Origin of the sequence: Kitasatospora sp. MBT66, from assembly GCF_000710405.2 — a bacterium.
Classification (GTDB): Bacteria; Actinomycetota; Actinomycetes; order Streptomycetales; family Streptomycetaceae; genus Kitasatospora; species Kitasatospora purpeofusca.
Map to the genome: position 1 here is coordinate 1 of NZ_JAIY01000021.1, position 55,804 is coordinate 55,804.

Below are 55,804 nucleotides of genomic sequence, written 5' to 3' on the forward strand. Positions count from 1 at the left end.
CCGCCGGTAAGCGCGTCGTCACTCACGCGACCGACGAGGCCCGCACCGAGGCCGCCCGCGCCGAGTGCTGCGCGTGCCCGCACGAGGCACCCGAAACCACCGTCACGTACGGGGGCGACGGCATGAAAACCAAGCGGTAGACCCGGGCCCCGGCTCGTCTTCGGACGGGTCGGGGCCATTTCCACGTTCCCGGGGGCGGGCGTGGTGGAATGGACGCCGGGCATCGTTGGTTGCACAACGGTCCCCGTCCGAGTCGAGAGGAACCCATGTCGCCGAAGAAGCCCGCCGCGCCCGCCTGGCAGGAGGTCCCCGGCGCGCAGGAGATCATGGACCGAGCGCTGCCGCTGCTGGGTGCTGCGCGAGCGCGGGAGTACGAGGCCCTTGCGGCCGTCGTGTTCGAGACCGCCCTGCTGTTCACCAACAGCGAGGGCCGTCCGGACCTCAGCCGCAGCAGTCACAACGCGAAGCGGTGGATGTCAGACCTTCTCGACGCCGGAGGATTCAAGCCCGTCCCCGGGGACTCCAAGGAGCGGCGGGAGAAGCTGGCAGCGGACCGACAGGCCGTCTTGCAGGGCGTCCGGACAGCTATGTCCAAGATCCGCGTCGACTACATCCGGAGCATGGACACCGACTCTGCTGAGCGGGACCACCGATTCCCAGGGCTGCCGGACTCCGACGCCATCTTCGCCTACTACAAGATCATTCCGAAGGCTCAGGGCGAGCTGCGGCTTGAGGACTACCACCGCCGCACGTCTCTCCAGCGGCTCGGCGCACTCCTGGCCGATGGCGAGCCGACCATCGCGCCGGCCGACGCTCCGGACGTGGTCCACGCGCTCCACCGGCTTGCCACCGCGCTGGCGCCCGCCCTGCTGGACGGCGCGGACACGAAGGAGAAGGTCCAGCTCCGCCGCGAGATCGGCGAGACCCGGGCCGCGCTGCTTGCGCTGGAGGAGTCCCTGAGCTGACCCGCTCCCCAGGCCCCGCCTTCCCCATCCCGGGGAGGGCGGGGCCTTTTCGCGTTCCGGGGCTGCCCGGTCCGGCTGTTAACCGGGGCGGCTCAACGGTGGCGAAGGAGGCTACGACATGGAGAACATCGCTCTGATCGGCCGGGCGCGGTCCGGCAAGGACACGGCGGCCGGCGTGCTGGCCGAGTACGGAGTGGCCCGGCTGGCGCTGGCCGACCCGCTGAAGGCCATGGCCTACGACATTGACCCGGTGATCGGCGTCGAGGTGCTGGGCGTCCACGCCTACAGCACGATCGGCCTGGCCGAAGCCGTGGACCGCTTCGGCTGGGAGCAGGTCAAGGACCGGTTCCCGCAGGCCCGCCGGTTCCTCCAGCGGCTGGGCACCGAAGGCGTCCGGCGACACGTCGCCCGGGACTTCTGGATCGCCCGGTGCATCAACACCGCCGCCACCTCGGAGGGGCCGGTGGTGGTCACCGACGTCAGGTTCGAGAACGAGGTGGAGCGGCTTCGTGCCGCCGGGTTCGAGGTGTGGTTCATCGACCGGGGAGCCCCGGACGGCGACCACCCGAGCGAACAGCTCGGCCCCGAGCACGCCGACCGAACCGTCCCCAACACCGGCACCCTGACCGCCTTCCACGCCCGAATCCGCGAAGCCCTGGAGGCCCGATGACCCTGCGCGACCGCTACGGCGCGATCGACCGCACCGCGACCGCGATCGAGAACATCGTCTTCGTCTACACGCCCGTGCCGGACCTGCTGAGCCCGTACGAGCGCGAGGCGGACGAGCAGGCCGCGAGCGCCCGCGTCGAGGCGGAGGTGCCCGGCTTCTCGGACACCCTGCCCTCGCTGACCACCGCGGCCTGACGACCCGCCACTTCCAGGCCCGTCCCGTCCGGGGCGGGCCTTTCCCATGCCCCGAAGCAGAGAAGAGAGCCCATGTCCGAAGGCGTCCGCACGATCCACCAGAAGGGTTCGCGCTACTACGTCCACCCGGAGACGGGCGACCTCGCCCCCTCGGTGACGTCGGTGTTGAACATGGAAGCGAAGCCCTTCCTCCAGAACTGGTCGGCCGGCATGGCGGCCGAGGCCGCAGTGACCGACCTGGAGGTGGTCCAGCGCATCGCCAGCAGGGACCGCCAGGCCGCCGTGGACTTCCTGAAGTTCGCCGCGAAGCGCTACACCAAGGTCCGCGCCGACGTCGGCAGCTTGGTCCACGACTTCTTCGAGCTGCGCCTGCGCGGTGAAGAGGTCCCGTACCCGCACCACGATGTCGAGCCGTACGTGCCGCACATCGAAGCCTGGCTGGACCGCTACCAGCCCGAGCTGCTGAACGCGGAAGACGTCGCCTGGTCGCGTCAGCACGAGTACGCGGGCAGCTTCGACTTCCTCGTCAAGATCAACGGGAAGGTGGTCCTGGGCGACCTGAAGACCAGCAAGAGCGTCTATCTGTCGGTGGCGACCCAGCTCGCGGCGTACGCCAACGCGGACGACCTGATCACGGTGGACCGCAAGATCGTGCCGTTCCCGAAGGTCGACGCCGGGGCGGTCCTGCACGTCACCCCGCAGCGGGCCGAGTTCCGGCCGGTGAAGATCGACCACGAGATCTTCGACCGGTTCCTGACCCTGCGCAAGCGCTTCACCGAAGACCGGGCCTCGGACGCCGGGATCATCGGCCGCGTCGCCTGGAAGAACGACGCCGGCCACCTGACCGGCACGGCCCGCCGCGCCTCCTGACCGGTGTTAACCACCCCGGCTCAACCCCCACGGGGCCGACCGACTGGCGGCCCCGCTCCCGAACGAACGGATCAACTTGAGCGACGCACTCGACAACATCTTCGCCTCCGACCCGGAGCTGGCCGAGCGCGCTGAGCGCGCTGAGGCCAACGCCCGGCCCGACGTGGCCGGCACCCTGCGCAACTACGAGCCCGACCCGAACGGCGGCTTCCCCCGGGCACTGCACAAGTGGCGCGTCACCAGCGCCCTTCCGGCGACCGCCGACGCGGTGGCCGAGCTGCTGGGCGGCACGCCTCACGAGCTGGACACCGAGGCGGAGGACGCCATCGCGGTGGACACCGACACCGACCGGGTGGAGGTCATCATCGATGGCCCCCAGGCGATCGAGTTCGACATGAAGCACTGGGTGAACGGCAAGCTCGCCCACCACTGCGACACCCGGACCTTCCTGTCGCCGCCGGAGGACGTGGGCGTGCCGTGCCGCTGCCCGCGCACGATCGCGGAGCTGAAGGCGCGGGCGAACGACGAGCGGGGCCCCAAGCCGGACATCCGCATCGCCTTCCACCTCGCCCACGACCCGGCCCTCGGTGTCTTCCGCTACAAGTCGAGCGGCTGGACGCTGATCAGCGAGCTGCCCGCGCTGAAGAACGCCCTCGCCAAGGTCGGCGGCCCCGCCCTGGTGAACCTGATCAACGAGCGCGTGAACTACACGAGCAAGGCCGGCCGAGAGGTCGACTACCAGAAGCTCACCGCCAAGGTGGTCAAGTCCTACGAGCAGGCCATCACCGACACCCCGGCTTCGGCCGTCGAGGAGGAGGAGCCGCCGTTCTAACCGGCGCTCCACCAACAGCACCACCAGCGGGACCGGTCCTTCGGGGCCGGTCCCGCTCCCGTTTCCCTGGAGAGAGAACCCGTGCACACCCCGACCACCGCCGAGCCCATCCCGGCCCGCCTCGTCAACGTCCTGCCCGCGACCGACCGCGCGCAGGAGATCATGCGCATGGCCTTCCGCGACGCGCCGCGTCCGGCGTCGGCCGGCACCCGCAACTCGCAGGCCAAGCTCACCGAGCGCAAGGTCTACGCGATCCGTCGCGCCGCCGACCTGGGCGCCAGCCTGTCCGCGCTCGCGGGCGCCTTCGACATCTCCGAGCGGGCGTGCCGCCACATCGCGCGGCGTACCTCCTGGGCACACCTGCCCGAGCGGGGCTGAACGGTGACCGACTACTCCACCCCGCTGTGGAAGGTCCCGCCCCAGGAGCGGCGGGCCTTCCTGCACGACCGTACGTGGGCGCTGGCCGCCGAAGGCGCCCATCCCCGGCGGCTGATGCGGGCGTCCGACGCCGCGCACACCACCGACTTCCGCGAGCCCCGGCCCCCGGAGGAGACGTGACGTACCGCATCGGTGCGGGCATCGCGCCTGCCCTGGGGGACCTTCGCGCCGCAGGCCCCGGGGACCTGGTCCTCTTCCTCCAAGACGCCCGCCAGAGAGGCGACTTCGCCCGGTACTGGGAGGCCGCGGCCGTTGCCGTCTTCCGGGGCGCGGCCCTGACGGTGGTGACCGCCTAGTGGCCAACCGCAACAAGGCGAAAGGCACCGGCTGGGAATCCGCGGTGGCCGACTACCTGAACGAACAGCTCGGCCAATACCGCGAGTTGTGGAAGGAGGGCGAGCGCGCCGTCCGATGGAAGGACCCCACCGACCGCGACAACGTCCGCCGCAACGTCCAGGAGGGCGTGGCGGACATCGGTGACCTGGGCGTGCGCCCGTTCGCGGGTGAGTGCAAGGCGGAGAAGTCGTACGACCTGGCCGCCTACGTCCGCCAGGCCGAGGCCGAGGCGACGAACGCGGGACAGCCCTTCGGGGTCGCCTACGTGAAGCGGCCCCGGGCGAAGACCGAGGACGGGTACGCCGTCACGTCCATCCGCACGCACGCCGCGATCGTCCGCGCTCTGCGGGAGGCCGGTTTCTAGAAGAAGAGAAGAGGTGAGGGCCGTGCGCATGTCGGCGATCCTGGACCGCCTGGAGGAGTGGCGGGACTACCAGCCCGGTGAATGGGTCGCCCGCTGCCCGGCCCACGACGACGGGAAGCCGTCGCTGTGGATCAACCTCAAGACGTCCGGCATGGTGGGCCTGGCCTGCCGCGCCGGATGCCGCTTCGAGGACATCGTCGCCGGAATGGACCTGACGCCCCGGCACCTGTTCAACGTGGACGCGGAGGGTCTGGTCGCAGTCGCCGAGGCCCGGCCGGAACCGGTCTCCCCGTTCCTGACGGCGTCGCTGCGGGTGTGGCTGGACAGCCTGCCGGCCGGTGCCGCCGACGCAGGTGACGCCGTGGCGTACACGCAGAAACGTTTCGGCTTGACCGCTGTCGAGCAGGACCGGCTGGGCCTGCGCTGGTGGCCCGGCCCGCAGCCCTGTCCCGAGTGGGTTCCGACCTCGTTCGTCCGGTATCCCCGCCTCGTCGTGCCGATGGCCGACTTCGTGGGAGTGGCCAGGGGCGCCCAGGGCCGGGACCTCTCGGGGCGTTGCCCCGGCCGGTGGATCTCGCTCGGCAACCCCGAGGGCTTCGAGTGGCAGAGGTTCGGGGTGTTCCCCGGGCCGGACCCGGGTGCGCCGTGGGTGGTGGCCGAGGGTCTGTCGGACCCGCTGGCGATCGTCGCCGACGGCTACAACGCGGTCGGTGTGCGCGGGGCCGCACTGCTCAACAACGACCCCGCGACGCTCGACGCCCTAGCCAGTGCCCTGGTCGGCCGCGATGTGCGGGTGTGCGGCGACAACGACCGCGCCGGGCGGGAGTTTACCCGGACCATCGTGGCCGCCCTCCACCAACGGGAGGTGCAAGCACGGCAGTTGACCCTTCCTGCCGGATTCAAGGACTACGCAGTATGGAGAGAGACCCGATGACGGCATACGCCATCGACAGCCTGACCACCCCCTACGAGCCGGACCGGCCGTCGCTGACGCTGCCCCCGGCCGAGGCGGTGGCCGCCTACCGGCAGGCGGCGTCCCGGTACGGGGCGAGCGACATCGTCAACGCTCACGCGCTGGTGCAGTTCATGAAGGGCGGCATCAAGTACGCCGACGGCGTGGGCTTCCACGTCTGGGCGGGGACGCACTGGGTGCGTAACGAGGTGCTGGTGCGCCAGGCCGCCCACGACCTCGGGGCGGCGATGGTGGAAACGCTGGCCCGCGAGAAGGAGATCATCCGCGCTGCCCTGGAACTCAAGCTCGCCGGGGAAGCCCTGGACGCCGAGTACGAGAAGCAGGTGGCCGCGCTGCCGCTGGCGAAGGCCGCGAAGGGCTTCACCATGGCCCGCAGGATTGACGACCTGATGCGCGAGCTGGCGTCCGTGCGCGGTGTGCACTGCGACGTGGACGACTTCGACAACCAGCCGCACCTGATCAGCTTCGCGGATTCGACCGTCGACCTTCGAACGGGAAGGCGGCAGCCGCACGACCCGGCCGACATGCTGACCAAGTCCCTGCCGTGGAACTACAACCGGCTGGCGAAGGCCAAGCGGTGGCGGGCCTTCCTCAAGGAGGTGTTCCCCGCCGAGCCGTCGATGGTCGACTACATGCGCCGCCTGTGCGGGTACGGCATCACCGGCTCGACGGCGGAGCAGGCGTTCGCCGTGTTGGTCGGGATCGGTGCCAACGGGAAGTCGGTGTTCCTGGACACCTTGTCGTATGTGTTCGACGCGCTCTCCGAGACCACTCGGTTCGAGACGTTCGAGGACCGGGGCAGCAGCATCCCCGCCGACCTGGCCGCGCTGCGCGGGGCCCGGATGGTGATGGCCAGCGAAGGCGAGGCCGGCAAGCCCATGTCGGAGTCGGTGCTGAAGCGCGCGACCGGCAGTGACCGGCTCACCGCTCGGTTCATGCGGGAGAACTTCTTCAGCTACCAGCCGACCTTCCTGCTGTGGTTGGCGTCCAACCACACCCCGGCCTTCCGCTCGCAGGACGCCGGGTTGTGGAGGCGCGTGAAGCTGATCAAGTTCGACCGCTTCTTCAAGCCGGAGGAGCGGGACCACTCGATCTTCGCCACCCTGCGCGAGGAGGCCGAAGGGATCGCCGCGTGGGCGGTCGCGGGGGCCGTCGAGTGGTACGCCGACGGCCTGAAGGAGCCCGACTGCATCAAGACCGCGACCAGCAACTTCAAGGAGAACTCGGACGCGCTGGCGGAGTTCCTGACGGACGTCCTGGTGAGGACCGACAGCGACAGGAGCTATGTCCCCTCGCAGGAGGCGTACACCGCGTACCGGGACTGGTGCGAGGCGCAGGGCGAGAAGGCGTGGACCCGTCGGGGCTTCGTCTCCGCGCTGGACGAGCGCGGCATCCGCCAGCACCGCATGACGAAGGGCCGCGTGCTGCTCGGCGTCCGGTTTGCCAACGAGGCGGTACCCGCCGGGCCGGGCGTCTTCGACACCACCAACGACTAGGAGAGGCGCACATGCGGGTACACCCGTACCGGCTGGCCGGAGAGCCAGTTGAGATCAAGGTCGCCGAACGACCGGACGACCTGCGGGAGTTCCGCGTCTGGTGGACCGCCCACGCGGCGGCCGGCACTCTGATCGGTTTCGACACCGAGACCACCGGCCTGGCGTGGACGGACCGAATACGGCTGGTGCAGTTCGCCGACACGCACACCGCGTACGTCATCCCCGTCGAACTCGGCGACCCGTTCCGCGCGGCGGCGATCGGGGCCCTGGCCACGCTGCCGAACCTGGTGGCGCATCACCTGGCGTTCGACGCGCTGAAGGTGGACAACGAGCTGGGCATCCCGCTCGAAGACCTCTACCCGCGCGCTCAGGACTCCCGGGTGGCCGCCCATCTCCTGGACAGCCGTCACGACTACGAGGGCGGGGTGGGCCTGTCCCTCAAGCCGTTGTCGGCCTGGTACGTGGACGCCAGTGCCCCGGACACGCAGGGCGATCTCACGCAGGTGTTCAACGGGCTGGGCTTCACCAAGGCGACCGGATGGGCGGGCATCAGCCTCTCGCATCCCGTCTACGAGCTTTACGCCGGTCTCGACGCCTTGCTCGTCGCCCGGCTGCTGCCCAAGCTGCTGGACCGCTACCGGGCCGAGGGGCTGCGCTCGGCGCTGCTGCCTTACGAACACCGGCTCGCCCTGGTGTGCGCGAAGCTCCAGCGGACCGGGATGCTGATCGACCCCGAGTACACCGAGGGCCTGATCGGGCGGCTCGGGCGGCAGAAGGAGAAGTTCGCCGCCGTGGCGGCGCGCTTCGGCGTCGACTCGGTCAACTCGCCCGACCAGGTGGCCGGCGCGTTGGCCGGGATGGGCGAGCGGCTGACGGAGAAGACGGACAGCGGCGCGCTGTCGGTCGCCAAGGAGGTGCTTCTGCCCTTGGCCGACCTGGACCAGGACTGGAAGCGCCTGGGGATGCGCGAGCCCAACGTTCTCGCGGACGCCGTCCTGCGGGCGAAGAGGGCCGGGAAGTGGTCGACCAGCTACGCCGAGGCGATGCTGAACAACCGCGACGAGCACGACCGCATCCACCCGAAGATCAACCCACTGGGCGCCCAGACCGGCCGTGCCTCGCACTCCGACCCCGCGATGGCACAGCTTCCCTCCCACGGGTGGGAGATCCGCCGCAGCGTGGTCGCCGAGCCGGGCAACGTCTACTTCTCGGTGGACCAACAAGCGGTCGAGCTTCGGGTGCTGGCCGCGCTGTCCCAGGAGTCGAGGATGATCCGGGCCATCGCCTCGGGCGCGGACCTGCACGGGTTCGCCGCCAAGATGATGTTCGGCGACGACTACACCAAGGCCCAGCGGACCCTGGCGAAGATCGCCGGACTGGGGACCGCCTACCAGGGCGGGGCCGCGACGCTGGCCAAGCAGACCGGTCAGGAGGTCGCGGTCATGCGGGACACCCTCCAGCGGTACGGCCGGGCGTTCCCCGGGATCAAGCGGTGGGCGCGGAAGATGCAACGGATCGCCCTGGCGGAGCGCTGCACCATGACCACGGTCACCGGCCGCAGGCTGCACCTTGACCGGGACAAGCTCTACAAGTCCGTCGCCTACGCCTGCCAGAGCACGGCGCGGGACACGATGGGCCAGGCGTTGATCAAGATGGACGACCAGGGTCTGACTCCTCACTTGACCATGTGGGTGCATGACGAGGTGGTGGGCACCGCTCCGAAGGCGGAGGCCGCGGACGTGGCCCGTGCGTGCGCCGAGGCCATGCGGATGGACCTGTTGGGTGTACCGCTGGATACGGACCCGGAGGTCTACGGGCCGAGCTGGGCGGACGGCTACAAGCTCCCCGAGGAGTGGGCCTATGCGGCGTGAGCCCGAGAGCCAGTACACCCAGTTCTGCGAGGTGTGCGACGACGAAAAGCCGTTGGTCCAGTTCGGCCGGCGCAAGCGCTCGCCGAACGGCCGGGCGAACGTCTGCCGGGCCTGTGTTCGTGCCGCGAACAACAAGGCCAACAAGGACCCGGCGATCATCCGCAAACGGCGCGACGCCCGGTTGCGCAGGCTCTACGGGATCACGCTCGGTGACTACGAGGCCATGGGCCGACGCCAGCGGTGGCGGTGCGCGATCTGTGGACGGAAGGCCGCTGTCGGCGACCGGCTGGTAGTCGACCACGACCATGACAAGCCGTTCGGACGGGCCGTCAGAAGACTGCTGTGCAGGGGAGAGAACAGCGCGCTCGGCCATTTTGGGGACTCCTCCGAACGGGTAGCCCAAGGCGCTGCATATCTACGTGAACACGGCAAGTGAGACAGAGGTCACATTACCTGCCCTTTGCACTCGATCATGCAGGCTGCGTCCGGAATTTTCAGGACAAAGGTCCCGATTCGCACATAAAGTTCGCGTTGCGGACAAATACTTCACGTGCTTAACCTCTGCTGGCACGCTGCATCCAGCGATGCGCAGGCTGTTACCAGGAGTGATGATGAAGCGGGGAGGATGGTCCCGTTCCGGCGGGGTCCGTCGGCACCTGCGCCGTATCGGCCGGGCCCGACGGGAGGTCGCGCGAACCATCACTCCTGGCACGGCCGTCGCCGTTCGCCGCGCCATGGGAGTCACCGACGGAAGCGGCCTGAACATCGCCGAACTCGCCCCCGAGGACATCGGACGCGATCACATCCGCCAGATGCTGAAGGCGTTAGCCGACCTTCACGCGAGCGAGGCCACCCGCCCCCCGTCCCGCCGCACGCGCGGCCTTCGAGCCCTGCTCGCGCGCCGGGCGCGCTGCATGGCCCTGTTCTCACGACGCCTCACCCTCTCGGATCGACCGGCAACTCGCCGAAGTGCTCCGGGAGCCACCGCGGCCTGACCTGACGTCAGGCCGCCGCCCGCCCCTGCCTTTCGGCTGACCCGAACCAGCAGGGGCTTCTTCATGCCCCGACGCGGCCCACGGCCCGCCGGGGCTTCTTTATGCCCTGACGCGGCCTGAGCGCCGGCCGGGGCTTCGCCATGCCCTTCTGCGGCCCGCCGCGCGGCGATGCCGCACGCCCATCTCTCTGTTCTGTACATGCCAAGGAACTATCATGCCTTCGTCCTGCATCACGCCCGCCCTGATCTCCCTCGCCCAGACCCCCAAGCCCCTCACCGCCCTGACTGGCGTGGGCAAGCTCGACCGGGGCCGGGTGGCGACTGAGGAGATCCTGACGGAGCTGGAGGGCATCGCCCGGTCCGTCTCCCGCAAGCGGGCCCAGCAGATGGAAGGCGACGGCCACCAGGCCGCCCAGGACATCGCCCAGGAGATGCGCCTCTCCTTCTGGCGGGCCATCCACACCTGGGACGTGAACGGTGAGAACACCGCGCAGTTCACGAGCTATGCCTTCCAGCGCGCGAAGCTGGACGGCCGCGCGGTCACCGCCCGCGAGAGCGCCCCGGGCGTGCCGCGCTCGGCCTCCGCCGCGTTCATGGGCGCCCTTTCGCGATCCGGGGGCGACTTCGCCGCCGCGAAGGCCGAGCTGGTCAACCACCCCGACCCCCAGGTCCGCTTCTCGCCCGAGCGCGCCGACGCCGTGAGCGCAGCGTTCGACCGCCCCGTCCCCCTGGCCGACGTCTCGGAAAGCTCGCTCGAAGCATCCTCCGCCCAGGACCCTGACCGGCTCGTGGAGTACACCCCTCTCGGCACCACCCCCCGCGCCCGCCGCGTGCACACCGAGGTCCGTCACGGCCGCGAAGAAGTCGCCTGGACTACCACGGCCGGCTGGTGCACCGACCTCCAGCCCTCCCTGCTGCACAACCCCATCGCCATCTCGCGGGACGCCGTGCGCTGCAAGGGCGTCAAGGTCACCGGAGCCAAGCGTGGCAAGCACGCCACCGGCGCGATCATCGACCACGCCGCCGAGAACGAGTCCAGCGCCCGCTTTGCCGCAGCCGCCGAGGTGAAGGCCGCGGAGCTGCTGGCCGCGATGTCTCCGACGGAGGCCGCCATCGCCCGCGCCGCGTTCGGCTTCGACGGCAACCCCCCGATGCTCACCGACGCCGGGAAGCTGGACGCCACCGCGATAGCCGAGGCCCTGGGCAAGACCCCCGGAACCGTCAAGGCCACCTGGTCGCGCGCCCTGAAGAAGCTGCGGGCCACCGCGTGAGCCGGGTTGTTAACCGCCCCGGCTCAAGCCTTCCGAACACCCACGGAAGGAACCCGCGATGAAGAGCCCGGTCGGAACCTACGAACTGCCCGACGGCGCGGTGCTGCGCGTCTTCGCCGACCACGGCGACAGCGACGGCTACGGCCTGGAGATCACCCACAACGGCGAGAGTGCCCGCTACGACGGCAGTCACACAGCCCGCGAGGTCCGCGCCTTCCTGGGCCTGTTCACCTGACCTGCGAGAGAGAGAACCCCATGATCGAGACCACCGAGCACAAGGCCCGCCTGAGCGTCCAGCTCGGCTCCGTCGTCGGCGTGCGCACCGAGCGGGTGCGCGGCGTCCTGGCCCTGTCGGTCGGCGAGGAGACCGGACGGCCGGCACGCCTGAATGCTGACCAGTGCCGGGAGCTGTCCGCCTACCTCGCCCGCCAGGCCAGCGTGCTGGAGCGGGAGGCCAAGGTCGAGCGCGTCTCGGCACCTGTCGCGGCGGCCGACGGGCTGTTCGACCGCCCCACGTCCCCCTCCCGGTTCGGGGTCTGGGAGAAGCGATGACCCGCACCGAGGCCCTGGCCCTCACCCAGCAGACCGTCACCCAGATGGCCACCAACCAGCGCGGCTACCAGGACCAGCCACTCGATGCCCGCGTCAGCGCCGTCCTGCGCATCGCCAACTACCTGACCCCGCTTACCGGAGAGAACACCGATGACGACCGCACCTGAGCAGCACACCGTCCACCTGGACGAGCAGCGGTTCCCCTGCAAGTACGACGGCCCGCGCGACTTCGCCCGCACCCACGTGGACGGCGAGGGCGACATCGGCCTTCTCGTGCACTGCGGCGAGACCGCCGCCTCCATCTACCTCGCTCCCGAGGTCGCCGACGCGCTGAGCAACACCCTCGCCCAGGCCGCCGCCCAGTCCCGCGCCACCGTCCAGGAGATCGAACGCGTCCGCCAGGAGGAGTCGGAGGCCGCCCGACGCCTCGGTGCGATGGAGGCCGCCCGCCAGGCAGAGGCAGCGCGCCAGGCCGGCCAGCCCTACCTGGTGGCCGGCGGCTCCACCTCGCCCGCCGCCCTGCCGCAGCCGGTCCTGGCCGACCAGCTCACCGCCCCGCAGCAGATCGTCACCGGATACCCTCCTGCCTCGCCCGCCCCGCAGCCGCCGACCTTCGCCGACGTGATGCTCCCGCAGCCCGGGACCGAAGAGCGCGAGCGCGCGTTCCTTCGCGCCTCCGAACTGCTCGGCCCGGACGCCGGGGTGGCCTCGCGGATCGCCATGGCGAACTACCTGCTGAAGGGTGCGACGTGAGCGTCCCCGTGGTCCATGCCGTGGTCCACCAAGCCGCCCGCGCCTACGAGGCCCGGACCCCGGCGGGCGGACGCGTCATCGTCATCGAGACCGAGCACCACTCGCCCGGTCAGATCACCCGATCGGTCGTCCCTCTTCCGGAGCACGTGGCGCTGGACCTGTCCAATGCCATCGAATCCCTCGGATGGTGACCCCTCCGGTGGTTTGATAGCACTATGCGCGAGCCCGAATGCTGGGTGATCGCCGAGGTGGTTCTCAGTGTGCTCCAAGCCGACCGGCGAAACGGCGAGTATCTGCTGACCCAGTACGTCAGCACCGCCGAAGCACGAGCCCTGCTGAACGCCCCGCGCGTCCCCGCCGAGGCAGTACCCCTCCTGGCCGACATCGGCCGCACCCGCAGGCTGGCCCTCGCCATCCTTCAAACCCTCGTGTCCTGACACACCAAGGCCCCCGGCCGGCACTGTTCGCACAGTGCTGACCGGGGGCCCATTTTGCGTTTCAGGACTCGCCCGCCCCGGGCGTCTCCTCCTGCTTCTTCTTCGGCGGTTTCCACCCGCGCGGCGTCTTCCACACGATGTGCAGCCGGTCCGCCTTCAGCCGCGCCCCCGAGTACGGGGCCTTCTTCAGGTACACCCGCTCGATCGCCAGCCGCAGCAGCTGACCCCGGTAGTGCGCGTCCCCGGACTCCCACAGCTTCAGGCAGCGCTCCGGGTCTCTCAGCACGGCAATGTCCGCCATCGGCTTGGCCACCGCTTCCCACTCCTCCCGCGCGCTCTCCACATCCTCCACCGCAGCGCGGCGAAGGTTGATGAACGTCTCCTCGCCGTCGCGGCCCATGTACGCGCCGCCCGCGTTGAGCCGGTCGAGCTTGGCGACGGCCTCCTCCGCCAGCTTGATCTGGCCCCGGGCCTCGCTCTCCTTCTGGCTCTCCTCCGGGTGCGCCAGCGCCACCCAGCCCTCCGCGACGGCAAGCATCACCGGGTCCAGCGGGCTGCTCGTGGTCACCTTCTTGTGCCACTCCTCGCCGAGGAGGCGTTCCACCGTGGTCCGCATCCCGCTTACCGGGTCGGGGCAGGTCTTCAAGCCGAGGTTGAGTGGGCCGCAGCGGAAGGAGTTGCCGTGGATCGTCGCGTTGTGGTGCTTCTTCGGGTCGCGGCCCCCGCCGTCGCACCACATCAGCCCCGACGCCGGTGAGCGCTCGACCGGCTTCTCCTGTTCCTCCACGGTCGGCAGGTTGGTGCGCCGGTCGATCTTGGCTGCGATCTTGCGGTGCTTGTCCCAGACTTCCTGCGGGATGGGCTCCACCCCCTTGGCGAACACCCGCACCGGCTTGCCCTTGGCATTCAGGTAGAGCTGGTGGTGCCCGTTGACGGTCACTACCTGCCACCCCAGGTACACCGGGTTCCGCAGGATCTTGCCCACCGTGTTCGACCGGAACGGACCGCCCCGAGTCGCCCGGAACCCGTCGGCGGTCAGCCCCAGCGCGATCTTCCGGTTCGACTTGCCTTCCGCGGCCTCCCGGTGGATGCGCTCGATCACCGGCCAGAACTTGCCGTGCTTAAGTTTGCGCTTCTTCGTGACCTTCAGCCCGTAGGGCGGCATCGTCAGCCACTTGCCCTCTTCGCGCTGCGTGGCCTTCGTGCCCCGGACCTTCTCCGACAGCACCCGGCTGTACTCGCGGGCGTCCTCCGCCTTGCCGACGATGCGCGAGCGGTCCTCGGGGATGTTGGTGTCCAGCCGGTCCAGGTCGAACACAAGCCTTCTGCCCGGGACGTCCAAGATCTTCAGCACATCGCCCGCACCCTGCCGGGAGTAGCGCGAGGAGTCGTACACCCACAGGCAGTCCGAGTCCCCTTCGAGCAGCGCGTGAACCGCCGAGTCGAACTCGGGACGCTTCACACCCTTCTTGTACGCGCTCAGGTTCTCGCGGTAGACACGGCGGATCTCGTAACCGTTGTCCTTGCCCCACGCCCGCCCCCGCGTCTCCTGCGCCTTCAGCGACAGGATGTCCCGGACAGCCGTACCCCTCACGACCTGCGACTTCCGCAGAAGCAGGTCGAGGTATCGCACCGGTCCGGCAGGCTTGCGCGCCATGGCTCCACTCTCCAGTCAGCGGCACGGGCCTGCATCCTGGAGGTGCAAGGTCGACCCGTCCTCCTGGATGGACGATGCCAACGAGTGCATCGCGCCCCGCATCGGCCTTCCCAGGCTCGCTGTGGTCAGCTGGCCTGAGCCGTCCGACAGCGACGAGCAGGACGAGCGGCACGGACTGCACTGGAAGACCCGTGCCCTTGTCGACTGGGCCGCGGGGCGCCCGTTCGCCTGGGTGGACGACGAGGTCACCGGCACCGATCGGGCCTGGGTCACCGCCCACCATCCGGGGCCCGCCCTGCTCCATCGCGTCGATCCCCGCATCGGCCTGACCGACGGTGACTACGCGGTCCTCGACTCCTGGCTCCGCCGGCAGATCCGCGTTCCGGACCGGTCACCGTGAAGCCCCGTTCGGACGAGGCGGCCGCAACGGATTCCGGCTGTGGTGCCGCCGCGGCCTACTCCAGCAGTTCGCCCATGTGGCAGTCGTCGGCGCGGATCGGCCAGAAGTGGTCCTCGGTCGCCCACGCCAGCGGATCGAGGGCGCGCAGGACGCCCTCGGTGATGTCGTCGAGGAACTCGCGGGGGCGGAAGACGGCCCATGGCGACGGATCCACCGGACGGCTCCAGCGGCGGCGCTCCGCACGCAGCCGCTCGTACGTCCACAGAACATGGAGCAGAGTGCCGAGATCGCGGTGGAGGTAGGGCGCGGGCCGGTCGTCGTCGAACTCGTCGGACAGTTCGATCCGCCCGGTGGCGCCGTCGAGTGCGACATCGAGGTCGTACATCCATCGGCCGAGCGCCACGTACTCGCCCTGGTGGCGGCGACCTTCCGACTCGCCGTCGTCGGCAGGTGCGAAGTCGTCGGAGTGACGCTCCGCCATGGTCACCAGCGGCCCGTCGGACGGTACCGCCAGGGCGCAGCGCCCGGAGACCGGCAGGCCGACGTCGGTGAGCAGGCGTCGTGTCGGGCCGTGCACGAGGCGGTCGGGAAGCTCGTCCGGCCGGAACCGCCGTACCGTGCCGTCGCCGGTCAGCTCGGCGAGATCCTCGACCAGGTCGGGACCGATCACGAACGACGTGTCGCCGGCCTTCCCCGGCTCGGCGCCCCACGCCAGCGCACGGACCAGCAGCGCGCTCTCCCAGTGCGCGGGCCGTCCACCGGTGCGCTCCCACAGCTCCGGGTCGGCCTCGCGCAGCTCCCGCAGACCGAGCCGCACGGCAGCGTCGACGGTCGCGGGCCCGTACGGTGCCCCGTCGTCGCCCTCGGCCCGCTCGTAGTCGCCCGCGGCGCACAGCGTGATGGACTCCACCACCATCATCAGCGCGATCAGGGCGCGCGGGCTGCTGGCCAGCAGGTCACGCCGGAGCAGCCCGTTCCCGTCGGGACACGCCAGGTACACCGCACCGCTCGCCCCGTCGAGCAGCACGACCACGTCCTCGCGCCCCGACGAGTACAGCGCCTCGCCCAGGACGAACAGCCCCTCGCCACCCTCGCAACCCTCGACGCCGAGGCCCGCGAACCGGTCCCCGACCGCCTCCGGGCGACCGTCCGACATGGTCCGCAGATCCAGATACGCGTAGCACCAGGACAGTTCGCCGCTCGCCAGCAGAGCCCGGCTCTCCCCGTCCGTCAGACCGGTCGGCCAGCGGCCGGCCTCCCCACTCTCGTCCAGTCCCACCGCTGCGCCCCTTGCCTGGCTGTACGTCCTCGGACGAGAGTAGCCCGGGCCACCGACGGAGGTGCTGGAGACGGTCAGCGGTACGGCGCGGGTCCCTCGGCGTGGCCCTCCGCACGGAGCTGTCCGGACCATGAGCGGTGGCGCAGCGCCGGCCGTTATCGGGGCGGTTCGAGGGCGCTGGTCAGTCGTCCGGCGGGCGAGGGGCCGGCTCGGCCCGGGTGAGCTCGGTCCATCGCCGCAGTTCCTGTGCGTGACTGCCCGTCGCCGTGGCGCGGGCGACGTCGGCCGTCTGCTCGGGCGTGGGTTCGCCGTCGCGGGCGAGCAGGGTCAGTGGCCAGGTCGGGGTGCGGGGCCGGTCGTGGTCGAAAGGGGACCAGGCCCAGGGGCCTTCGAACCGCCACGCCCGTCCCCGGCGATCGGCGACCTCGTCGCCCACGGCGAGGAACGCGTAGGGGCGCAGCAGCAGTTCGAGGCGGATCGGCTCACCGCCTGCAGGGTCGATGGCGAATTCCTGCTCCTCGGACTCGGACTCGGGTGTGTGGCTCTCCCCTTGCGGCAGGACCTCCAGGAGGGACGCGGGCCGGGGCAGCATGCCGGTGACCAGGGGCGGGTCGAAGTGGTGGGTCGCCACGACATGGACCACGGTCGGCGGGATCCCCACCAAGCAGGTGTCACCTGCCCGGAGCCTGTCGGCGGTCGGCTCGGTCCGGTAGTACAGACGCCGCGCCTCGCGGCTCCCGGGTGTCGGAATCGCGAAGTCGCCATTCCAGTCGATGCCCCCCGGCGCGGGGTCGGGCTCTGCCCATGGCCAGCGCACGGCGATGTGGAAGCGGGAGATCGCGGTGACAGGGACCCGGGTGAACGGGCACTCCAGCATCAGCACATCTCCGGTCCGGAACCGGAAGTCACCGTGGCGGCCCTGTCGGTCTGCGCCCGGCGCTTGTGCCTGCTTGTGCACTACGTCCCCCTTCCACGCCGGTGATCATGGCAGATCCGGGCGACCATTACCGGCTCGTGGTGAAGGTCGGGTCGACGCCGACCAGGTCGCGGCTGGCCGACCAGAGGCGTGCCGCGACGGTGATGTCGGTGAGGTGGTTCCAGAGCGGTTCGGTCGTGGGTGTGCCGCGCAGGCCGAACGCCCGGGGCCCCAGCATCTGGCCGCCGCGGACGCTCGGGTCGAGGACGGCCCGGACGGCGGGCCAGGCGCCGGCGTCCTTGCCCTGGACGACGAGGCCGAGCGGCAGGTGGCTCAGCCGCTCGCGGGTGGTGCGGACATGGATCGGTGGGCGCGAGGGGGTGAGGGAGTCGAGCGCGCCGCCCGGGTGGACGAGCACGCTGAGGGTTGTGCTGCCGGCGGCGCGCAGGCGGCGGTCGAGTTCGAGGGAGAAGAGCATCTGGGCCAGCTTGGAGCGGGAGTAGGCGCGCTTCGGTCGGTAGTCGTGCGTGCTCTGGAGGTCGTCGAGGTCCAGGCGTTCGGACTTGGCGGCGAAGCTGCCGGTGGTGACGATCCGGCTCCCCGGGGTCGCCAGGAGCAGGGGAGCCAGGTGGTGGGTCAGCGCGAAGTGCCCCAGGTGGTTGGTCGCGAACATCAGCTCGTGGCCGTCCGCGGTCTCGCGGCGCGGTGGACGGTCGAGCGCCACCCCGGCGTTGTGGACGACCGCGTCGAGGCGGTCCAGCCCGAGCGCGTCCACGGATGCCCGGAGCGAAGCGTGATCGGCCAGGTCCAGGGGCAGGTGCCGCACCTCGGCACCGGGGACGCGCGAGCCGATGGACGCGATCGCGGCTCCGGCCTTCGCCGGGTCGCGGCTGCCGAGCACGACCGTGGCCCCGGTCCCGGCGAGCTGCTCGGCGACGAAGTACCCGATGCCCGCGTTGCCGCCGGTGACGAGGAAGCACTTCCCCTCGGCGCGGGGCAGTCGATGGACGTCCCACGGCGGGGCCTGGGGTACGGCGGGCATGGCGGGCTCCCGGAGCTCGGAGTGGTCTGACGGGCGGGGCGGCATTCACGGCTGCTCACGCCCAGTCCCTACGGTCCCGGGGGCCACCCACATCCCACCGGCAGGTCGCTGTCCCCGCTGTCAGCCGACCGGCACCCGCGCCCTCGGCGTGGCGAACCGGCGCCGAGGGCCGCACGGCGGTGCAGTACGACCGCCCGAGGTGGTTTGCGGCGATGGATCGGGGTGAGAAGAGGGTGCGGTGGGCGAGAGCGAGGTCCGCGCGGCGAACATCCCCCCTTCGCCGTCCGGACCCGTCCACCATGTTCAGAGCCCGGTCAGCGTGACGGCCGCACACCGTCGGCCGGGTGGCCGACAGGAGAGCGCTGACCCGACCGGCCCCGCGGGCGCGGGCGGGACTGTGCGCACCACGGGCGTTCAGTCCCACGGAGTGGAAGCGCGTCGGTGGGTGCCCGGTTTGCGGCGGCGGATGAGGAAGGTGCCGACCACGACGGCGACGGTTCCTGTGGTGAAGGCGACGGCGACGCCTGCTCCGGTACCGGTGGTGGACAGCTCCGTCGTGGGGGGAGAAGCAGGTCGGTCGATGGCGAGGGCCGGCGTGGTCTGCGGTGCGGTCGCAGTCACAGGTGCGGCGGGGGCAGGGGGGACGGTGGTGATGGGGGTGAGCGCGGGTTCCGCCGACGTGGGGGGCGCGGCGGAGGTCGGTACCGGCGCGGGGGCCACGGACCGGGAAGCGGGAGGTGCGGAGGAGGTGGGGCTCGGGGTCGGGGTCGGCGCGGTTGTCACGGTCGGCCCGGCGGGAGGCGCAGGGGTGGTCGGGGGCACCGGCGGAGCCGCTCCCGGCGGGCCCGAGGTGATGGCGATGTCGTCGACGTACAGCACCACATCGGGCCCGCCGGTCGGGGGCGCCTTTTTCTTCTCCGGCCGCCAGGCCGGGCGGTAGATGCCGGTCCTGAGGTGCGGTGGCTCGCCGCGGTGGTAGTTGTTGTCGCCGCGGTGGGAGCCGACCTGGACGCCGTCCCGCGTCGCGGTGATCGAACCCGGCGTGGACGGGGTGGACCAGGTGATGTCGAAGGTCCAGCGGTTCCAGCGGCCGAACTGCGCCGCGCCGAGCTGGATGACGGTCTCGTACTCCTAGAAGGTGGCGAGGTCCTTGAGCCAGTGGACCTTGAGCCGCCCGTCGGCGCCGTGCACCGAGAGAGCCAGGACCGGCGTGACGCCTTCGTTGCCGGGCTGGGTACTGAACCACTGGGCGACGATGGTGTCGTCGTCGACCTGCTTCCAGTCCTTCGGGAGGTAGTTGGCGAAGGCGAAGCGGTGGCTCTCGGCGCTCAGGCCCTTGAGCGCGAGTTCGGCGCGGAACGAGGTCCCGTCGGCCGGCACGTTGAATCTCGCGGCGGTCCCGGTCCCGCCGGGCGGGAGCGGCATTCACGGCACCGAAGCCGTTGATGGCCCTGAACGGCCAGTCCTGGGCCGCGAGGGACTCGAAGTCGTACGACCTGGAGTCCCTCGCGGCAGCGGCGGGGGTGAAGGCCGCGCCGACTGTGAGCAGGGTGACCGAGACGGCACCGGCGGTCCGGCGGGCCGTGGCGGTGCCGGTTGTGGGTGCGGTCGGACGGGAGCGGAGCGGTGGCATGCGGTTCCTCGGGGACGGCCGGCCGTTCTGCGGCACCGGCTGGTCGGACGGTTCGTCGTGGGCGGTCCGCGCCGTGCAGCTCGGGTGTGGACCGCTTGCCCGGAAGGAGTGCCGAACCGGCCGCCCGGCCCGCGACGTTGCCCGACCGTGATCAGGTGCCGCGTGGACCCGTCAGCGGGCGGTGAGGACGCCCAGCAGCCTGGTCACCTCGGTGGCCACCGTGTCGCGTGCCGGACCGAGGTAGGTGCGCGGGTCGACGGTGTCGGGTGCCGCTCGCAGGCGGTCGGACACGGTGCGGGTGAAGAGCTTGTTGAGATGGGTGGAGATGTTGATCTTCGTCATGCCGGCGGCGACGGCCTTGGCGAGGTCTGCGTCGCCGACGCCCGAGGAACCGTGCAGGACGAGCGGCACGTCGAGGCCGGCGCGCAGCCGGGCTATCAGGTCGAGGTCCAGGGCGGCGTCACGGGTGAGCATCGCGTGGGAGCTCCCCACGGCGACGGCCAGGGCGTCGACGGCGGTGGCGGCGGTGAACGCGCGCGCTTCGTCGGGGTCGGTGCGGACGCCCGGGGCGTGGGCGCCGTCCTTGCCGCCGATCTCGCCGAGTTCGGCCTCGACCCAGACGCCGGCCCGGTGGCAGTGCTCGGCGATCTGCCGGGTGGCGGACACGTTGGCGTCGTAGTCGAGCCTGGACGCGTCGAACATGACCGAGGTGAAGCCCAGGTCGACGGCCTCGTGGACGAGTTCGGGGGACTCCGCGTGGTCGAGGTGGACGGCCACCGGCACCGAGGCCGCCCGGGCGAGCGCGAGCGAGGCGAGGGCGATCGGGGCGAGCGCACCGTGGTAGCGGACGGTGTTCTCGCTGATCTGGAGGACGACGGGCCGGTCGGCCCGTTCCGCGCCGGTCACGATGGCCTCGGCGTGCTCGATCTGCACGACGTTGAACGCCCCGACGCCGTGGGCGCCGGTGCGGGCGGGGCCGACGATGTCGCCGGTGGGTGTCAGAGGCATGAGGGTTCTCCACGAAGGCGCTGGTGGTGTGCGCGGTGCAGGGAGTCCGCGCGGGGAGGGCGTAAGGGAGGGCGTGGCGGAGCGGAAGGGACGGGTGGTCAGGCGGCGGCGGGGCCGAGGATCACCGAGCGGGTGAGGTTGCGGGGGCGGTCGGGGTCGTAGCCCCGGGCCTCGGCGAGGAGCACGGCCAGCCGCTGGACGAGGATCAGGTCGGCGAGCGGGTCGAGGGAGCCGGATCCGCCCCCCGAGGCCTGCCGGAAGAGTCCGCCGACCCGGGCGACGTCGTCGGCGAGGCCCTGCGGTGCGGGACCGAACAGCCAGGCGACCCGGCCGGGGCCGGTGATGCTGATCGGGCCGTGGCGGTACTCCATGGCGGGGTAGGCCTCGGTCCAGGCGCCCGCGGCCTCGCGCATCTTCAGGCCGGCTTCGAGGGCGAGGCCGTACGTCCATCCCGTGCCGAGGAAGGTGAACTGGTCGGCGCCGCTCAGCTCGGCAGCCAAGGGGGTGTCGAGGGCGAGTCGGGCGTCCTGGACGGCCTCGGCGACCGGGCGCACCCCGGCGGGCAGGGTGCCCTCGGCCTCCAGGTGTGCGCGCAGCAGGACGAGCGCGGTGGTGGCGAACCGGGTCTGGACGACCGATTCCTCGTCGGCGAAGTCGAGCACGACGGCGTGGTCGGCGGCCGTCATCACGGGGGTCGCCGGGTCGGCGGTGAGGGCGGTGGTCGGGACGCTCCCCTTGAGCTTCGCCAGCAGGTCGACGACCTCGGTGGTGGTGCCGGAGCGGGTGAGGGCCACGACGCGGTCGTAGGCGCGGCCGAGCGGGAACTCGGAGGCCGCGAAGGCGTCGGTCTCGCCGTGGCCGCCGCTCTCGCGCAGTTGCGCGTAGGCGTGGGCCATGAACCAGGAGGTGCCGCAGCCGACCACCGCGACCCGCTCACCGCGGCGCGGCAGCGCGTCGGTGTGCGAGCCGGCGGAGCGGGCCGCCTGCGACCAGGTCGCGGGCTGCGAGGCGATCTCGACGGAGGTGCGGGAGGTTTCGAAGGTGGTCACGCGGGTTCCTTGCGGTGGGAGCGGGCGGAGGGGCCGGAGGAGGTGGAGCGGGTGTCCGGTTGCTCAGCATGCTGTTTCACGAGCAGTCTTTCTGTCAAGAGTTGCTCGTAAGTTGCAGATATCAATCACAATCGAGCAAACATGACGACGCGAGGAGAGTCATCGCCCCGGGCCCGACGGGAGCGCCTCGACGGCGACCCGGGGGAGCAGTCGCCGGAAGACGGCGGTGTCGACCTCGCCGGCGACCGGGCAGGGGACGGCGGCGGCCGACAGGGCCACCGCCCTGCGGAGGATGTCCGGCCAGGCCGAGCCCGCGTCCAGCCCGGCGGCGATCGCGGCCACGCAGGCGTCGCCCGCGCCCGTCGGATTGCCGGCCAGACGTTCCGGGGGCGCCGCCCGCCAGGTGCCCTCCGGGGTGACGGCATGCAGACCGTCGGCGCCGGCGGAGGCCACGACCGTGCGGGCGCCCAGGGAGCGCAGCGCGGCGGCCGCACCGACCGGGTCCGACTGCCCGGTCGCCGCGGCGATCTCCTCGGCGTTGGGTTTGACCACGTCGGGCCTGGCTTCGAGGGCCCGGAGGAGGTCCGGACCGCTGGTGTCGAGCACCGTGAGCGCGCCGGCCGCCGCCGCAGTGCGCACCAACTGGGCGTAGGCGTCCGCAGGAAGGCCGGGCGGGGTACTTCCGCTGAGGACCACCACGCGTGCCGCCACGACCAGATCGGCGTAGCGGCGGTGGAAACGCTGCCACTCGGTCTCGGTCACCGACGGCCCGCGCCCGTTGAACACGGTGGCGTCGCCGTCGTCGCGCGAGACGACGGCGAGGGTCCGGCGTGACTCGCCGGCCACCTCGACGAACTCGCTCCGGATCCGGGCGCTGTGGAGTTCGTCGAGGATCCGGCGGCCGGTGGACCCGCCCACCAGGCCGGTGGCCACCGGGTCGTGCCCGAGGACGCCGAGCACGCGGGCGACGTTGATCCCCTTGCCGCCCGCCCGTTCCTGCGCGTCGTCGACGCGGTGGGAGGTGCGGGGGCGCAGGCTGTCGACGCTCCAGGTGGCGTCGAGCGCGGCGTTGAGGGTGACGGTGAGGATCATCGGGCGGGCGCTCCCGTCCGGCCTGCGGTCGCGGGATGTCCGGGTACCTGCCCGGTCGCGGGACGTCCGCCGGCCCGCCAGGTGACGGGGTGTCCCGCCGCTCGCCAGGCCGCGAGGCCGGCGCCCAGACAGGCCGCCCGGTCCCCGAGTTCGGCCCGCACGACCACTGGACGGCGCTGGAAGGTGAGCCGCTCCGCCAGGCCGGCCCGCACGGGGTCGAGCAGCAGCCGGTCCGCCTCGGCGAGACCGCCGCCCAGGACGATCAGTTCCGGTGAGAGCAGGGTGGCGGTGGTGGCGAGTGCTTCCGCCAGTCCGGTCGCGGCCCGGTCCCAGACCGCTCGCGCCACCGGGTCGCCCTGCGCGGTGAGGGCGGCCACGTCGGCCGCGCCGGAGACGGGCCGGCCGGTGCGGGCGGTGTAGGCGGACGCCACGGCGGCGGCGGAGGCCACCGTCTCCAGGCAGTCGGCGCCACCGCAGGCGCACGCCCCCGCCCCGGACGGGACGGGGATGTGGCCGATCTCGCCCGCGTACCCGCCGGCCAGCAGCGGCCGGCCGTCGCAGACGAGGGCCGCGGCGATGCCGGTCCCGATGGCGACGAACAGGACGTCGGCAGCCCCGCGGGCGGCGCCCATCGCGCATTCGGCGACACCGCCCGCGCGGACGTCGTGGCCCAGGGCGACGGGCAGGCCGGTGCGCTCCTCCAGCAGGGCGGCGAGCGGGAGGTCGCTCCAGCCGAGGTTCACCGACCGGACGGCGCGCCGGCGGACGTCGTCCACGATGCCGGGGACGGCCACCCCCGTGTGGTGCACCGGGAGTCCGGACCCGACGGCCGATCGGTTCAGATCGAGCAGGGTGTCCGTGATGGCGTCGAGGACGGCGGCGGGCCCGTCGGCGCGCGGAGTGGGTCGGTGCACGGTGTGCAGCGGCCGCATGCCGTGGTCGAGCACGGCGCCCTTCATCCCGGTGCCGCCGACGTCGAGTGCGATCACGCAGCCCGGCGGGTGCTCGTCGGGCGGGGGCACGGCGGGGGGAGTGGGGTCGGCCGGGCGCGGGGAGAGGTTGCTGATCATGGGTGTCGAACCATCCTGGATGATCGAAGATGCGCACTGATCGCGCTTAAGATGCGAAATCCATCAAGATGTGTGAGCGCAGTATCCACGCGGAAGGCTTGCCGAGTCCAGAGGTCGGCCGCCGAATGTCGTGTGACGTGCGCGGCTTGCCCGTGCCACGCCTTGCGCGACGCTGCGGCGATACGATCAACTCCGCGCACACGTCCCGGGTCGGCGGACCGGCCGCCCGAGGCGGCATCCGTTCCCGCCGGGCGCGGTGCGGTGCCGGAGTTCCAGTCGAAGAAGGGTTGCTGCGCATGTCCAAGCAGGAGCGGTGGAGCAAGCTGCTCGAACTGCTCGCGGTCGACGGCAAGCTGGACGTCGACGAAGCGGCCGTTTCGGTGGCGGTGTCGCCGGCGACCATCCGGCGCGACCTCGACGAGCTGGCGGAGCAGCGGCTGCTCGTCCGCACCCGCGGAGGGGCGATCGCGCACGGCGTCTCCTACGAACTCCCGATGCGCTACAAGTCCTCGCGGCGGGTGTCGGACAAGCAGCGCATCGCGACCGCGGTGGCCGAGCTGCTGGGCGAGGGGGACGTCGTCGGACTCAATGGCGGCACCACCACCACGGAGGTGGCCCGGGCGCTGGTGCTCCGGGCCGGCGGCGGGCCCGCGGAGCGGGGCGAGGCGGCCTCCGGGCCGCTCTACACCATCGTCACCAACTCCCTGAACATCGCCGGTGAACTCGCGGTCCGCCCGCAGTTCAAGCTGGTGGTGACCGGTGGCGTGGCGCGGCCCCAGACCTACGAACTGGTCGGGCCGCTGACGGAGGGCGTGCTGAACCAGGTGGTCCTCGATGTCGCGGTCCTGGGTGTGGACGGCGTCGACCCGAGGCTCGGCGTGATGACGCACCACGAGGACGAGGCCGGCATCAGCCGGCTGCTCGCGGAGCGCGCCCGGAAGGTGGTCCTCGCGACGGACTCGTCCAAGATCGGCAGACGTGCCTTCGCCCGGATCTGCGGCCTGGACCGGATCGACGTGCTGGTCACGGACTCCGGTCTGGTCCCCGAGATGGCGGCGCGGTTCATCGAGGCCGGTATCGAGGTCATCGCGGTCTGACCCTCCCGCACCACCCCCACGCCGCCGTGACCGGGTGTACGAAGCACCCTCGCCCGGCGGGCTCCGCTCTCGCGGCAGCCCGCCGGGCGTTTTCCGTTCCGGTGCGGGCGGGAGGGCGGTGAGCCGAAGCGTGCCGACTGCCCGGCGGCGCTGCCCGGTGGCGCCGGAACAGCGAACGCCCCTGTGCGGTGTGCGTCCTGTGCATCTCCCGTGCTCGAGGCCTGTCGTGTTGGCATCGTTTGCGTAACGGGTCTGGCTCGGGGCCCGCCTCCTCGTGTTTACTTTGCCCACCGCAGATGCTCGTTCATGAGCGAAACATGCTTGAATCTTCCACATGTATGCACGCTCCGAACTCTGCGGCAGTTTCCGGACCCCACTGGGCCGCGTCGTCGAGACCGGCCGGGAGACAAGGCGGTACTGACGATGAACAAGCGCTCTCTCGCAGCGGTCTCTGCCTGCGCCCTCGGGGCGCTCGCCCTCACCGCCTGCGGCAGTGGCGGCGGCAGCACGGCCTCCGCCGACAAGGACGTGACGCTGAAGCTGGTCGCCGCCGACTACGGCGACAAGGCCTCGAACAGCTCGGCGTCCTACTGGAAGGACGTGGCGGACCGGTTCACCGCCGCCAACCCGAAGATCAAGGTCGACGTCCAGGTGATCAACTGGAACGACATCGACTCGCAGGTCAAGACGATGATCCAGAGCGGCAATGTGCCCGACGTCCTGCAGACCGGCGGCTACGCCGACAAGGTCGCCGACAACCTGCTCTACCGGGCGGACGAGGTGCTGTCGGAGCCGACCCGGACCAACCTGATCGACAGCTTCGCCAAGGCCGGCGAGGTCGACGGCAAGCCCTACGGGATCCCGTTCGTCGCCTCGGCGCGGGCGTTCTTCTACAACAAGGCGCTCTTCGCCCAGGCGGGCATCACCGAGGCCCCCAAGAGCTGGGACGACGTCAGGGCCGCCGCCGAGAAGATCAAGGCGGCGGTGCCGGGCGTGACCCCCTACGCGCTGCCGCTCGGCCCCGAGGAGGCCCAGGGCGAGTCGCTGATCTGGGAGCTCGGCAACGGCGGCGGTCTCACCGACCCCAAGGGCGCCTACACGCTCAACAGCCAGGCCAACATCGACGCGTTCACCTGGCTGAAGACGAACCTCGTCGCCCCCGGCCTGACCTACGCCAACCCCGCGACGACGGACCGCAAGACCGCCTTCGCGGACTTCGCGGCCGGCAAGGCCGCGATGCTCAACGGCCACCCCTCGCTGATCCAGATGTCCAAGGACGGCAAGGTCGACTACGGCGTCGCGCCGATCCCCGGGAAGGCCGGTGCGCTGAAGTCCACGCTCGGTGTCGCCGACTGGATGATGGCGTTCAAGGGCCCCGGCCACAAGGAGCAGGTCCGCGCGTTCCTCGACTTCGCGTACGCCAAGGAGAACACGCTCAAGTTCGACGAGCTCTACAACCTGATGCCGGTCACCGAGGACACCCTCAAGGACATGACCGGCAGCGGCAAGCACCCGGACCTCGAACCCTTCTTCGCGCTGCTGCCGAACGCGGCCTTCTACCCGCTCGGCGACACCGCCTGGGACGCCGTCTCCGCCGAGATCAAGAAGAGCGGCGGCACAGCCGTGAACGACCCGGCGAAGGTCCTGGGGGAGCTGCAGAAGAAGGCCGAGGCAGCGGTCTCCGACAAGTAGGCAGCCCGCGCACCGCATTGTCACGGAAGGCAGGCACTCCCTCGTGTCCACCACTTCAACCACATCGGGCCCGGCCGGCAAGGGCAGCCCGCTCCGCAAGGGCAGCCCGCTCCGCAAGGACGGCCCGGTCCGCAAGGACAGGGGCGGCCTGGCCCGGCTGGGACCGCTTCCCTGGATCGGGCCGGCCGTCCTGCTGATCGCCCTGGTCGTCCTCTGGCCGGTCTACGAGATGGTCCGCACCTCTTTCCTGAGGATCAGCAGCAGCGGATTCGTCCGGGGCTCGGCCGGGTTCGACAAGTACAAGCAGCTGTTCGCGGAACCGTCACTGCCCTCGGTCGTCCTGTCGACCGTGGTGTGGACCGTGGTCGTGGTCGGCGCGACCATGCTGGTCTCCCTGGCGCTGGCCCAGCTCTTCAACCAGAGGTTCCCCGGCCGGCGCCTCACCCGCTGGGCGCTCATCGCGCCCTGGGCCGCCTCGGTCGTGATGACCGCCATCGGCTTCAAGTGGATGCTCAACCAGACCGCGGGCGTCCTCAACACCCTCATGACCGACCTCGGTCTGATCGACAGCCCACGGGACTGGCTCGGCGACCCCGCGACGGCCTGGCCCTGGATGATGTTCGTCGCCGTCTTCGTCTCCCTGCCCTTCACCACCTACACCCTGCTGGCGGGGTTGCAGACCGTCCCCGGCGAGGTCTACGAGGCGGCCCGGGTGGACGGCGCCGGCCCCTGGCAGACGTACTTCCGGATCACCCTCCCGCTGCTGCGGCCGGCGTTCCTGGTCGGAGTGGTCATCAACCTGATCAACGTCTTCAACTCCTTCCCGATCATCTGGAGCATGACCCACGGCGGCCCGGACAGTGACACCGCCACCACCACCGTGTTCATGTACCAGCTCAAGAACTCGGACATCGGGCAGTCCGCCGCGATGTCCGTGGTGAACTTCGCCCTCGTCGTCGTCATGGTCGTCGTCTTCCTCAAGGCCAGCCGCTGGAACCAGGAGGAGAACTGATGGCCCGCTCCACTCTCGCGCCGGCGGAGACCGCCCCGCCCGCCGTGACCGCCCGCACCGCGAAGACCGCCCGCACCACGAGGGCCGGCGCTCCGCGCTCCGCCCGAACGTTGCGCCCGCGCACCCTGCTGATCGCCGCTGCCGCCTGGCTGCTGGCGGCCGGATTCCTGCTGCCGTACGCCGAAATGGTGATCACCGCACTGCGGCCGGCCGACGAACTGCGCGACGCCGGCTACCTGCCGTCCTCGTTCGAGTGGGCGAACTTCGTCGACGTGTGGCGCGAGTCCCACCTCGGCGACAACCTCCGCGTCACCCTGCTCGTCGCCGCCGGGTCCACCCTGCTCGTGCTGCTGGTCGCCGTCCCCGCCGCGTACTACACCGCCCGGGTGCGGTTCCGCGGGCGCAAGCTGTTCCTGCTGCTGGTGCTCGTCACCCAGATGTTCCAGCCCACCTCGCTGCTGGTCGGCCTCTACCGCGAGTTCTACCAACTGGACATGCTGAACTCGGTGTGGACGCTGATCCTGTGCAACGCGGCCTTCAACCTGGCCTTCGCCATCTGGATCCTCACCGCCTACTTCGCCTCCATCCCGGTGGCCCTGGAGGAGTCCGCCATGATCGACGGACTGGGCAGGGGCGGGGCGCTGCTGCGGATCACCCTGCCGCTCGCGATGCCCGGGGTCGTCACCGCGATGATCTTCACCTTCATCGCGGCCTGGAACGAGTTCGTGATGGGACTGACCCTGTCCACGGTCCCGGAGAACCAGCCGCTGACGGTGGGCATCAACAGCTTCATCGGCAACTACACCGTCCAGTGGAACTTCCTGTTCGCCGGCTCGGTCATCGCCATCGTGCCGGTCGTCGTCCTCTTCGCGCTGATCGAGCGCAAGGTCGTCTCCGGCCTCACCGCGGGATCCGTGAAGTAGCCCCGGACCGCGCCCCCGAGCGCCCGTCCCCGGCCCCGAGCCCGGGGGCGGGCCCTTCGGCATGCCCGGCCCACCGGGTACGGAAGCGGTCGAAGCTACGACCGGGTAGGCCTTGACGCCCGCGCGGCGCCCTGACACCTTCGTGGTTGAAGCTGCTCGAAAAGCTCACTCTTGGAGCATGTTCGAGCGCCATTCATGCCCTGTCGCACTGTCGGCTCGATGTACTGCTGCCACAGGACGAGCAGCCTGCAGCCCGACACCCGCTCCGCCGTGCAGACCTGGACCGTCGACTGACAGTGATGATGTTCGTGGTGACCCGGATTTGTCGGCTCATCGGCTGCATCACCCCGCACGCGGCGGACGGGCGCTGTGACTTCACAGGAGCCTGGCCAGAGGCCCCGTCACTGTCTTGTCCACCCGCCCGACCGGCGCGTGCCGCCCCCGGCTCGGACAAGCGGCAAGGACGGACATGACCGGCATGACGCACGACGGCCCGGACATCACCGGCGGAGTCGACACCCACGGCCCGACCCATCACGCGGCGGTGATCGACACCTCCGCGACCGGCCGGGACTTGCCGATCCCGGCCTCGCCCTCGACCAGCACCACCGCCGGACGCACCCCGGACACCGTGCCCAGCAGCGCGCGCAACTCGGTGTCCCGCCCCGTGAAGGAGAAGCCCCGGGCGCCGTCGGGAGCCGTTCCACCACCGTGGTCGTCCACACCGTGCTCCCATCGGATCCGCGGCCTCCACGACGGAGGGGACGGACTGCCGCGCTCCCGCCCGTCCACCCTGGTGCTGTGACCGAGAAGGTTCACCGGGTGTGTTCGGTGGCCGCGTTGCCGCGCTGCGCTTCGCGGTCGTTGCGCTGGGGCGGGTAGACGTACGGAGTCGTGGTGGTCAGGACGGCGAACCCGAGTCGTTGGAGAATGGGGCGGCTCTGGTCGGTTGCGTCGACCTGGAGGTAGCGGTAGCCGAGGTCGGCGGCGATCCGGGCGCGATGGGCGACCAGGGCCCGGTAGATCCCCCGGCCCCGCCAGGCGGTCACGGTGCCGCCGCCCCACAGGCCCGCGAACTCCGTGCCCGGGTTCAGTTCCATCCGCGCCGAGCAGACGGGCAGGTCGCCGGCCATCGCGACGACCATGCTGACCGTGTCCGAGTCCTGGGTGAGTTGGGCGAGCAGCCGCTGCCGCAGACCGCCTCCGCTGGTGCCGAAGGCCTGCTCGTGGACGTCCACCACGAGATCCACTCCTGCGGGATCGGTCACCGGGAGCAGGCGGACGCCCTCGGGCAGCGCGATGTCGACGGGCAGATCCTGGATCCGCGCGACCATCACCGCTTCCTCGGGCTCGGCCGTGAACCCGGCCGAGCGCAGCCGCCTCCCGAGATCGCCGGGCCGGTCGTGGGCGTATGCCTTCCACTCGAACTCGCGCCCCAGCGTGCCGAAGTAGCGCACCTGCGCCGCGATCGCCGCATCCGCCGTGGCATCGTCGAGGTCCGACCAGAGGACGCCGTTCCAGTCGTGATCCTCGCCGACCTGCCGCACGACGTCGCCGTCACGCTCGACGCGGGCTCCGGCAGCGTCGGGCCGCGCGTCGCGCCTCATCCGGCGGTCGAACAGGGCGAGCACTTCTTCGTGATCCATCCGCCCACTCCAGCACGAGGTGGGCGGCCCCGCCATTGAGTTTCCTCCTGTTCCCCGCAGACGTGACCGATCACGCGGCACGCGTCGGGAGACGGCCGCCCCGGCGGATGCCTTTCTCGCTGCGGCTGCGGCTGCGGATCCGGATGGAATGCGGGCGCGTTCGCGACGCTGCGCGGCCAAGACGTCGGGGTGTCGGGCGTTGGCGTTGCGCCAGCGCAGGTAGGCGTGCAGTTCGCGGGTCCGGACCGTCTTCTTGCCGTTGTGGGCGGAGAGGTTGTCCGGGCTCACGTAGACCGGGGCGCCGTCCCGGCGGGCGGCGCGGATCGCCTTGAGTGCGGTGCCCTTGCGACGCCGGATGCCGAGCGGGCCGAACTCGTCGAACGCGAACGTGCGGTCCGGGAAGCGCTCCAGAACGTGCTCAATGCGGTCGGGCTTGACGTCGTTCTGGGGGTCGGTGCGCTCCTTCCGCGTCCCGGACGACGAAGTCCTCGTCGTCAGAGCCGAGTAGGCGGGGACGGCCTCCCGCCCACCGAGGGTCCGGGCAGGGGTCCGTGAGTCCGGGGGCCCTGACCGGCTCTGCCGTCGCTCCCCTTCCGAGCTGAACGTCTCGCGACCTCCAACCGGCCGATGGCCCGGCAGCGCCAACCCGGCGAACCTCTGCGGTCCAGCACTGGCCCTGCCCCGGCGAGGCAGCGGGGCTGGAAAGGAAATCACGTCTCCCAGTATGTAGCAGCCCACTCCTCGATCGAACAGAACTCAACGAAAAGCAACGCCCGAACATGACGATGCGTGGTCGTACGTATGCCCCTGGTGGATGGTTCGGGTCCAATTGCCCCGCTCCGCCTGTCAATCGGTCAGAAGCCTTGACACAACCGAACAGCACTTTGAAACTCTCCATCACCCCGATTGTTTGCGCGAACATCAGCGACGGACGCGCTGTCGCCGACGGTCGGTGCCACCCCACCCACGATGCGCCCGCGAGAGATCCCGGCCGCCGCCCGGCCCGGGCGGAGGCGTCGGCGCGGCCGCGCGGACCACCCGCACCGGCCGCGCGGATCGCGCACCGGCCGGACGGTCCGCCGCGCCACGACCGGCCCGCTGGCGCGTCGTCGACCGAAGGACGAGTGTGGACATGCTGCGTTTGAGAACGGCCGTCGGCGCTGCCGTGCTGGCCCTGTGCGCCTCCCTGTTCCAGGGCGCCGGACAGGCGGAGGCGGTCACCGTGACGGTCACCAACGGGACCCGGTTCGCGGACACCGCGGGCAACCCGCTGCACGCCCACGGCGGCGGTGTGATCAAGGTCGGTGCCTACTACTACTGGTTCGGCGAGAACCGCAACGCCGACAACTCGTTCCGCTACGTCTCCGCGTACCGCTCGACCGACCTGAAGACCTGGGAGTTCCGCCGGCACGTGCTGACGCAGGCGACCGACCCGGAACTGGCCGGCGCGAACATCGAGCGCCCCAAGGTGATGTACAACGCCGGCACCGGACAGTTCGTCATGTGGATGCACAAGGAGGGCAGCGCCACCGACTACAGCGAGGCCCGGGCGGCCGTCGCGGTGTCCTCCACCGTCGACGGCGACTACAGCTGGCGCGGCAGCTTCCGCCCGCTCGGGGCGATGTCCCGGGACATCACCACCTACGTCGACGACGACGGCACCGGTTACATGGTCTCCGCCGCCAACGAGAACCGCGACCTGCACGTCTACCGCCTCACCGCCGACTACACCGGCATCGACGCGCAGGTGCAGAGCCTGTGGAACGGCGAGTCCCGCGAGGCCCCGGCCCTGTTCAAGCGCAACGGCGTGTACTTCCTGCTGACCTCGGGCGCGAGCGGCTGGGCCCCCAACCAGCAGAAGTACGCGACCGCCGGCAGCATCACCGGCACCTGGAGCGGACTGCGGGACGCCGGTGACGGCGTCACCTATGCCAGCCAGACCGCCTTCGTCCTGCCGGTGGCGGGCAGTCAGGGCACCAGTTACCTCTACCTGGGCGACCGCTGGGGCAATTCCACGGGCGGCACGGTCAACGACTCGCAGTACGTGTGGCTCCCGCTGGCCTTCCCCACCGACACCACCCTCACGCTGGGCTACTCGCCGCAGATCACCGTGAACGCCGCCGCCGGCCGGATCGCCCCGCTCAAGGCCACCTGGCAGCAGCTGGTCGGCCGGCAGAGCGGCAAGTGCGTCGACGTCGGCGACTACTCCTTCGGCGAGTCGGCCCGGCTGCTCCAGTGGACCTGCGGCAACGGCGCCAACCAGAACTTCTTCCTGAAGAACCTCGGCACCGGCTACGTGCAGGTGATGGCCCGGCACAGCGGCAAGTGCCTGGACATCGAGGGCGGGTCGACCGCCGACGGGGCCCTCGCCGTGCAGGGGACCTGCGCCGATGTCCCGTCCCAGCAGTGGCAGGTCCAGCGGGTGGCCGACGGCTCCGGGAACGTCCGGCTGATCGCCCGGCACAGCGGCAAGTGCCTGGACGTCGTCAACCAGGCCACCACCGACGGCGCCGCCCTCGAACAGTGGGCCTGCAACAACGGCGCCAACCAGCAGTTCGGGCGCCGGACCGTCACGGTCTGACCCCGGGCCCGGCCCCGCCCGCCCCACCGCCGGACGGGCACGGCCCCGCCCCACCCTCCTTCCCGGCTCCCCGACGGCACGCCCCTCCCCCCACCCGAGGGGCGTGCCGTTCGCCTGCCCGCTCCCGTCCCTGGAGGACCGATGGCACCCCGAACGAAGCCCCGGCACCGCCCGGCCCGCAGCTGCCTCACGGCGGCCGTCGCGGTCGCGGCCGCCGGCGCCGGCCTGCTCGCCCCGCCGCAGTCGGCCGCGGCCGCCGAACCGGGCCCCGCCGCCCACCTCACCGTCCGGCTCGACCCCTCCTACCAGCAGCAGCCCTTCCAGGGCTGGGGCACCTCGCTGGGCTGGTTCGCCAACGTCACCGGCGGCTGGCCCGAGGCCCAGCGCAACCGGCTGGCCGACGAGCTCTTCGGCGCCGAGGGCCTCGGCCTCACCGTCGCCCGCTACAACATCGGCGGCGGCGACAGCCCCGAGACCGCGCCGTACATGCGGCCCGGCGCGGCCGTTCCCGGCTACTGGAACCGTCCCGCGCAGAACGCCCCGCAGGCGGGCGGACCCAGCGGCGGTCCCGGCGGCGGTCCCGGACCGGCGGACTGGTGGAACCCGGCGAACCCCGACCTCTGGAACGCCGCCGCCGACGCCGACCAGCGCTGGTGGCTCACCGCCGCGAAGAGCCGCGGCGCCGACACCTTCGAGGCGTACTCCAACTCCGCCCCGTACTTCATGACCAACAGCGGCCTGGTCTCCGGCGCAGTCAACAGCTGGCAGGACAACCTCCGCGCGGACCAGTACGAGAAGTTCGCCGCCTACCTGGCCGGGGCCGTCAAGCGGGTGCAGGAGTCCACCGGCGTCACCTTCGGCTCCCTGTCGCCGGTCAACGAGCCCGGTACCGGGTACTGGCGCGCGGGCGGCCCCCAGGAGGGCTCCCACTGGGACTACGCCTCCCAGGCGCGCATGATCGGGAGCCTGCGCGGCGCGCTGGACGCGGCCGGCCTGGCCACACCGCTGGCGGCGATGGACGAGACCGACCCGGCCATGTTCCGCGACGACTGGAACTCCTACCCGGCCGCGACCCGCTCGGCGATCGGCAAGCTCAACGTCCACACCTACACCCCGCGGGACCGCGTCGGCGCCCGGGACATCGCCAAGGGCTCCGGCAAGCCGCTCTGGATGTCCGAGGTCGACCTCGGCGGCAGCGGACCGCAGGACTTCACCGACATGGACCCCGCCCTCGACCTCGCCGACCGCATCACCGGCGACCTCAAGGAGCTCGAACCGCGGGCCTGGGTGCTCTGGCAGGCCGTCGAGGACTACGAGAACATGACGCCCGCCCACGAGAACTCCAACTGGGGCCTTATCCAGGTCGACCTGACACCCGAGGACCCCGGCGCCGAGCCCGTCCGCAAGAACAAGAAGTACTGGGCGATGGCGAACTACACCCGGTTCGTGCGGCCCGGCGCCCGGGTCGTCGCCACCGACTCCGCCGCCACCCTGGCGGCCCTGCGGCCGGGCGGCGCGGGCACGGTCGTCGTCCACACCAACGACACCGGCGCGGCGCAGTCCCTCACCCTCGACCTGGCGGGCTACCAGAAGCCGGGCACCGGCACCGCCGTCCAGCGCTACACCACCGACGCCACCAAGGACCTGCGGCGCGAGGCGGACCTGACCGTGACGGCGGCCGCCACGCTGACCACGACGGTCGGGCCCGGGTCGGTCACCACCTTCGTCCTGCCCGGCACGTCCGGGGTGAACGCCTCGACGGCGGCCACGCCGGCCGGTGACGCCCGGCAACTGCTGAACGGGAACAGCGGCCTGGCCCTCGCGGCCGGACCCTCCGCCCAGGGCGGGCCCGTCCAGCGCACCCCCGACCCGGCCGACCCGGGCCAGAAGTGGAACATCACCCGGGTCGGCGGGAGCTGGGACAGCACGGCGACCTACCGGATCGCCAACGCCGCCACGGGCAGGGCGCTGGCGGTGACCTCGGGCACCCTCGGCTACGCCGATCCCGGCAACGCGGCGAAGCAGCTGTGGATGCGCTCCAGCACCGGAGACGGGCGCGGCACCTTCGTCAACAGGGCGAGCGGGCTCCTGCTGGACGTCGGCGCCGCGGCCCGGTGGGACGGTGCGTCGGTGGGCGTCTGGCCCGCCACCGCCGGGAGCAACCAGTCCTGGTCGGTGCGCGGCGCGGCCGCGGACGTGTGGCAGCCGGTGACGGTCCGGCGCAGCGGCCTGTGCGCGGAGGCAGTCGGGGGCGTGGATGCCGCCGGCGGCGCCGTCGTCCAGGCCGGCTGCACCGGATCCCCGGGCCAGCAGTGGTCGCTGCGGGCGGCGAGCCCCGGCCAGGTGTCGGTGGTGGTGCGCGCCGGCGGGCTGTGCCTGGACGTGGCGGGCGAGTCCACGGCCGACGGTGCCCCCGTGGTGCAGTACGGGTGCAGCGGGGCGTGGAACCAGGAGTGGTGGGTCCGTCCCACCGGCGGCGGCTGGTCGGCGCTGGTGGCGCGGCACAGCGGCAAGTGCCTGGCCGTCGCGGCGAACGCCGCGGAGCCGGGAGCGGCGCTGGTGCAGGAGCCCTGCGGAGCGGGTGCCGGGCAGCGGTTCAGGATCGGCTGACCCGCCGGGTGGCGGCGCGTGTCCCCAGCCCGGTCGACGGCCGGGGACGCGCGCGTCCGTCGTGTGCGCCCGCGGTACCGGCCCCGACCGGTCAGGAGGTGCGTCGCGCGCGCCGGACGGGCGGCGGTGCGGCGGTGCTGGCGCGGACGACCAGTTCGGGCCGGACCACCACAGCCGTGACGGGGTCGCCCTCGCTCGCCGGCGGATCGATCCGGTCGAGCAGCCGGGCCACGCATTGGCGCCCGACCTCGTCGAAGTCCTGCCGCACGGTGGTCAGCGGCGGCACGAAGAAGGCCGCCTCGGGGATGTCGTCGAAGCCGACCACGCTGACGTCCTCCGGCACCCGGCGCCCGGCCTCGTGCAGGGCGCGCAGCAGGCCGAGCGCCAGTTGGTCGTTGGCGGCGAGGACGGCGGTGACGTCCGGCTGCGCGGCGATCCGCCGACCGATCGCGTAGCCGGAGGCGGCGGTCCAGTCGCCGAAGTCGATCGGCGGCACGGGGGCTCCGGCCGCCTCGAGGGCGCTGTGCCAGGCGGCGGCCCGTCGGCGGGCGGCGTAGGAGTTCTGCGGGCCGCCGATGTGCCGGACCGTCCGGTGCCCGAGGCCGAGCAGGTGCTGGACGGCGGCGGTGACGCCCGCCGCCTGGTCGGTGTCGACGGAGGTGTACCGCCGGTCGGGATCGCCGTCCGCGACGACGACCGGCACACCGGAGGTGATGTCGAAGCCGGGCCGGTCGAGGATCTGGGCCTCGATGACGGCGAGACCGTCGACGGCCTGGTCGGTGAGCAGGCGGACGGCGCGCTGGACGGCCTCCTCGGTCTCGTCCTCGATGCAGACCACGTGGACCGAGTAGCCGGCGGCCTGGGCGGCCCGGGAGATCGCGGCGAGGGTCCGGGCGTTGCCCTGCGCGGTGACGTCGAAGGTCACCACCCCGAGGGCGTGGAAGCGCCCGAGGGTGAGGGCCCGGGCCGCGCTGTTGCGCTGGTAGCCGAGCATGCGCATGGCGGAGAGCACCCGCTCGCGGGTTTCCGGTTCGACGTTGGGCCGGTCGTTGGCGACCCGGGAGACCGTCTGCGAGGACACTCCCGCGAGGGCCGCCACGTCGGCCTGGGACGCCGGGCGCCGGGCGGAACGCGCGGCAGCGCCGGGCTTCGCCGCGCTGTTCATGCCGGCCCCTTCCGCTGATGTCTGCGCGGACATCGTAGCGGCAGTGATCAGCGGGCGGGGCCGACAGGCCGGCCCCGTCCGTCCCCCGGAAGAGACCGGGGGACGGACGGGGCCTGGGCGCAGGGTCAAGTGGGTCGGCCAGGTCAGGCGGGGAGCCCGATGGGGCGTTCGCCGCTGCGGCGCTGCTGGATGACCACGGCGATGACCAGCAGGGAGCCCTGGGCGACGTTCTGCCAGAAGGAGTTGACGCCCTGGACGGTGAGGCCGTTCTCCAGGCAGCCGAGCAGGGCGACGGCGAGCAGGGTGCCGCCGATGCCGCCCTTGCCGCCCTTGAGGGCCGCGCCGCCCAGCGCCGCGGCGGTGATGGCCTTGAGTTCCAGGCCCTCGCTGCCGGAGACGGGCTGGCCGCTGCCGGTGCGGGCGGTCAGCAGGACGCCGGCGACGGCGGCGACGACGCCGATCAGGCCGTAGACGGCGATCAGGTACTTGTTGATGCTGATGCCGGCGAGGCGGGCGGCGGTGTCGTTGCCGCCGATGGCGTAGATGTTGCGGCCGATGTCGGTGTACTTGAGCAGGACGTGCGCGGCGACGGCGACCAGGATGAGGATCCACACCATCACGGGCAGGCCGGCGATCTTGCCGCGGCCGAGGAAGACGAAGAGGTCGTCGTTGAGGACGTAGCCCTGGGCGCGGCCGTCGGACAGGAGCTGGGCGAGGCCCTTGTAGGCGGCGAGGCCGGCGAGGGTGGCGATGGTGGGGTTGACGCGGCCGTAGACGATGACCAGGCCGTTGACGATGCCGACGAGGACGCCGACGGCCAGGGCGGCGGCGATGCCGAGGTAGGGGTTGGATCCTGTGCTGGTGAAGGCCATCGCGCTGACCACGGAGGCGACGCCGGCCTGGGAGCCGACGGAGATGTCGAGGCCGCCGATGATGATGACGACGGTCTGGACGACGGCGAGCAGTCCGGTGATGGTCGCGGCCTCGGCGATGACCTGCATGTTGCCCAGGCTGAGGAAGTTGTCGTTGAGGGTGCCGAACAGGGCGAGCACGACGACGAGGGCGCCGATCAGGCTGAGGTTCTGGGCGCCGACGGAGGCGAGGATCCTGGTCGCGCCGCCGGAGGTGTGCGGCAGGTTCCCGCCGGCCTTGGCTGCGGGCGGGGTGCCGGTGGTGGTGCTCATGCGGATGCTCCAGGAGTGGGGACGGTGGCGATGTCGTCGGCCATGGCGAGGCTGAGGATGGCCTCCTCGGTGGCGTCGGCGCGGTCGAGTTCGCCGGTGACGCGGCCGTTCTGCATGACGAGGACGCGGTCGGCGAGGCCGAGGATCTCGGGGAGTTCGGAGGAGATGACGAGGACGGCGACGCCGTCGGCGGCGAGGTCGGCGATGATCCGGTAGATCTCGGCCTTGGCGCCGATGTCGATCCCGCGGGTGGGTTCGTCCAGGATCAGGACCTTGGGCTTGCGGGCGAGCCAGCGGGCCAGCACGACCTTCTGCTGGTTGCCGCCGGACAGCTTGCGGACCTCGTGCTCGACGGAGGGCGTCCGTACCCGCAGCCGGTCGGTGTACTCCTGGGCGAGTTCGCGTTCGGCGGCGCGCTTGACGAAGCGGAAGCGGCGCAGGCGGTCCAGGACGACGGTGGAGGTGTTGTCGCGGATCGAGCGGTGCAGGAACAGGGCCTGGGCCTTGCGTTCCTCGGGGGCCAGGCCCAGGCCGGCGCGGATGGCGTCGCCGGGGCTCCCGGAGCGCAGCGGCCGGCCGTCGAGGGTGACGGTCCCGGAGCGGATCGGCCGGTCGCCGGCGAGGGCGAGGGCGAGTTCGGAGCGTCCGGCGCCGATGAGTCCGGCGAGGCCGACGACCTCGCCGGCGTGGATCTGCAGGCTGATGTCGTGGACGTCGTCGGTGGTGACGCCCCGGACGTCGAGGACGAGGCGGTCGGTGGCGACGCGGGTGCGGGAGAACATGGCGGACAGGTCGCGGCCGACCATGAGGCGCACGAGCTCGCCCTCGGTGGTGGTGGCGGCGTCCTGGACGCCGGCGAGCGTGCCGTCGCGCAGGACGGCGATGCGGTCGGCGAGTTGGAAGATCTCCTGCATCCGGTGCGAGACGTAGACGACGGCGACGCCCTGGTCGCGCAGTCGGCGGATGAGGGCGAACAGGGCGTCGACCTCGTGCTCGGAGAGCGAGGAGGTCGGCTCGTCGAAGGCGATCACCTTGGCCTCGCCGGTGAGCGCGCGCAGGATCTCGACCAGTTGCCGCTGGGCGGGGGTGAGTTGGGAGCCGAGCAGGTCGGGGTCGAGGACCTTGTCGAAGCCCAGGCGCTGGAGGTCGCCGGTGATGCGGCGGCGCAGTTCGGCGCGGTCCAGCCGGCGGCCCGCGGCGCGGGGGAGGGCGCCGGCGTAGACGTTCTCGGCGACCGAGACGTGCGGGATGATCTCCGGCTCCTGCGGGATGATCCGGATGCCCGCGGCGCGGGCCTGGGCGGGCGAGGCGAGGTCGATGCGGCGGCCGTCGAGGACGACGTGGCCCTCGGTCGGCTGGTGGTCGCCGGTGAGGATCTTGAGCAGGGTGGACTTGCCGGCGCCGTTCTCCCCCATGAGGGCGGTGACCTGACCGGCCGGGAAGTCGAGGGTGACTCCGCCGAGCGCCTGCACCGCGCCGAACCGCTTTGTGACCTGGTGCACGCCGGCGAAGCCTGCCGGGCCCTGGCCGGTGGGCGGGCGCGGGGCGGGAGTCGGGTCGTGGGCTTTGCTCATGGAGGGTCCTCGGGAGGTCTGTCGGGGAGTGGGTGGGGCCGATCGGGGCGGCGGGGACGTCCGGCCGAGCGCCTCCGGCCCCGGGTCAGGGCAGCTGGTGGGGCCGGAGGCGGGTCGGGTCGGGGCCGCGTGGGTGCGCCGACCGTTCGGGGAGGTCAGCCGCAGGTGACGCCGGCGGACTTCCAGGTGGCCGCGTCGACCATGGTGGTGGGCGCGAACGCCTCCTTCGGGAACTCCTTGCTGTTCTTGAGCTTGTCGTACATGGTCTGGACGGCCAGCGCGCCGACGTCCTTGCCGTTGATGAACAGCGCGGCCCTCATGCCGGACGGCTTGCCGGAACCCCAGTTCTTGCAGGCGAGGTAGGCGCCGATGCCGACGCCGATCACCCGGTCCGCGCCGATGCCGGCGTTCTCCAGCGCGGTGACGCCACCCTGCACGTTCTCGTCGTTGCAGCCCCAGACGACCCAGTTCTTCACACCGGGGTTGGCGGTGACGGTCGCGGCGATCTTGTCCTGGGCACCGGTCGGGGTGTTGTCGGTGGCCACGTCGATGTTCTGGACGCCGGGCGCGGCGGCGCCGAACGCCTCCTTGGCACCCTTGACCCGGTCGCCGCAGACGGTGACGTCCTGCTTCCAGGCGGAGATGGTGCGGGTCTCGGCCGGGTTCCAGCCCGCCTTCTTGTACTCCTCGGCGGCGCGCTTGCCGACCTCGCCGCCCATCTGGCTGCCGGAGAAGCCGATCCGGGGGACCAGGTTCTCCTTGGCGCAGGTGGAGGGGTCGGGGCCGTTGGTGCAGATCTGGTCGTCCGAGGTGAGCAGCGCCAGCTTGGCGTCCTTCGCGGCCTGGACGACCTGCGGGCCGACCGCAGGGTCCGGCACCACGATGATGATGCCGTTGGTCTTCTGGGCGACGGCCGCCTGGACCTCGCTGATCGTCTTGTTGGCGTCGTTGCCCAGGTTCACCACCCTGAGGTCGATGCCCAGCTCGGCCGCCTTCGCCTTGGCGCCGGCGGCCTCGCCGACGAAGTACTCCTGGTCACCCTGCTTCTGCAGGTAGGTGATCGAGATCTTGCCGTCGACCTTGGCGACCGCGGCGTCTCCGCCGGAGGCGGCCTCCTTGCCGGTCGAACACGCGGTCGTCAGGCCGAGGCTGAGCAGCAGTGCCGCTGCGGCGACGGTCCGGCTGGTGGTACGGAACATGGGGAGCTCCTTCGGGACCGCACCCGTTGACGGCAGGGTGCCGGGTGCGGTGGGGCGCTGGTACGTGGGGCCCGAGGTGGCGGACCACGATCTGGAGGAACGCGGCTGAGCGGGAACTACGTTGTCGGTGAACAGCAAAGCAAACACAATGCGTCAGAAACCAACAGACTCGAACGTAGTGGGGATATGACACCTCTGTTTCGGAAGTCACGTCAAGAGCACGTAGGTGTCGAGACCACCTTGTGACGTGTGGTCGGACGGAACGGAGTGGTCCGCTCCGGTGCGGAGGGCGGTGAACCCACCATCGTCGTCCGCCCCGGGCCTCGTCCTCGCCGAACGGTCGCTTCCGATGAACCATCAGAAGGCACAGCAGCAGTGGGAGATGGGAGGTCGGTGCACCTCCTCCCGTACCGCGGCGTCCGACGGAGGCGGCGGCGCCCGGGGGAAGCGCAGCACGCACCCTCCGGTCGGACGCCGTGCGGGCGGTGCTCCCTCGGTCGGGCGCTGCTGTTCCGGGCCTGGTCGGGGCCGACGGAGGTTCGGTCTTGTGGGGAGGTGGTCGGGCTACCCCTCGACATGTTGATTGCCGTGTGACGGTGTCGCTGGCTGTTCGGTTCGGATGAGGGGATCTCTCCGGCCGGACCTGGGCACGGGACCGGTAGCCCCCCAGACCTCCGTGGTCGCACCGGCTACGGCGACGGACTCTCCCCGCGCGAGGAACAGATCCGCGACCTCCTCGCCACCGGCGTCACCGACAAGGACATCGCCGCCGCCCTCTTCCTCTCCACCCGCACCGTCGAGAACCAGGTCGCCCGCGTCCGCACCGAACTCCGCACCACCCGCGCCGACCTCACCCGAACCGGTCGGCAACACGGCGGGCAGCACGGCATGAGTTCGTCCAGCGTGCGGATGCCCTTCGGGTTGCCGTTCTGCACGATGATCGAGGTCCGGGCGACGAAGTAGTCCACGAAGTCCACGCCGGGGCGGCCCGTCGACATGACGTCCTCGCCGAGAGCGTTGCGCCGTGCGGGCGTGTCGCTGATCCCCGACATCGCCACGTCGAGAAGCCCGCGGTCGACACCGGGCATCAGGTCGTCGAACGGCGTGTCGACGATCTCGACCCGCAGACCCAGGACCCGCCCGAGGGCTTCGGCGAGGTCCGGGTCGAGGCCGTCCGGCCTGCCGTCCGCGCCACGGAACGCGACCGGCGGGTAGTTCAGGTCGGACCCGATCCGCAGGACCCCGGCGGCGCGCTGCGCCCCATCCGGTTCCGCGGCGAGAGGAGGGGCGCGTGTCACGATCCACTATCGGCATCACCTGCGCCCCGAGGCCCCGCCTTCCTCCCTCGCCGCACCTCCGTCCTGGTCCGATGTCAGTTCGTGGTCACCGGGCTGCCGCGGTGTCGGATGGAGCGTTCCGGTCAGACGGAAGGCCTCCGCTGGCCCGGCACTCGTCCGGGGCGCTCGCCGACCGTCGCCGGGTGCTCCTGGAGGACGGTCGCGTGATGCTTCGGCAGCGCCAGGACCCGGGTGCAGCCGGCCGCGGTGAGGACCCGGAGCGACAGCCGGATGCGGCCCTCGTCGCTGGAGAAGACCCAGGGGCCCGGTATCAGCAGGAGTCGGTGGGTGCCGTCGATGACCGCGCGCACGAGCGTTTCGAACTGCGGTCGGGACCGGTGGCCCCACGAGGACGGGTGGACGTCGTCGAGGTAGAACACCGGAGCGGGCAGTCCGAGGCGGGCGGCGAAGTGCCTGAGGGCTTCGCCGTCGCCGTACGCCGTCCTCGGGTTCCTCGGGGGGCGGCACAGGTAGGCGGCCGGCTGCAGGGTGGGGGAGTTGTCGGATACGCGCATGGGCTGGCTCCACGGGATTCGAGGAGATGCCGGACCCGGAGGGGGTCCGGTCGTGCGGGCGGACGGCCGATCACGGTCCCGGCGGCGTTTCCGCCCCGGCTCTCCCGTTGTGATCGGCCTTGCGGTGAAGAATACCCGGCCGATTCGGACATTCAAGAGAATGGACTCCGATGGTGGTCATTGGGTATTCGACTCTTCGCCGGGGAAATGGTGGGGAAATGATGGGTAGTGGTCCGCCGGCGAATGCGGAGCAGAGGGTGGGGGGCGGTTGCAGGTACCGCCCGGTGTCGGCGCCAGTGCCGATGGAGCGGCCCGGCCCGGTGCGGGGGAATTTCCGGGCGTGGCCCCGCCGGTCGTTCCGCGGAATCCGTCGCGGAAGGCATACGTGCGGGATCGGTGCCTCGCGGTGAATCCCCGGCCTCGACGGCCGGAAAGTCCGCGGGTGTTTCTTTGCGAGCACGACAACCAGCGATCCGCACCGGCGAAATGTGAGGGGGACACAGCGGGCGGCGAATGCAGCGCGCTTTCGGGCGCCCACCGCTCGTGACGGCCGGTGCCCGGTCGGACGGTCGGACGGCGGAGCACCGGCACGCAGGCGTCCGCGGTGCCGGGGCACAGGCCGGCGGGCACCGTGACGTACGGTCGGGGCGCCCGCCGAAGGATCAGGTGATGTCGTCCAGGCGCGCCCGGTGTTCCTGGTGCTCCGGGTGTTCCTGGCGCGGCAGGTGCACCTCGACGCTCGCGGACGGCTGGGTGGAGGCCTCGACGGCCGCCACCGCCGGTACCGGCCGCACCGTGAGGTCGACCTCCGAGGCCTCGTCGTCGTCGAGCCCGAGGTCGGGGTTGCGCCGGGCCTTGCGGCGGTCGTTGGCCACCGCGATCCCGCAGGCGAGGAAGTACAGGGCCCAGATCGGCGCGGCCAGCGCCAGCATGCTCAGCGGGTCGACGCTCGGCGTGGCGAACGCCGCGAAGACGGTGATGCCCATCACCATGCCGCGCCACCAGCCGAGCAGCCGCTTGCCGGTGACGATGCCGGTCAGGTTGAGCATCACCAGCAGCAGCGGGAACTCGAAGGCCAGGCCGAAGACCAGGACCAGCCGGGTGGCGATGTCGAAGTAGTCGTCGGGCGGCAGGATCGGCGTGGTGTTGTCGGGGGTGAACGACATGAGCATCCGGACCGTCGTCGGCAGCAGCACCATCGCCAGGCCGACCCCGGCCAGGAACAGCGGGGCGCCGCAGGCGACGAAGATCCGGGTGTACTTGCGCTCGTTGCGGTGCAGACCGGGCGCGACGAAGGCCCAGACCTGGTAGAGCCAGACCGGGACGGTGGCCACCACGCCGGTGGTCAGGGCGACCTTGAGCATCCAGTTGAAGCCGGCGGTGAGGCCGATGGTCGAGACCTGCGCGCACTTCTCCTTGCCCGCGGCGAGGATCTCCGGGGTGCAGCGGAGCGGCTGCAGCAGGAAGTCCTCGATCCTCTTGTGGAAGACCAGCGCGACGACCGTGAACAGCACGATCGCCAGGACCGACTTGGCCACCCGGTTGCGCAGCTCCCGCAGGTGGTCGGCGAGGGCCATCCGGCCCTCGGGGTCCTTGGACGCCTTGGGCGCGCCGAGCGCCTTGGAAGTCTTCGCTACCTTGATCAGCTTGCTCAACCCGGACCTCGGCTGGTGTTCGGAGGCCCGCCCGTCGGCGGGCCCCGGGCGGATCCGCGCCGAGGCGGGACCGGACAAGAGCTCGCGGCGCCGCCGGCCCGCGGGCGACGGCCCGCGGTGGTGTTGATGGTCCGGACGGGAGCGCCGCCGGTACGCGAAGTCTGCGGGCTGCCCGGTCCGCCCGTCAATGCTCCCTTCCGGTGGGACCGTCCCGGCTGCCCAGAAGCTTGCCACGGGGTCGATGGTTACGTAAACATATTCGAAGGGGCAGGCCCACTGCCGCACCGCACCCCTTCCCACAGGAGCAAGACGCGCATGCCCGTTCTCCAGACAGACCAGGCCGGTTTCCTGCTCGACGGCCAACCCTTCCGGCTGCTGTCCGGTGGGCTCCACTACTTCCGGGTCCACCCCGCGCAGTGGGCGGACCGGCTGCACAAGGCCCGGCTGATGGGCCTCAACACCGTGGAGACCTACGTGCCCTGGAACCTCCACCAGCCCCGGCCGGAGCAGTTCCGGCTGGACGGCGGGCTCGACCTGCCCCGGTTCGTCGAACTGGCCGCCGCCGAGGGCCTGCACGTGCTGCTGCGCCCCGGCCCCTACATCTGCGCCGAGTGGGAGGGCGGCGGCCTCCCGTCCTGGCTGCTCGCCGAACCCGACATCCGGCTGCGCTCCCGCGACCCCCGGTTCCTGGCCGCCGTGGACGACTACTTCCGCCGCCTGCTCACCCCGCTCCTGCCCCACCTGGCCTCGCGGGGCGGTCCGATCCTGGCCGTCCAGGTGGAGAACGAGTACGGGGCGTTCGGCGAGGACACCGCGTACCTGGAACACCTCGCCGACGCGCTGCGACGCTGCGGGATCGACGTGCCGCTGTTCACCTGCGACCAGCCGTCGGACCTCGAACGCGGCGCGCTGCCCGGCGTGCTCGCCACGGCCAACTTCGGCAGCCGCGCCGCCGAGCACCTGGCCGAGCTGCGCCGCAAACGGCCCGACTCGCCGCTGCTGACCACGGAGTTCTGGATCGGCTGGTTCGACCGCTGGGGTGCCGGGCACGTGGTCCGCGACCCGGACGACGCGGCCCGCGAGCTGGACGAGCTCCTCTCCGCCGGCGCCTCGGTCAACTTCTACATGTTCCACGGCGGCACCAACTTCGGTTTCACCAACGGCGCCAACGACAAGCACACCTACCGGCCGACCGTGACCTCCTACGACTACGACGCGCCGCTCGACGAGGCCGGGGACCCGACCGCGAAGTACCACGCCTTCCGCGAGGTCCTCGCCAAGCACGCCCCCGTGCCCGAGGAGCCGGTGCCCGCGCGCGGCCCCAAGCTCGCCCTCCCCCCGGTCGTGCTCGGTGAGAGCGCCGAACTGCTGCCGAACGCCGCCGCCCTGGCACCGGCCGTCCGCTCGCCCCGGCCGCTCACCATGGAGGAACTGGCACAGGACTTCGGCTTCGTGCTCTACGAGACCGTGCTGCCGGCCGCCGGCCCGGTCCTGCTGGAGGTCGAGCAGGTCCGCGACCGCGCCCAGGTCTTCGTCGACGGGCGGCCCGTGGGCGTCCTGGAGCGGGAGAACCACGAGCACGCCCTGGCCTTCACCACCCCCGCCGCCGGGAGCACCCTCACCGTCCTGGTGGAGAACCAGGGGCGGGTCAACTACGGCCCCGGCATCCACGACCGCAAGGGACTGCTGGGCAAGGTCCTGCTCGACGGGGCCGAACCCGCCGAATGGAGCTGCCGCCCGCTCCCGTTGACCAGCCTGGCGGACGTGCCCTTCGCCGCCGGTGCGCCGACGCCCGTCGGGCCCGCCTTCCACCGCGGCGGCTTCGAGGTCGCCGCGCCCGCCGACACCTTCCTCCACCTGGAGGGCTGGACCAAGGGCAACGCCTGGGTCAACGGCTTCCCGCTCGGCCGCTACTGGTCCCGGGGGCCGCAGCGTTCGCTGTACGTGCCCGCGCCGGTCCTGCGGGCCGGGACCAACGAGGTCGTGGTGCTCGAACTCCACTCCGCGCACCGCGCCCGCGCGGTCGAGTTCCGCGGGACGCCGGACCTCGGCCCGATCGGGGAGTGACGGCGGAGCGGCCGGACGACGGGTTGTGCGACCCGGCGTCCGGCCGCCCCGGAGGGCCGCCGGCCGGTCGGCCCGTGGGACGCGTCCTTCGGCGCCCCCGTCAGCGCCCCGTCAGCGCCGCCCGCCCGGCCTCTGCCGAGTCACGGCGGCGCCCGGCCTCGGGGCCGCCGTGCTCGCCCGCTCGACCAGGGTGGTCGGCACCAGCCGGACGCCCGTCACCGTCTCGCCGCGCAGCTCCCGCAGCGCCGCGTCCACGCACAACTCGCCGACCCGGGCAAAGTCCTGACGCATCGTCGTCAGCGGCGGAATGAAGGAGGCCGCCTCCGGGATGTCGTCGAAGCCGACCACGCTCACGTCCTGCGGGACCCGCAGGCCCCGCTCGTGGAAGGCCCGCAGCACGCCCAGGGCCATCTGGTCGTTGGCGACGAACACGGCGGTGCAGTCGGCCTGTTCGGCGAGCCGCAGCCCTGCCCGGTACCCGGACTCGGGCGTCCAGTCGCCGCGCTGCGCCGGCGGCACCCGTCGTCCCTCCTCGCGCAGCACCGCCTGCCAGGCGTCCGACCGGCGGTCCGCCGCGAAGGACTCCTCGGGGCCCGAGACATGCCAGACCGTCTCGTGCCCCAGGTCGAGCAGGTGCTGCACGGCGGTACGGGCCCCCTGCCGCTGGTCGGTGTCGACGACGGGGAAGCGCCCGGTGGCGTCGGAGTCGACCACGACCACCTTGACGTGCGGCGGCAGGGTCAACGCGGTCGTGTCGAGCAGATGCACCTCCATGATGAGGACGACGGCGTCGACGGCCAGTTCGTCGAGCCGGGTGAAGGCGCCGCGGACGTTGTCCTGGGTCGGGGCGTCGAGGGGGATCAGGGTGACGGCGTAGCCGGCGCGGGCGGCCGAGCCCGCGATCGCCTCCAGGGTCCGGACGTTGCCGGTGCTGGAGAGGCCCATGGTGATCACGCCGATCGCCCGGAACTCCCCGCGCTTGAGGGCGCGGGCGGCGCTGTTGGGCCGGTAGCCGAGCTCCTTCATGGCGTCCAGCACCTTCTGGCGGGTGCTGTCGATGACGGCCGGGTCGCCGTTGGAGACGCGCGAGACCGTCTGCGAGGAGACCCCGGCGAGGGCGGCGACGTCCGCCATCGAGACCCGGCGGGCCCGGCCCCGGCCGCGCCCGCCGCCGGCTGCCCCGCCGGCCTCCCCGCCTGCCTCCGGCCCGGATCCCGCGCCCCCCGCGCCCGTGCCGGCCGACCGGTCGCTCGTCTGCATGCCCCTCACCGGATTCCTCTCGTTCGTCTCTGCTTCGTGCTTGACGCTCCTCATCGGGAGTGCCACGATCGCCACACCGATGATTACGTAAACATCCTTCGTTGGCCAGTCGCCGCGGAGCCGTTCACCGGTCCCCGGCCACTCGCCACCCGTCCTCCGCCACCGCACTTTCCGGTCACCGATGCAAGGACCCCCGCCATGACGCTCCTTTCGACGCGCGCGACGGAAGCACCACCGCCGCGCCGACCACGTCCCCGCCTCCGGCTGCGCAAGGAGGCCCTCGTGGGCTGGGGGTTCGCCGGCCCGTTCGTCGCGGTGTTCGGCCTCGTCCTCCTCGCCCCGATCGGGTACGCGCTGTACCTGAGCCTCTTCAAGGACCGGCTCATCGGGGGCACCTCCTTCGTCGGCCTGGAGAACTACGGCGAGGCGCTCGCCGACACCCGCTTCTGGGAGGGCCTGGCCAGGGTAGGGCTCTTCCTGCTGGTCCAGGTGCCCGTGATGCTGGGTGTCGCGCTGCTGGTCGCACTCGCGATCGACAGCGGCCGACTCTACGGCAGGACGTTCTTCCGGGTCGCGGTGTTCCTCCCGTACGCCGTCCCCGCCGTCGTCGCCAGCCTGATCTGGGGCTTCATGTACGGCACCCGCTTCGGCCTGGTCGGCAACATCAACGACGCCCTCGGCGTCACCCTGCCCGACCCGCTCTCGCCGTCCCTGGTCCTCGCCTCCATCGGCAACATCGTGACCTGGGAGTTCGTCGGCTACAACATGCTGATCTTCTACTCCGCCCTCAAGGTCGTCCCCCGCTCGCTCTACGAGGCGGCGGCGATCGACGGCGCGGGGGAGTGGCGGGTGATCGCCTCCGTCAAACTGCCGGCCATCCGCAGCGCCCTGGTGATCGCGACGATCTTCTCGATCATCGGCAGCTTCCAGCTCTTCAACGAGCCCAGCATCCTCCAGAAGCTCGCCCCCAACGCGATCACCAGCGACTTCACCCCCAACCTCTACACCTACTCGCTGTCCTTCGCGGGCCAGCAGCACAACTACGCGGCCACCGTGGCCATCGTGATGGGCGTGATCACCGCGGTCATCGCCTACACCGTCCAGCTGCGCGGCATGCGGAAGGGCTGAGCCGATGACCACCCCTCCCGTCCCCGCGCCCGCAGCGGCGGCCACCCCCGCCACCTCCGCGTCCGACTCCACCCCCTCCGTGTCCAGTTCCACCACCACTGCGTCCATGACCGCACCGGCCGACCGCGCCACCACCACCGGCGCCCCGTCCGCCGCACGCTCCGATCCGAAGCGCCGCCGGCCGAGCCCCCGCACCCCCCTGAGCCCCCGCCCGAGCGTCCCGCTCACCCTGCTCACCGCGCTGGTCCTGGTCTACACCCTGCTCCCGCTCGCCTGGCTGTTCATCAACGCGACCAAGGACCAGAAGGGGTTGATGAACTCCTTCGGACTCTGGTTCGCCGACGACGTCAACCTGTGGGACAACATCACCCGGACCCTCACCTACGACGACGGCGCCTTCGTCCGCTGGCTGCTCAACACCCTGCTCTACGTGGCCGCCGGCGCGGGCGGCGCCACCGTCCTCGCCGTCCTCGGCGGCTACGCGCTCGCCAAGTTCGCCTTCCCGGGCCGCCGGGCGGTCTTCGCGGTCGTCATCGGGGCCGTGGCCGTACCCGGCACCGCGCTGGCCGTGCCCACCTTCCTGATGTTCAGCAGGATGGGGCTCACCAACACCCCGTGGGCCGTCATCATCCCCTCCCTGATCTCCCCGTTCGGCCTCTACCTGATGTGGGTGTTCGCCGCCGAGGCCGTGCCCACGGAACTCCTGGAGGCCGCCCGGATCGACGGCTCCGGCGAACTGCGCACCTTCTTCCGCATCGCCCTGCCGCTGCTGATGCCGGGGACGGTGACCGTGCTGCTGTTCTCGATGGTCGCGACCTGGAACAACTACTTCCTGCCGCTGATCATGATCAAGGACCCCGACTGGTACCCGCTCACCCTCGGGCTCAACGCGTGGAACGCCCAGGCGCAGACCGCCGGCGGCGAGCCCGTCTTCGACATCGTCATCACCGGGTCCCTGCTCACGATCGTCCCGATCGTGGCGGTGTTCCTGCTGCTCCAGCGCTACTGGCAGTCCGGCCTGGCCGCGGGCAGCGTCAAGGAGTGACTGCACCACCCCCACCGCTTCCTCTCCCGCCTGCACCACCCTCACCCTCTCCCACCCTCGTCCTCAGGAGCTCCCGCATGCGCATGCGCACCCCCGTCACCCGCAGACTGCTCGGCGCCGTCGCCGTGGTGTCCGCACTCGCCCTCGGCGCAACGGCCTGCGGCTCCGGCGGCACGGACGACGGCTCCGCCTCCGCGGGACCGAAGGACGTCGCCGCCGCGCTGGAGAAGGGCGGCAGGGTGACGGTGTGGGCCTGGGAACCCACGCTGAAGAAGGTCGCGGAGGACTTCGAGAAGAAGTACCCGAAGGTGGATGTGGAGCTGGTCAACGCGGGCACCGGCGACAAGCAGTACACCGCCCTGCAGAACGCGATCGCGGCCGGCTCCGGAGCCCCCGACGTGGCGCAGATCGAGTACTACGCCCTCGGCCAGTTCGCGATCGGCAAGTCCGTCGAGAACCTCGCCCCGTACGGAGCGGACAAGCTCGCCTCCGGCTTCACCCCCGGCCCGTGGAACGCCGTCCACCGGGACGGGGCCGTCGACGCCCTGCCGATGGACTCCGGCCCCATGGCGCTCTTCTACAACAAGAAGGTCTTCGACCAGCACGGCATCGCCGTGCCGACCACCTGGGACGAGTACGTGGAGGCGGCCCGTGCCCTCCACAAGGCCGACCCCAAGCTCTTCATCACCAACGACACCGGTGACGCGGGCTTCGCCACCAGCCTGATCTGGCAGGCCGGGGGCCGCCCCTACAAGAGCAAGGGCACCGACGTCACCGTCGACTTCGGCGACCAGGGCACCAGGACGTACGCCGGCACCTGGCAGAAGCTCCTCGACGAGAAGCTGGTCGCGCCGATCAGCTCCTGGAGCGACTCCTGGTACAAGGGACTGGCCGACGGCACGGTGGCCACCCTGGCCATCGGCGCCTGGATGCCGGCCAGCTTCGTCTCCGGTGTGGCGGCCGCGTCCGGCGACTGGCGGGTCGCCCCGCTCCCGCAGTGGACCAAGGGCGGCACGGCGAGCGCGGAGAACGGCGGCAGCTCGCTGGCCGTGCCGAGGGCCGCCAAGAACAAGGAACTCGCCTACGCCTTCACCGAGTTCGCCACCACCGGCGCGGGCGCGAGCACCCGGGTCGCCGCGGGGGCCTTCCCCGCGACCCGGGCCGACCTGGAGTCGCCGGCCTTCCTGGACGCCGACTTCCCGTACTTCGGCGGGCAGCAGGCGAACCGGATCTTCGCGGACTCCGCCCGCAACGTCGGCGCCGACTGGTCCTACCTGCCCTTCCAGGTGTACGCCAACTCGGTCTTCAACGACACCGTCGGCAAGGCGTACGTCTCCTCCACCACGCTCGCGGCCGGCCTGAACGCCTGGCAGGAGACCAGCGTCAAGTACGGCAAGGACCAGGGGTTCACGGTCAACAAGTAGCCGTCGTGGGCCAGTTGCCGCCCCGTCCCCCGCCCTGTCGGTCGACTCCGGCAGGGCGGGGCCGATGCCGTCCGGTGTGCGGCTGCCCCAGCTAGGCTCCCTGTGCTGCCCGGTCAACCCCCAGGTGGGCGGCCCGGTCCGGGGAGTACGCCGCCCCGTTGGTAGCGTGCGTCACCGTGATACGCCCATGGTTCCTGTCGTTGCTGTTCGTGCTCTGCGGCTCGTTCGTCGCCGCCGGGCTGCTCCTCTCCGGCAGCCCCGGCGCGGCCGCGGGGCTCCTGCTGGCGTTCCTGGCGCTCGCCGGCGTGAACTCGCCCCTGATCTTCCCGAGGTCGGTCGCCGCGGCGGAGGCGCAGCGCCGCAGCGCGGTCGACGGCCGACCGGTCGTCTACTGGCGTCCGGGCTGCAAGTACTGCATCCGGCTGCGCATCCGGCTGGGCCGTAGCGCCCGCCGCCTTCACTGGGTCGACATCTGGCGGGACCCGGCGGGTGCCGCCGTGGCGCGGGCGGCCAACGACGGCAACGAGACCGTGCCGACGGTCGTCGTGGCAGGTCGGTCCCACACCAACCCCGATCCCGAATGGGTGCGCGAACAGCTCTCCCGATCCGTGTGATCCACGGTGTCCGTACGGGACGGAACGTCTTTGTGCCTTCTTCGTGGATGGGCATGGACCTGTCATCAGTCGTCTGCGAGGCTTCTTCTGCTACCCCGGTTCCTCTGTCCTCTCGATCAGAAGGAGCACAGACCGTGGCACGGATCTCCCGTAGGACCTCTGTCGCCGTAGCGGCGGCAGCCATGATCGGCGGTGCGCTGTTCTCCGCGCCCGCCGCCTCGGCCACCGACCAGGCCGTCCGGGCAGGGCTCGGCTCGTACCTGCAGAACATCAACAGCGGCAAGTGCCTGAGCCCGGCCGGTGGCGGCGGGGCCAACAACACGCCCACCGTCATCTACAACTGCGACTCCGACGCGTCCCGCCAGTGGTACCTGGTCAACAAGGGCAACAACACCTGGCAGGTGCTCAACATCAACAGCGGCAAGTGTCTGAGCCCGGCGGGTGGTGCCGGCGGCAACAACACGGCCACCGTCATCTACCTCTGCGACGACGACTCGTCGCGGTTGTGGTACTTCAGCGGCACCTACCTGGTGAACTACAGCAGCGGCAAGTGCCTGAGCCCGGCCGGTGGCGGCGGGGCCAACAACACGCCCACCGTCATCTACAACTGCGACTCCGACCCGTCCCGCGCCTGGCGGCCGGCGTTCTGACCCCGGCCGACGGTCACTGACCCGCTGCGGTGGGGTCGGCGCCCGGAGTGGTGCCCGCCCCACCGCGAGCGGCGACGGCCGCAATGCGGAGGAACCACCCCGAGCCGGCTGGCCGGCGGGGCGATGGGGAGCGCGGTCTGCCGTTGTGCCTTCGACGGGCACGGGCCCGGTGTAGTTTCGGTTCCTGGTGTGCGTCTTCGGGCGGTACTGGACGTCGCGTTCGGGTTCGGGGGGACCGGGCGGCCCCTGACGACCCGATTCCTTCGGGCGGGGGAGAAGAAGGTGAGGTGTCAGGTCCATGATGGAACCGGTAGATCCGGCCGTCCCGCAGCCTCGGTGGATGGCTCGCCCCGATGCGGTCCTGCGGGGGGAGGAGGTCGGTGCCGGACCGACCTACCTCCTGCTCCATGCCGGAGGTGAACGCCGCAAGGTGTGGGCTCCCGTCAGCGAGGTCCTCGTCGGGGCCGGCTTCCGCTGCGTCGCCTACGACCAGCGGGGCCACGGCGACAGTGACGGCCGTCCGCAGGCGCTGGCCCCGTGCGCGGAGGACATCGCCGCGATGCTCCTGGCCGAGCCGCCGGGCGCCGTGGTCGTCGGCGCCTCGCTGGGCGGACTCGCCGCCGTCGCCGCCCTCGCCGATCCGGCGACGCGGGCACGAGTGGCAGGACTGGTGCTGGTCGATGTCGTCCCCTGCCTCGACCTCGCCCGGGTCCGCCGCTTCCTCGCCGCAGGCGGCCTGACCGGCGCCTACACCCTGCTCGTCGAGGACATCCTCGGCCAGGTCCCGCGGCTCCGGCGGATCACCGCGGAACTCGACCTCCCCGTCCTGCTCGTCCACGGTGACACCGGCTCCTCGGTCACCGCCGAGGACATCGACCAGCTGCTGCGCCTGGCTCCGCGCACCACCGTCCGGCCCGTCCAGGGCGCCGGACACCTCATCGCCCGCGAGCAGCCCGCGGCCCTGGCCCGGACCATCGTCGCCGTCACCACGGCGTGGCACGGGACGCAGTGATCGCGGGCTCGTGGGTGGAGCCCGGGCCCGCGCGCCAGACCCTCCGGGGATCTCCGTGCGCCTGAGGCCGCGTCTGTCAGCGGCCGCAGGCCCTCGACGTTCTCCAGGGCGGTGCCATGGAGGTGACCCCTTGGAGCGAATCGACCCCGCCGCCGCCGTCGTCCGACTCGCCGAACGTCCCGGACGGGTGCACGACGTGCGCCGGCCGATCCCCGAGCGCGTCGCGGGCCGCCGCCGAGCCTGATGCCCGGGGTCGACGTGCCCACTGATCCGTACCACCTGCGGGAACGCACCCACCTGCTGGAGCTCTTCGCCCTCCGGCACGACCAGGGACCGTGCGTCGACTGCTCCCGCACCGGCACCGCGCGCGCACCGGTCAGTCCGGGGACGGGCCGGCGGGGGCGAAGGCGAGGGCGGTGTTGTGGCCGCCGAATCCGGCCGAGGTGCTCAGCGCGAGCCGGAGGCGTTGGCGGCGGGGGCCGTCGAGGACCAGGTCGATCCCGCCGGTGTCCCGGTCGGGGAGGGCGAACCCCGCTGTTCCGGGCACGAGTCGGTGTTGCACGGTGAGAACCGTCAGGGCTGCCTCGATGGCGCCGGCGGCGCCCATCGTATGGCCGAGCACGCCCTTGGCGGAGGTGACCGACGGGGGGCGCCGGGCGAAGAGGCGGTGGATCAGGCGGGCCTCCGCGGAGTCGTTGAGCGGGGTGCTGGTGCCGTGCGCGTTGATGTGGTCGACGTCGCCGAGGCCGGCCCCGGCCTCGGCGAGGGCCAGTCGGACGGCTTGTTCGAGACCGCGGGCGTCCGGGTGCGGTGCGACCGGGTGGAAGGCGTCGGCGGCCGTCCCGGCGCCGACCAGCAGCGCCCTGGGGGCGGCCCGGCGCGAGGCCGCGTCCGGCAGGCGTTCCAGGACGAGGAAGCCCGCCCCCTCGCCGATGACGAAGCCGTCGCGGTCCGCGTCGAACGGACGGGAGGCACGGGTGGGATCGGTGTTGCGGGAAAGGGCCTTCATCCTGGCGAACCCGGAGACGCAGACCGGAGTGATCATGGCGTCGGTGCCGCCGGCCAGGGCGATGTCGCAGGCTCCGGTGCGGAGCAGCAGGGCCGCGGTGTGGATGGCGGTGGCCCCGGAGGCGCAGGCGGTGGCGGTGTGCATCACCGGGCCCGTCGTGCCGAATTCGATGGCGAGCCGGCCCGCGGCCATGTTCGGCAGGAAGGCGGGAAGCGCCGCGGGGGACACGGCTGCGGGTCCCAGGGTGCGCAGGCGCTCCGCCGCGTGCTCGTAACTGCCCACGCCTCCGGCCGCGGAGCCGAGGACCACCGCGACCCGTGCGCCGTGCCAGCGTGCGGGATCGAGGCCCGCGTCCGCGACGGCTTCCCGGGCCGCGGCGAGGGCGAAGCGGGTGGCGCGGTCCAGCTGCCAGGAGCGGCGTTCTCCGGCCTGCGTCGCGGAGTCCCCGGGGACCCGGCAGGACAGTATGACGGGCAGGCCGGTGAGCGCCGGGTCGGGGGCGGCTGTGCCGACGGCTCCCAGGACACCGCGCCAGGTCGGCCCGGCTCCGTGGCCGGCCGGGGTGACCAGGCCGATCCCGGTGACGGCGAGCGGTGGGTGGGCCGTGCTCATTCGGATCGGTCGGGCTCTTGGGCGGACTGCGCGAGCAGGGTCTCGATGCGGTCGACGAGTCGGCCCACCGTCACATCGCCGGTGGAGTCGCGGTCGTCGTCCAGGGGCACACCCCAGTGGTCCTGGAGGCTGAAGACCAGTTCGACCCGGGCGAGGGAGTCGAGGTCGAGGTCCCCGAGGGCGGCATCGTCGTGGATCGAGCCGGGCGGCGCCTCGAACTTCTCGGTGAGCAGGGTGACCAGGTGTTCGCGGACGGGGTTCACGGTGGGCTGACCTCCTGGTGGTCGTGGAGCGGGGGGCGGGGTTCGGGGGCGGCCGTCCGCACGGGTGCGTCCGGCCACAGCAGGGTCACGGACGCCCAGGTGAGGCCGCCGCCGAAGGCGGTGAGCAGGGTGCGGGCGCCCGGGGCGCAGGCGTGCCGGGCGGCGGCGTCCGCGAGGGCGAGCGGTACGGAGGCGCCGGCGGTGTTGCCGACCTCGCGGATGTTGCCCAGGCGGTGCCGCGGCGGGACGCCGAGGCGGTCGGCAACGGCGTCCAGGATCCGCTGATTGGCCTGGTGCCCGATGAAGGCCCGGACCTCCTCGGGCCGCCAGCCGGTGGTGGCGAGCACGGCCTCGGAGGAGGAGGTCAT

General features: G+C 71.7%; 55 protein-coding genes and 2 pseudogenes (1 of these 57 cut by a window edge). 35 read left to right on the forward strand and 22 right to left on the reverse strand.

Annotated elements, in window-relative coordinates:
- Positions 1–266: 266 nt before the first annotated feature.
- From BI06_RS42470 to BI06_RS42550, 20 genes are all read left to right on the forward strand, one after another.
- Positions 267–965: a hypothetical protein gene (locus BI06_RS42470; RefSeq protein WP_043477710.1), complete on the forward strand. Its 699-nt coding sequence runs from the start codon at positions 267–269 to the stop codon at positions 963–965.
- 118 nt (positions 966–1,083) lie between these two features.
- Positions 1,084–1,635: a hypothetical protein gene (locus tag BI06_RS42475; protein ID WP_043477712.1), complete on the forward strand. Its 552-nt coding sequence runs from the start codon at positions 1,084–1,086 to the stop codon at positions 1,633–1,635.
- The gene (locus BI06_RS42480) at positions 1,632–1,829 is read left to right on the forward strand and encodes a hypothetical protein (protein WP_043477715.1); all 198 of its coding nucleotides are present in this window, start codon (positions 1,632–1,634) and stop codon (positions 1,827–1,829) included. The genes BI06_RS42475 and BI06_RS42480 overlap by 4 nt, the downstream gene beginning before the upstream one ends.
- Positions 1,830–1,901: 72 nt before the next feature.
- Complete coding sequence (locus BI06_RS42485; RefSeq protein WP_043477718.1) at positions 1,902–2,699, forward strand: hypothetical protein; 798 nt, start codon at positions 1,902–1,904, stop codon at positions 2,697–2,699.
- A gap of 76 nt (positions 2,700–2,775) precedes the next feature.
- Positions 2,776–3,531 carry a hypothetical protein gene (locus tag BI06_RS42490; protein ID WP_051742964.1) on the forward strand — a complete coding sequence of 252 codons (756 nt, stop codon included), beginning with the start codon at positions 2,776–2,778 and terminating at the stop codon, positions 3,529–3,531.
- An 81-nt stretch (positions 3,532–3,612) separates the two neighbouring features.
- Positions 3,613–3,909 carry a hypothetical protein gene (locus BI06_RS42495; protein WP_043477721.1) on the forward strand — a complete coding sequence of 99 codons (297 nt, stop codon included), beginning with the start codon at positions 3,613–3,615 and terminating at the stop codon, positions 3,907–3,909.
- A gap of 3 nt (positions 3,910–3,912) precedes the next feature.
- A complete protein-coding gene (locus BI06_RS52015) occupies positions 3,913–4,089 on the forward strand; it encodes a hypothetical protein (protein WP_158516536.1) in 177 nt (58 codons plus the stop codon).
- Positions 4,086–4,265: a hypothetical protein gene (locus BI06_RS42500; protein WP_043477724.1), complete on the forward strand. Its 180-nt coding sequence runs from the start codon at positions 4,086–4,088 to the stop codon at positions 4,263–4,265. Before BI06_RS52015 ends, BI06_RS42500 begins: the two co-directional genes overlap by 4 nt.
- The gene (locus BI06_RS52020; RefSeq protein ID WP_051742965.1) at positions 4,265–4,669 is read left to right on the forward strand and encodes a hypothetical protein; all 405 of its coding nucleotides are present in this window, start codon (positions 4,265–4,267) and stop codon (positions 4,667–4,669) included. The genes BI06_RS42500 and BI06_RS52020 overlap by 1 nt, the downstream gene beginning before the upstream one ends.
- A gap of 28 nt (positions 4,670–4,697) precedes the next feature.
- Entirely contained in the window at positions 4,698–5,603 is a 906-nt protein-coding gene (locus BI06_RS52775; RefSeq protein WP_051742966.1) for a toprim domain-containing protein, read from the forward strand.
- On the forward strand, positions 5,600–7,138 hold the full coding sequence (locus BI06_RS52780; RefSeq protein WP_051742967.1) for a phage/plasmid primase, P4 family: 1,539 nt from the start codon (positions 5,600–5,602) through the stop codon (positions 7,136–7,138). Before BI06_RS52775 ends, BI06_RS52780 begins: the two co-directional genes overlap by 4 nt.
- Positions 7,139–7,149: 11 nt before the next feature.
- Positions 7,150–9,009 carry a DNA polymerase gene (locus tag BI06_RS42520; RefSeq protein ID WP_043477727.1) on the forward strand — a complete coding sequence of 620 codons (1,860 nt, stop codon included), beginning with the start codon at positions 7,150–7,152 and terminating at the stop codon, positions 9,007–9,009.
- Complete coding sequence (locus BI06_RS42525) at positions 8,999–9,445, forward strand: endonuclease domain-containing protein (protein WP_051742968.1); 447 nt, start codon at positions 8,999–9,001, stop codon at positions 9,443–9,445. Before BI06_RS42520 ends, BI06_RS42525 begins: the two co-directional genes overlap by 11 nt.
- Positions 9,446–10,218: 773 nt before the next feature.
- Complete coding sequence (locus BI06_RS42530; protein WP_043477730.1) at positions 10,219–11,274, forward strand: sigma factor; 1,056 nt, start codon at positions 10,219–10,221, stop codon at positions 11,272–11,274.
- Between the two features lie 58 nt (positions 11,275–11,332).
- Positions 11,333–11,509, forward strand: a complete 177-nt coding sequence (locus BI06_RS52025) for a hypothetical protein (protein WP_158516537.1) — start codon at positions 11,333–11,335, stop codon at positions 11,507–11,509.
- Positions 11,510–11,529: 20 nt separating this feature from the next.
- Positions 11,530–11,826 carry a hypothetical protein gene (locus BI06_RS42535; protein ID WP_043477733.1) on the forward strand — a complete coding sequence of 99 codons (297 nt, stop codon included), beginning with the start codon at positions 11,530–11,532 and terminating at the stop codon, positions 11,824–11,826.
- Positions 11,823–11,993, forward strand: a complete 171-nt coding sequence (locus BI06_RS52030; RefSeq protein ID WP_158516538.1) for a hypothetical protein — start codon at positions 11,823–11,825, stop codon at positions 11,991–11,993. Before BI06_RS42535 ends, BI06_RS52030 begins: the two co-directional genes overlap by 4 nt.
- A complete protein-coding gene (locus BI06_RS42540) occupies positions 11,977–12,579 on the forward strand; it encodes a hypothetical protein (protein WP_043477736.1) in 603 nt (200 codons plus the stop codon). Before BI06_RS52030 ends, BI06_RS42540 begins: the two co-directional genes overlap by 17 nt.
- A complete protein-coding gene (locus tag BI06_RS42545) occupies positions 12,576–12,770 on the forward strand; it encodes a hypothetical protein (RefSeq protein ID WP_043477739.1) in 195 nt (64 codons plus the stop codon). Before BI06_RS42540 ends, BI06_RS42545 begins: the two co-directional genes overlap by 4 nt.
- Before the next feature lie 24 nt (positions 12,771–12,794).
- Positions 12,795–13,016, forward strand: a complete 222-nt coding sequence (locus tag BI06_RS42550) for a hypothetical protein (RefSeq protein ID WP_043477742.1) — start codon at positions 12,795–12,797, stop codon at positions 13,014–13,016.
- Positions 13,017–13,077: 61 nt separating this feature from the next.
- Here BI06_RS42550 and BI06_RS42555 read toward each other — a convergent pair whose 3' ends face one another.
- Positions 13,078–14,673 (reverse strand): recombinase family protein, encoded by a 1,596-nt coding sequence (locus BI06_RS42555; protein WP_043477745.1) that lies wholly within the window; start codon positions 14,671–14,673, stop codon positions 13,078–13,080.
- Here BI06_RS42555 and BI06_RS42560 point away from each other — a divergent pair.
- On the forward strand, positions 14,585–15,073 hold the full coding sequence (locus BI06_RS42560) for a hypothetical protein (RefSeq protein WP_369826386.1): 489 nt from the start codon (positions 14,585–14,587) through the stop codon (positions 15,071–15,073). The two genes, BI06_RS42555 and BI06_RS42560, sit on opposite strands and share 89 nt — an antisense overlap.
- Before the next feature lie 55 nt (positions 15,074–15,128).
- Here the strand turns inward: BI06_RS42560 and BI06_RS42565 are convergent, their stop codons facing one another.
- The 8 genes and pseudogenes from BI06_RS42565 to BI06_RS42610 form a co-directional block, all read right to left on the reverse strand.
- Positions 15,129–16,352, reverse strand: coding sequence for an SUKH-4 family immunity protein (locus BI06_RS42565; protein ID WP_043477748.1), 1,224 nt, complete (start codon positions 16,350–16,352; stop codon positions 15,129–15,131).
- 181 nt (positions 16,353–16,533) lie between these two features.
- The gene (locus tag BI06_RS42570) at positions 16,534–17,016 is read right to left on the reverse strand and encodes a hypothetical protein (protein WP_206743655.1); all 483 of its coding nucleotides are present in this window, start codon (positions 17,014–17,016) and stop codon (positions 16,534–16,536) included.
- 340 nt (positions 17,017–17,356) lie between these two features.
- Entirely contained in the window at positions 17,357–18,310 is a 954-nt protein-coding gene (locus BI06_RS42575) for an SDR family NAD(P)-dependent oxidoreductase (protein ID WP_043477754.1), read from the reverse strand.
- Between the two features lie 414 nt (positions 18,311–18,724).
- Positions 18,725–19,735, reverse strand: a pseudogene (locus BI06_RS52785) (heparin lyase I family protein).
- 379 nt (positions 19,736–20,114) lie between these two features.
- Complete coding sequence (locus tag BI06_RS42595) at positions 20,115–20,951, reverse strand: class II fructose-bisphosphate aldolase (protein WP_043477768.1); 837 nt, start codon at positions 20,949–20,951, stop codon at positions 20,115–20,117.
- A 98-nt stretch (positions 20,952–21,049) separates the two neighbouring features.
- Positions 21,050–22,000 (reverse strand): SIS domain-containing protein, encoded by a 951-nt coding sequence (locus BI06_RS42600; RefSeq protein WP_043477771.1) that lies wholly within the window; start codon positions 21,998–22,000, stop codon positions 21,050–21,052.
- A 159-nt stretch (positions 22,001–22,159) separates the two neighbouring features.
- Positions 22,160–23,092 carry a 1-phosphofructokinase family hexose kinase gene (locus BI06_RS42605; RefSeq protein ID WP_043477774.1) on the reverse strand — a complete coding sequence of 311 codons (933 nt, stop codon included), beginning with the start codon at positions 23,090–23,092 and terminating at the stop codon, positions 22,160–22,162.
- Positions 23,089–24,162 (reverse strand): ROK family protein, encoded by a 1,074-nt coding sequence (locus BI06_RS42610; RefSeq protein ID WP_063795144.1) that lies wholly within the window; start codon positions 24,160–24,162, stop codon positions 23,089–23,091. The genes BI06_RS42605 and BI06_RS42610 overlap by 4 nt, the downstream gene beginning before the upstream one ends.
- A gap of 296 nt (positions 24,163–24,458) precedes the next feature.
- Between BI06_RS42610 and BI06_RS42615 the strand changes: the two genes are divergently transcribed.
- From BI06_RS42615 to BI06_RS42630, 4 genes are all read left to right on the forward strand, one after another.
- On the forward strand, positions 24,459–25,259 hold the full coding sequence (locus BI06_RS42615) for a DeoR/GlpR family DNA-binding transcription regulator (protein WP_030395358.1): 801 nt from the start codon (positions 24,459–24,461) through the stop codon (positions 25,257–25,259).
- A gap of 423 nt (positions 25,260–25,682) precedes the next feature.
- Positions 25,683–26,951 (forward strand): extracellular solute-binding protein, encoded by a 1,269-nt coding sequence (locus BI06_RS42620; protein WP_043477777.1) that lies wholly within the window; start codon positions 25,683–25,685, stop codon positions 26,949–26,951.
- Between the two features lie 148 nt (positions 26,952–27,099).
- Positions 27,100–27,963: a carbohydrate ABC transporter permease gene (locus BI06_RS42625; RefSeq protein WP_043477939.1), complete on the forward strand. Its 864-nt coding sequence runs from the start codon at positions 27,100–27,102 to the stop codon at positions 27,961–27,963.
- A complete protein-coding gene (locus BI06_RS42630; protein ID WP_030395361.1) occupies positions 27,963–28,886 on the forward strand; it encodes a carbohydrate ABC transporter permease in 924 nt (307 codons plus the stop codon). Before BI06_RS42625 ends, BI06_RS42630 begins: the two co-directional genes overlap by 1 nt.
- Before the next feature lie 534 nt (positions 28,887–29,420).
- Here the strand turns inward: BI06_RS42630 and BI06_RS42635 are convergent.
- Positions 29,421–29,609 carry an ATP-binding protein gene (locus tag BI06_RS42635; protein WP_030395362.1) on the reverse strand — a complete coding sequence of 63 codons (189 nt, stop codon included), beginning with the start codon at positions 29,607–29,609 and terminating at the stop codon, positions 29,421–29,423.
- 92 nt (positions 29,610–29,701) lie between these two features.
- Positions 29,702–30,532, reverse strand: a complete 831-nt coding sequence (locus tag BI06_RS42640; protein ID WP_051742972.1) for a GNAT family N-acetyltransferase — start codon at positions 30,530–30,532, stop codon at positions 29,702–29,704.
- Positions 30,533–31,664: 1,132 nt separating this feature from the next.
- Between BI06_RS42640 and BI06_RS42645 the strand changes: the two genes are divergently transcribed.
- Together BI06_RS42645 and BI06_RS42650 are read left to right on the forward strand one after the other, a co-directional pair.
- Positions 31,665–33,113 carry an RICIN domain-containing protein gene (locus tag BI06_RS42645; protein WP_043477780.1) on the forward strand — a complete coding sequence of 483 codons (1,449 nt, stop codon included), beginning with the start codon at positions 31,665–31,667 and terminating at the stop codon, positions 33,111–33,113.
- 141 nt (positions 33,114–33,254) lie between these two features.
- Positions 33,255–35,723 (forward strand): RICIN domain-containing protein, encoded by a 2,469-nt coding sequence (locus BI06_RS42650; protein ID WP_043477783.1) that lies wholly within the window; start codon positions 33,255–33,257, stop codon positions 35,721–35,723.
- Between the two features lie 91 nt (positions 35,724–35,814).
- Here the strand turns inward: BI06_RS42650 and BI06_RS42655 are convergent, their stop codons facing one another.
- The 4 genes from BI06_RS42655 to BI06_RS42670 form a co-directional block, all read right to left on the reverse strand.
- Entirely contained in the window at positions 35,815–36,888 is a 1,074-nt protein-coding gene (locus BI06_RS42655) for a LacI family DNA-binding transcriptional regulator (protein WP_051742973.1), read from the reverse strand.
- A gap of 143 nt (positions 36,889–37,031) precedes the next feature.
- Entirely contained in the window at positions 37,032–38,072 is a 1,041-nt protein-coding gene (locus BI06_RS42660; RefSeq protein ID WP_030395367.1) for an ABC transporter permease, read from the reverse strand.
- On the reverse strand, positions 38,069–39,646 hold the full coding sequence (locus tag BI06_RS42665) for a sugar ABC transporter ATP-binding protein (protein ID WP_030395368.1): 1,578 nt from the start codon (positions 39,644–39,646) through the stop codon (positions 38,069–38,071). The genes BI06_RS42660 and BI06_RS42665 overlap by 4 nt, the downstream gene beginning before the upstream one ends.
- A 155-nt stretch (positions 39,647–39,801) precedes the next feature.
- A complete protein-coding gene (locus BI06_RS42670) occupies positions 39,802–40,845 on the reverse strand; it encodes a substrate-binding domain-containing protein (protein WP_082559080.1) in 1,044 nt (347 codons plus the stop codon).
- Between the two features lie 723 nt (positions 40,846–41,568).
- On the opposite strand from BI06_RS42670, the gene BI06_RS52035 reads away from it, so the two are divergent.
- Positions 41,569–41,808: a LuxR C-terminal-related transcriptional regulator gene (locus BI06_RS52035; protein ID WP_233290540.1), complete on the forward strand. Its 240-nt coding sequence runs from the start codon at positions 41,569–41,571 to the stop codon at positions 41,806–41,808.
- Here the strand turns inward: BI06_RS52035 and BI06_RS54470 are convergent.
- The 3 genes and pseudogenes from BI06_RS54470 to tatC form a co-directional block, all read right to left on the reverse strand.
- A pseudogene (locus tag BI06_RS54470) lies at positions 41,757–42,143 on the reverse strand (transporter substrate-binding domain-containing protein); the annotation flags it as partial. The gene BI06_RS52035 and the pseudogene BI06_RS54470 overlap by 52 nt on opposite strands.
- 122 nt (positions 42,144–42,265) lie before the next feature.
- A complete protein-coding gene (locus BI06_RS42680) occupies positions 42,266–42,697 on the reverse strand; it encodes a hypothetical protein (protein ID WP_043477786.1) in 432 nt (143 codons plus the stop codon).
- Between the two features lie 662 nt (positions 42,698–43,359).
- Entirely contained in the window at positions 43,360–44,274 is a 915-nt protein-coding gene (gene tatC / locus BI06_RS42685; protein WP_051742997.1) for a twin-arginine translocase subunit TatC, read from the reverse strand.
- Between the two features lie 393 nt (positions 44,275–44,667).
- Here tatC and BI06_RS42690 point away from each other — a divergent pair, with 393 nt between their 5' ends.
- Positions 44,668–46,419: a beta-galactosidase family protein gene (locus BI06_RS42690; protein WP_043477789.1), complete on the forward strand. Its 1,752-nt coding sequence runs from the start codon at positions 44,668–44,670 to the stop codon at positions 46,417–46,419.
- Positions 46,420–46,530: 111 nt separating this feature from the next.
- On the opposite strand, the gene BI06_RS42695 is transcribed toward BI06_RS42690, so the two are convergent.
- A complete protein-coding gene (locus BI06_RS42695; protein WP_037780803.1) occupies positions 46,531–47,553 on the reverse strand; it encodes a LacI family DNA-binding transcriptional regulator in 1,023 nt (340 codons plus the stop codon).
- A gap of 324 nt (positions 47,554–47,877) precedes the next feature.
- Here BI06_RS42695 and BI06_RS42700 point away from each other — a divergent pair, with 324 nt between their 5' ends.
- From BI06_RS42700 to BI06_RS42725, 6 genes are all read left to right on the forward strand, one after another.
- Positions 47,878–48,807, forward strand: a complete 930-nt coding sequence (locus BI06_RS42700) for a carbohydrate ABC transporter permease (protein ID WP_043477792.1) — start codon at positions 47,878–47,880, stop codon at positions 48,805–48,807.
- 106 nt (positions 48,808–48,913) lie between these two features.
- Positions 48,914–49,852: a carbohydrate ABC transporter permease gene (locus tag BI06_RS42705; RefSeq protein ID WP_043477957.1), complete on the forward strand. Its 939-nt coding sequence runs from the start codon at positions 48,914–48,916 to the stop codon at positions 49,850–49,852.
- Positions 49,853–49,935: 83 nt separating this feature from the next.
- Positions 49,936–51,276, forward strand: coding sequence for an ABC transporter substrate-binding protein (locus BI06_RS42710; RefSeq protein ID WP_043477961.1), 1,341 nt, complete (start codon positions 49,936–49,938; stop codon positions 51,274–51,276).
- Positions 51,277–51,452: 176 nt separating this feature from the next.
- Positions 51,453–51,890 (forward strand): glutaredoxin domain-containing protein, encoded by a 438-nt coding sequence (locus tag BI06_RS42715; protein WP_043477795.1) that lies wholly within the window; start codon positions 51,453–51,455, stop codon positions 51,888–51,890.
- A gap of 134 nt (positions 51,891–52,024) precedes the next feature.
- Complete coding sequence (locus BI06_RS42720) at positions 52,025–52,540, forward strand: RICIN domain-containing protein (protein WP_158516539.1); 516 nt, start codon at positions 52,025–52,027, stop codon at positions 52,538–52,540.
- Positions 52,541–52,880: 340 nt separating this feature from the next.
- Entirely contained in the window at positions 52,881–53,552 is a 672-nt protein-coding gene (locus BI06_RS42725; RefSeq protein WP_043477798.1) for an alpha/beta fold hydrolase, read from the forward strand.
- Positions 53,553–53,928: 376 nt separating this feature from the next.
- Here the strand turns inward: BI06_RS42725 and BI06_RS42730 are convergent, their stop codons facing one another.
- The 3 genes in view from BI06_RS42730 to BI06_RS42740 are tightly spaced (each overlapping or abutting the next) and all read right to left on the reverse strand, a layout consistent with a single transcriptional unit that may run on beyond the window.
- A complete protein-coding gene (locus tag BI06_RS42730) occupies positions 53,929–55,173 on the reverse strand; it encodes a beta-ketoacyl-[acyl-carrier-protein] synthase family protein (protein WP_043477801.1) in 1,245 nt (414 codons plus the stop codon).
- A complete protein-coding gene (locus BI06_RS42735) occupies positions 55,170–55,436 on the reverse strand; it encodes an acyl carrier protein (RefSeq protein ID WP_030395382.1) in 267 nt (88 codons plus the stop codon). The genes BI06_RS42730 and BI06_RS42735 overlap by 4 nt, the downstream gene beginning before the upstream one ends.
- Positions 55,433–55,804, reverse strand: the end of a protein-coding gene (locus BI06_RS42740; RefSeq protein WP_051742976.1) for a beta-ketoacyl-ACP synthase 3. 783 nt of this gene lie beyond the right edge of the window; 372 of the gene's 1,155 nt are visible here — the last part of the coding sequence; its start codon lies beyond the right edge, outside the window; its stop codon occupies positions 55,433–55,435. The genes BI06_RS42735 and BI06_RS42740 overlap by 4 nt, the downstream gene beginning before the upstream one ends.

What these genes read in the sequence shown, in the direction of transcription:
- BI06_RS52775 (WP_051742966.1), top strand. Translation starts at nt 4,698, where the DNA reads ATGTCGGCGATCCTGGACCGCCTGGAGGAGTGGCGGGACTACCAGCCC.
- BI06_RS42680 (WP_043477786.1), bottom strand. Translation starts at nt 42,697, where the DNA reads ATGCGCGTATCCGACAACTCCCCCACCCTGCAGCCGGCCGCCTACCTG.
- BI06_RS42640 (WP_051742972.1), bottom strand. Translation starts at nt 30,532, where the DNA reads ATGGATCACGAAGAAGTGCTCGCCCTGTTCGACCGCCGGATGAGGCGC.
- BI06_RS52780 (WP_051742967.1), top strand. Translation starts at nt 5,600, where the DNA reads ATGACGGCATACGCCATCGACAGCCTGACCACCCCCTACGAGCCGGAC.
- BI06_RS42615 (WP_030395358.1), top strand. Translation starts at nt 24,459, where the DNA reads ATGTCCAAGCAGGAGCGGTGGAGCAAGCTGCTCGAACTGCTCGCGGTC.
- BI06_RS42520 (WP_043477727.1), top strand. Translation starts at nt 7,150, where the DNA reads ATGCGGGTACACCCGTACCGGCTGGCCGGAGAGCCAGTTGAGATCAAG.
- BI06_RS42530 (WP_043477730.1), top strand. Translation starts at nt 10,219, where the DNA reads ATGCCTTCGTCCTGCATCACGCCCGCCCTGATCTCCCTCGCCCAGACC.
- BI06_RS42535 (WP_043477733.1), top strand. Translation starts at nt 11,530, where the DNA reads ATGATCGAGACCACCGAGCACAAGGCCCGCCTGAGCGTCCAGCTCGGC.
- BI06_RS42725 (WP_043477798.1), top strand. Translation starts at nt 52,881, where the DNA reads ATGGCTCGCCCCGATGCGGTCCTGCGGGGGGAGGAGGTCGGTGCCGGA.
- BI06_RS42560 (WP_369826386.1), top strand. Translation starts at nt 14,585, where the DNA reads ATGTCCCGGACAGCCGTACCCCTCACGACCTGCGACTTCCGCAGAAGC.
- BI06_RS42595 (WP_043477768.1), bottom strand. Translation starts at nt 20,951, where the DNA reads ATGCCTCTGACACCCACCGGCGACATCGTCGGCCCCGCCCGCACCGGC.
- BI06_RS52025 (WP_158516537.1), top strand. Translation starts at nt 11,333, where the DNA reads ATGAAGAGCCCGGTCGGAACCTACGAACTGCCCGACGGCGCGGTGCTG.
- BI06_RS42630 (WP_030395361.1), top strand. Translation starts at nt 27,963, where the DNA reads ATGGCCCGCTCCACTCTCGCGCCGGCGGAGACCGCCCCGCCCGCCGTG.
- BI06_RS42605 (WP_043477774.1), bottom strand. Translation starts at nt 23,092, where the DNA reads ATGATCCTCACCGTCACCCTCAACGCCGCGCTCGACGCCACCTGGAGC.
- BI06_RS42645 (WP_043477780.1), top strand. Translation starts at nt 31,665, where the DNA reads ATGCTGCGTTTGAGAACGGCCGTCGGCGCTGCCGTGCTGGCCCTGTGC.
- BI06_RS42700 (WP_043477792.1), top strand. Translation starts at nt 47,878, where the DNA reads ATGACGCTCCTTTCGACGCGCGCGACGGAAGCACCACCGCCGCGCCGA.
- BI06_RS42575 (WP_043477754.1), bottom strand. Translation starts at nt 18,310, where the DNA reads ATGCCCGCCGTACCCCAGGCCCCGCCGTGGGACGTCCATCGACTGCCC.
- BI06_RS42665 (WP_030395368.1), bottom strand. Translation starts at nt 39,646, where the DNA reads ATGAGCAAAGCCCACGACCCGACTCCCGCCCCGCGCCCGCCCACCGGC.
- BI06_RS42730 (WP_043477801.1), bottom strand. Translation starts at nt 55,173, where the DNA reads ATGAGCACGGCCCACCCACCGCTCGCCGTCACCGGGATCGGCCTGGTC.
- BI06_RS42660 (WP_030395367.1), bottom strand. Translation starts at nt 38,072, where the DNA reads ATGAGCACCACCACCGGCACCCCGCCCGCAGCCAAGGCCGGCGGGAAC.
- BI06_RS42610 (WP_063795144.1), bottom strand. Translation starts at nt 24,162, where the DNA reads ATGATCAGCAACCTCTCCCCGCGCCCGGCCGACCCCACTCCCCCCGCC.
- BI06_RS42650 (WP_043477783.1), top strand. Translation starts at nt 33,255, where the DNA reads ATGGCACCCCGAACGAAGCCCCGGCACCGCCCGGCCCGCAGCTGCCTC.
- BI06_RS42710 (WP_043477961.1), top strand. Translation starts at nt 49,936, where the DNA reads ATGCGCACCCCCGTCACCCGCAGACTGCTCGGCGCCGTCGCCGTGGTG.
- BI06_RS42525 (WP_051742968.1), top strand. Translation starts at nt 8,999, where the DNA reads ATGCGGCGTGAGCCCGAGAGCCAGTACACCCAGTTCTGCGAGGTGTGC.
- BI06_RS42690 (WP_043477789.1), top strand. Translation starts at nt 44,668, where the DNA reads ATGCCCGTTCTCCAGACAGACCAGGCCGGTTTCCTGCTCGACGGCCAA.
- BI06_RS42620 (WP_043477777.1), top strand. Translation starts at nt 25,683, where the DNA reads ATGAACAAGCGCTCTCTCGCAGCGGTCTCTGCCTGCGCCCTCGGGGCG.
- BI06_RS42670 (WP_082559080.1), bottom strand. Translation starts at nt 40,845, where the DNA reads ATGTTCCGTACCACCAGCCGGACCGTCGCCGCAGCGGCACTGCTGCTC.
- BI06_RS42555 (WP_043477745.1), bottom strand. Translation starts at nt 14,673, where the DNA reads ATGGCGCGCAAGCCTGCCGGACCGGTGCGATACCTCGACCTGCTTCTG.
- BI06_RS42695 (WP_037780803.1), bottom strand. Translation starts at nt 47,553, where the DNA reads ATGGCGGACGTCGCCGCCCTCGCCGGGGTCTCCTCGCAGACGGTCTCG.
- BI06_RS42705 (WP_043477957.1), top strand. Translation starts at nt 48,914, where the DNA reads ATGACCGCACCGGCCGACCGCGCCACCACCACCGGCGCCCCGTCCGCC.
- BI06_RS42550 (WP_043477742.1), top strand. Translation starts at nt 12,795, where the DNA reads ATGCGCGAGCCCGAATGCTGGGTGATCGCCGAGGTGGTTCTCAGTGTG.
- BI06_RS42655 (WP_051742973.1), bottom strand. Translation starts at nt 36,888, where the DNA reads ATGAACAGCGCGGCGAAGCCCGGCGCTGCCGCGCGTTCCGCCCGGCGC.
- tatC (WP_051742997.1), bottom strand. Translation starts at nt 44,274, where the DNA reads ATGGCCCTCGCCGACCACCTGCGGGAGCTGCGCAACCGGGTGGCCAAG.
- BI06_RS42480 (WP_043477715.1), top strand. Translation starts at nt 1,632, where the DNA reads ATGACCCTGCGCGACCGCTACGGCGCGATCGACCGCACCGCGACCGCG.
- BI06_RS42540 (WP_043477736.1), top strand. Translation starts at nt 11,977, where the DNA reads ATGACGACCGCACCTGAGCAGCACACCGTCCACCTGGACGAGCAGCGG.
- BI06_RS42485 (WP_043477718.1), top strand. Translation starts at nt 1,902, where the DNA reads ATGTCCGAAGGCGTCCGCACGATCCACCAGAAGGGTTCGCGCTACTAC.
- BI06_RS52030 (WP_158516538.1), top strand. Translation starts at nt 11,823, where the DNA reads ATGACCCGCACCGAGGCCCTGGCCCTCACCCAGCAGACCGTCACCCAG.
- BI06_RS42470 (WP_043477710.1), top strand. Translation starts at nt 267, where the DNA reads ATGTCGCCGAAGAAGCCCGCCGCGCCCGCCTGGCAGGAGGTCCCCGGC.
- BI06_RS42475 (WP_043477712.1), top strand. Translation starts at nt 1,084, where the DNA reads ATGGAGAACATCGCTCTGATCGGCCGGGCGCGGTCCGGCAAGGACACG.